The sequence below is a fragment of the Streptomyces sp. NPDC001514 genome, from assembly GCF_053597075.1.
Genome location: NZ_JBSFHO010000046.1, coordinates 1 through 48,641, shown reverse-complemented (window position 1 = coordinate 48,641; position 48,641 = coordinate 1). Strand labels below are relative to the sequence as shown.

The following is a 48,641-nucleotide window of genomic DNA, read 5'->3' as shown; positions in this document are numbered from 1 at the left end:
TCCTCCACACCTACAACCACCACCGCTGCCACACCGCAATCGGAGGGCAACCTCCGATCAGCCGCGTCAACAACGCTGCGGGTCAATACACCTAGCGGCTCACCGGCAGCGTGACGCTGCTGACCCCGGCCCGGACGGACAGTTCCGTCCCGGCCGGGTACCGGAGCGTGTAGTCGTGGTCGGTGGAGATCAGCACCACGCCCAAGCGGTGTCCCTTCCCGAAGACGTAGTCCTGCGGCTGCATCCCCCACTCCAGGCGGTACTCCCTTCCCTCGACGACCTGGCTCTGTCGCTCGAGGGAGTGACGGTTCCGGATGTCCAGCCAGCCGCGCGACACGATCTTGAAGTCGGCGGTCTCGGTCCGGTGCCTGGTCCGGTAGGTGCAGCCGGTGTCACCGGGGACGCCCTCGCCGTAGCAGATGAGCTGCGAGGAGTCCGCGACGGTCCCGGCGGTCGCACGGGTGGCGGTCCCGTAGTCGACCAGCAGCGCAGTGACGTACGGTGACGAGCCCGCGAGGGAGGCCCGTACCGACACCTCCGGGACACCGTTCACGCGCAGATCGGCCGGGAGCGGTCCCGTCGTGTACGCGAGCCGGTCCGGGCGGGCCGTGCCGGGGGCGGCGACCAACTGCTCGGCAGGCACCGTACGGCCCGCGTCGGTCATCGTCTGCCGCACCGGCCCGCCCGGAAGCGGCGAGAGCCCGTCGGCGTTCAGCCGAAGAGTGAGGTCACGGGTCCCGGGCGCCGGCCACTCCGACTGCTGCCGCCAGGTGAGGTCCGCCTGCTCGACGTCGACACGGGGAGCGGTGAGGGCGCCGTTGTCCAGCCCGTACAGCCAGTGGTCGAACCACTGGTGCAGCTGATCGAGCCACTCCTCCATACGCAGCGGCATCGGATTGACGTGGCCCGCCTGGTGCAGCCACAGCTTGCGCGGCACATGATGCTTCTTCAGGGCGTCCCACAGCTGCCCGAAGTGCTGGGTCTTCACGTTCCAGTCGTTGCCGCCGTGCACGACGAAGACCCCGGCCTTGATCTTCCCGACGTCCTTCAGGTAGTCCCGCTCCTTCCAGAAGGGGCTGAAGTCGCCGGTGACCCGGTCCTGTTCGACGGTCAGCCGGTCGAGGACGGGCTTGCAGATCTCCCGGTCGGCGCGCGTGTAGACGTACTTCGCGAGCACATCGGTGTCCTCGCCCTGGTAGCCGCCGGGCGCCACGACCCCGCCACCGGCGCGGTAGTAGTCGTACCAGGACGAGATCCCGGAGATCGGCACGATCGCCTTGAGCCCCTCGACGCCGGTGGCCGCTACGGCGGTCGGCAAGGTGCCGTTGTACGAGATCCCCATCATCGCCGTGTTCCCGGTCGCCCAGGCGGCTCCGACCGGACTGCCGTCCAGGGCCCAGCCCCTGGCACGGCCGTTCAGCCAGTCGACGGCGGCCTTCGCGCCGAGGGTCTCGTTGCGGCCACCGGAGGTCGGACAGCCGGTGGAGCCGCCGGTGCCGAGGCTGTCGACCTGTGCGACCGCGTAGCCGCGCGGCAGGAAGTAGTTGTCCGTGTATCCGGACCAGACGACGGACGGTCCGCTCTCCCCCAGGGCGCCCGACTCCGCGTACGGGCCCACGAGCCCCGGGACCCGTCCCGTCGGCGCGAGCCGCCTGCCCGACGGAAGCCCGTCCTCGTCCACGTCGACGTCGTGGTTCTGGACATCGTTGCCGCCGGCCCAGTAGGGGCTCGCCTCAAGGACGGTGGCGACCTTCAGTCCCGCGTCGGTCTCCTTCGGCCGCAGGATCCGCATCCGCACGGTGTCGCGGCGGCCGTCGCCGTCGCTGTCCACCTCGGTCTCGATGTCGACCTGTTGATATATCGCGTCAGCACGGGAGAAGACGGGCCGGGTCTCGTTGCCGACAATGCTGAGGGCGGGGGCGTCCGCCTGCGCGGCGGGCGCGGGGAGCGCCGTCAGCAGGGAAGCGGCGAGAGCCGCCGACCCCCATGTCCGAACTCCCCGTACGAAGCGGGATGTCCGGGCCGTACGCATTCGGGTGGGTCTCGCCATCGTGCCTGCCTCCAGGGCCGGGGTAGGGGACGATCACGCGGGAAGCGCGGACACATTCCACCGCTCCCCCACCAGCCGCACCAGACCACGACACCGCCAACACCCGTGCCCCCGTGCCCCCTTGCCCCAGCAGCCCGATCAACGCTTCACTGTCGCTCTCCCCACAGGAGGTCACCCGTCCCCACGACACGCAGAGGGGTTCTTCTTGACCGCCGTACGCACCACCGCGCTCACCGCCGCCACCGCGGCCGCCTGTGCCGCCGTCCTCGCCACCGCGATCCCGTCAGCGGCCATCAACTCGTACAACGCCACGCCCGCGCCCGAGCGCACCGAGGTGGGCGCCCTGGTCGCCACGTGGGACAACGACGGCGATCCGGCCACCCCCGACCGTGTCGACTGGGTCTGCTCCGGCACGATGATCGACGCGAACACCTTCCTGACCGCCGCGCACTGCACCACCGACTGGCCGGCGAACGTGAAGTTCTACGTCTCCCTTGACCAGGACGTGCAGTCCGGACTCGACAAGGCCGCAGCCGAGCACCCGGGCGACCCGGCCGCCGTCGCGAACGCCGTCGCCGTCCAGGGCACCGCGCACAGCCACCCGGCCTACCCCGGGCCCGCCTCCGACACGCACGACATCTCGGTGATCGAACTGCCCGCGGCCAAGGTCAAGTCCCGCTGGTCCTTCACCCCGGCCGCGCTCCCCAAGGCCGGGGCGCTCGCGGCGCTCGGTCCGCAGGGCCTGAACGACACCTCGTTCCTCGTCGCCGGCTATGGCACCCAGGAGGCCCAGCGCGGCCCCGGCGGCCACACCCACCCGGGCGGCGGGGTCCGGATGAAGGCCCCGGTCACCTACAACGCGCTCAACGACGCCTGGCTGCGGCTGGCCATGACCGCCCCGCAGGGCAACGGAGGCGCCTGCTACGGAGACTCGGGCGGCCCGAACTTCGCCACCCTGTCCGGCAAGCTCACCCTCGTCGCCACCACGATCACCGGTGACATGCCCTGCTACGCCACGAACGTGACGTACCGGCTCGACACCCCCGGCGCCCGCGCCTTCCTCTCCCCCTTCGTGGCACTGCCCTGAGACCCCGCGTGCACGGGATGTTGTGCCCCCGCAGGCGAGGTCCTAGCGTTCCCTCATGAGGCACAAGGCGTACCGCCCGGCCAGGGCCGCCGTTCGCGCGGCCCTGGCCGCCGGTGTTCTCGCGGCCCTGGGCGCGGGCTGCTCCGGCGGCGCCGCGCAGCCCGCCGGCACCCCCGCCACGCCCTCCCCGCGCACCACCTCACCCCAGGAGCTGTGCACCACCCTCATCACCAAGTGGGGCCACGAGCTCCTCACTGACGATGCCGGTGGCTACGGCGACTACCAGTCGATGGGCCTGTCCAACGCCCAGTACGAGATCCTGCGCGAGACGCTGGACGCCGCCCGCGCCGAGAAGCGGCGCAACGGTCCCGGCTCCGCCCGCACGTTGATCGACCGTCAGGCCGACGAGCGCTGCACGGAGCGCTACCGCAACGGTGTACCGACCGGCGGGCCGTGGCAATGAGCGGCGTCGGACCCGTGGAGCCCGGTGAGCACACGTACGTCGCGGAGACCCCCGGGCCCTCGCCCCGCCGCGGACCGGCCGGGCCATGGGCGGCACTCCCCGCACGCCACCGCCGCATCATCCTGACCGTCCTGCTGCTCCTCACGGTCACCGCCGGCTCCGCCTACCTCTACGTCACCCGCCCGCGCCCCGATCCCGGCCCGTGGCCTGCGCAGGTGGTCTCCGTGTCGTACGAGGGCCCCGCTCCGGCCCCCCGCCGCCCCGACGGTGTGCTGCGCTTCTCCGTACGGATCACCGTCGGCGCGGGCCCGCCCGTCACGGTCGAGAACATCCGGCAGCCGTCGGCAGGCCTGCGGCTCAAAGCCTCCCCGAACCCTCCTTTTACGGTGAAAGCCGGGTCTGTCCACAGTGTGGACATCGTGATCAACGTGGACGACTGCGGAAAAGCGCCCCGGAATGCCGGTCTCGCTTTCCTCGATGTAACTCTGCGTAATGCCCGCGCAAAACAGGACCAGAGTTTCATCCTGGGCGACCACTACGCACGGGACCTGGGGCGGGCCGTGACCGACTACTGCGAGCAACCACCACGGCTGTCATGACCAAAAACGGGAAACAGTCATGCACTCCATCCCGCAAATCCGTTCGGGATAACAAGAGCGTCACAGCCTCGGCAGACCAGTGCTGAATTCCCATTTACCCGCTTAGAGTCACGGCCAGTCACCGCGCCACCGGATTCCTTGTCAGTGAGGGTCCAGCGCTCGACTCGGCACTCCACAAGGGAGCCGCCGTGCCAGGTGAAAGGACCAGACAGTGCGTCAACGTTCGCTCATAGCCATAACCGCTGCACTCGCCGCGGGGGCACTCACCCTCACCGCCTGTGGCTCGCGCGACGACAATGGCGGAGGCACCGCTGCCGGTGGCGACACCACCGTTGTCATCGGTGTCGACGCGCCCCTGACCGGCGACCTCTCCGCGCTCGGCCTCGGCATCAAGAACTCGGTCGACCTCGCCGCCAAGCAGGCCAACGAGAAGAAGTACGTCAAGGGCGTCACCTTCAAGATCGAGGCCCTCGACGACCAGGCGCAGCCCTCGTCCGGCCAGCAGAACGCCACCAAGCTCGTCGCCAACAAGGACGTCCTCGGCGTCGTCGGCCCGCTGAACTCCTCGGTGGCCGAGTCGATGCAGAAGGTCTTCGACGACGCCAAGCTCGTCCAGGTCTCCCCCGCCAACACCAACCCGGCCCTCACGCAGGGCCCGGCCTGGAACACCGGCACCAAGAAGCGCGTCTACAACTCGTACTTCCGCACGGCCACCACGGACGCCATCCAGGGCCCGTTCGCCGCGCAGTACCTGTTCAACGACGCCAAGAAGAAGAAGGTCTTCGTCGTCGACGACAAGAAGACCTACGGTGCCGGTCTCGCGGCCACCTTCAAGGCCGAGTTCACCAAGCTGGGCGGCGCCGTCGCCGGCGAGGACCACGTCAACCCGGAGACCAAGGACTTCTCCGCGGTCGCCACCAAGATCAAGAACTCGGGTGCGGACGTCGTCTACTACGGCGGTGAGTACCCGGCGGCCGGCCCGCTGAGCAAGCAGATCAAGAAGGCCGGTGCCAAGATCCCGCTCGTCGGTGGCGACGGCATCTACAGCGCCGAGTTCATCAAGCTCTCCGGCAAGGAGGGTGAGGGCGACCTCGCCACCTCCGTCGGCGCGCCGGTCGAAACCCTCCCGTCCGCCAAGGAGTTCGTGGCGAACTACAAGGAGGCCGGTTACAAGGAGGCCTACGAGGCCTACGGCGGCTACTCCTACGACTCCGCCTGGGCGATCATCGAGGCCGTGAAGAAGATCGTCGACGACAACGGCGGCAAGCTGCCCGACGCCAAGGACGCCCGCGCCAAGGTCCTCGACGCCATGAAGGGTGTCTCCTTCGACGGTGTGACCGGCAAGGTCTCCTTCGACGAGTACGGTGACGCCACCAACAAGCAGCTCACCGTCTACGAGTACAAGGCGGGCGCCTGGGCCCCCGTCAAGTCCGGTACCTTCACGGGCTGAACCGGCTGATCAACAACCCGCAACACATTTTGGCCGCGCGGGGCGCTGCAAACTGGCGCCCCGCGCGGAGTCACATCCGGCGAAAGACTTCGGAGGACCTGCGGTGAACGAACTGCCGCAACAGCTGGTCAACGGCCTGCTACTCGGATCGATGTACGGGCTGGTCGCCATTGGCTACACGATGGTCTACGGCATCGTCCAGCTCATCAACTTCGCGCACGGCGAGATCTTCATGACCGGAGGCTTCGGTGCCCTCACGGTCTGGCTGATGCTCCCGTCGGGCACCACCATGTGGGTGGCCCTGCCACTCATGATCATCGGCGCGATCATCGTCGCCACCACCATCGCCGTCGGGGCCGAGCGCTTCGCCTACCGGCCACTGCGCAACGCACCACGACTCGCACCGCTCATCACGGCCATCGGCCTGTCCCTCGCCCTCCAGCAGGCCGTATGGGCGTGGTACCCCGGCGCCAAGTCCTCCCTGTCCTTCCCGGAGATCCCCGGTGGCCCCTTCCACCTCGGAAGCGTCACCATCCAGACCGGTGACGTCTTCCTGCTGGTCGCAGCCCCCATCTCCATGGCCGTCCTCGGCTACTTCGTCATGAAGACCCGCACCGGACGCGGTATGCAGGCCACCGCCCAGGACCCGGACACCGCCAAGCTCATGGGCATCAACACCGACCGCATCATCGTGGTCGCGTTCGCCCTCGGTGCCGCCTTCGCCGCCATCGGAGCCGTCGCCTACGGCCTCAAGTACGGCGAGGTCAACTTCAAGATGGGCTTCCTGCTCGGCCTCAAGGCCTTCACCGCCGCCGTACTCGGCGGCATCGGCAACATCTACGGCGCCATGATCGGCGGGCTCGTCCTCGGCATCGCGGAGACCATGGCCACGGCCTACGTCAGCGACATCCCTGGCATGCACCAGCTCGGCGGCCAGGCCTGGGCCGACGTCTGGGCGTTCGTACTCCTCATCCTCGTGCTGCTCTTCAGGCCCCAGGGTCTGCTGGGCGAGCGCGTGGCGGACAGGGCGTGATCAACATGACTACTGAGACCACCACCGCGGAAACCCCGCGCACCTCCGCGGCCGACGCGCGCACCGGCCTCATCGCCCTGCCGCCGAACATCGCACGGGCCACCGCCACCGCAGGCGGCGCCCTCACCGTCGTCTCCGCCTTCACCGCCTGGACCTGGACCGCCGCATTCCCCGGCGACCTCACGGTCTACGGCTACCCCGGCGGCCTGCAGTGGCTCGTCCTCATCGGCGGCGCCCTCACCGCCCTCCTCGGCCTCGCGTCGTACGGAGTCAAGGGCACCCGCTGGCTGGTCCCGGCCGGAGCCGACGCGGCGATCAAACTCGCCGCACTCGGCACCTTCGCCACCGCCTGGTACACCGTCCTCGCGATCAGCATCAAGCTCGGCGGCCTCGTCAACCTCGAGCCCGGTGGCTTCCTCGTCGCGGTCGCCAGCCTCGCCGCCCTCATCGGCGCACTGGCACTGCCCTTCGACCGGCCCACGCGCGAGCCGGCCGACCCGGAGGACACCGCCTGGGAACAGTTCATGCACAACGCCCGCGGCAACCAGTGGGCGGTCGTCAAGGCCGCCTTCGCGGCCGGCACACCCGCGCCGGCACGCAAGCTGCCCGCGTACGCCGAGATCCTCGTCCTCACCGCGGTGCTCGCGCTCGGACTCACCGTCTTCACCTACGGCATCGGCACCGAGTACGACGAGCTGTTCATCGGCTTCCTCATCACCGCCTGCTTCGGCTTCGCAGCCCTCAACAAGGCCGGACTCGCGGCGCGCGTCTCGGCGATCGCCGCCCGCCACCGCAACGTGGCCATGGTCGGCGCCTTCGCCGCCGCAGCGGCCTTCCCCTTCACCCAGTCCGACGACCAGTACGCGACCATCGGCGTCAACATCCTGATCTTCGCCACCGTCGCCCTGGGCCTCAACATCGTCGTCGGCCTCGTCGGCCTGCTCGACCTCGGATACGTCGCCTTCCTCGGCGTCGGCGCCTACGCCGCCGCCATGGTCTCCGGCTCCCCGTCGTCCCCCTTCGGCCTCCACCTGCCGTTCTGGGCCGCCATCCTCGTCGGCGCCGCCGCATCCATGGTCTTCGGCGTCCTCATCGGCGCCCCGACCCTGCGGCTGCGCGGTGACTACCTCGCCATCGTGACGCTCGGCTTCGGTGAGATCTTCCGCATCGCCGTCAACAACATGGACGGGACCTCCGGCCCGGACATCACCAACGGCTCCAACGGCATCTCCTCGATCCCGAACCTCAACATCCTCGGCTTCGACTTCGGCGCCGAGCACACCATCGCCGGGTTCACCATCGGCCGGTTCGCGAACTACTTCCTGCTCATGCTGCTGATCACGCTCGTCGTCGTGGTGGTCTTCCGCCGCAGCTCCGAGTCCCGCATCGGCCGCTCCTGGGTCGCCATCCGCGAGGACGAGACCGCCGCCGAAGCCATGGGCATCAACGGCTTCCGCGTCAAGCTCGTCGCCTTCGCCCTCGGCGCCTCGCTCGCCGGCCTCGCCGGCGCGGTCCAGGCCCACGTCACCTACACCGTGACCCCCGAGCAGTACCAGTTCGCCCACGTCGTGCCGCCCAACTCGGCCTTCCTGCTCGCCGCGGTCGTCCTCGGCGGCATGGGCACCATCAGCGGTCCGCTCGTCGGCGGCGCACTGCTCTACCTCATCCCCAACAAGCTCCAGTTCATGGGCGAATACCAGCTCTTCGCCTTCGGTGTCGCGCTCATCCTCCTGATGCGCTTCCGCCCCGAGGGCCTCATCCCCAACCGCCGCCGCCAGCTCGAATTCCACGAGAACGAGGAAGCGCCCGCCGCCCTCACCAAGGCAGGTGCCTGAACATGACCACCGACACCACCACGAAAGCGACCGCCCCGGCACCGACCGGCGAGACCGTCCTCGACGCCCGCGGCGTCACCATGCGCTTCGGCGGCCTCACCGCCGTACGCTCCGTCGACCTCACGGTCAACAGCGGCGAGATCGTCGGACTCATCGGCCCCAACGGCGCCGGCAAGACCACCTTCTTCAACTGCCTCACCGGCCTCTACATCCCCACCGAGGGTGAAGTCCGGTACAAGGGCACGGTCCTGCCGCCCAAGTCCTTCAAAGTGACCGCCGCCGGCATCGCCCGGACCTTCCAGAACATCCGTCTCTTCAACAACATGACGGTGCTGGAAAACGTCCTCGTCGGCCGCCACACCCGCACCAAGGAAGGCCTCTGGTCCGCCCTGCTGCGCGGCCCCGGCTTCCACAAGGCCGAAGCCGCCTCGCGCGAGCGGGCCATGGAACTCCTCGAGTTCGTCGGCCTCGCGCCCAAGGCCGAGCACCTCGCCCGCAACCTCCCCTACGGCGAGCAGCGCAAGCTGGAGATCGCCCGGGCACTGGCCAGCGAGCCGGGACTGCTGCTCCTCGACGAGCCCACCGCCGGCATGAACCCCCAGGAGACCCGCGCCGCCGAAGAACTCATCTTCGCCATCCGGGACCAGGGCATCGCCGTCCTCGTCATCGAGCACGACATGCGGTTCATCATGAACCTCTGCGACCGCGTGGCCGTCCTCGTCCAAGGCGAGAAGCTCATCGAGGGCGACAGCGCCACCGTCCAGAGCGACGAGCGCGTCATCGCCGCCTACCTGGGCGAGCCCTTCGAGGGCGCACCGGGCGAGGAGGAAGCCGCAGAGGTCGCCAAGGCGGAGGCGCACGCCGCCGAGACCGACTCGACGGACGACGCCGACGAAACCGCCACGGACACCGCGGGCGACGACGCGGCGGACGACGCGCCGGAGGCAACGACCGAAGGCGACAGCGACAGCGACACCGCCCAGGCCTCCGGCGGCACCGGCAAGGAGAACGACTGATGACCGCACTGCTCGAAGTCGAGGATCTGCGCGTCGCCTACGGCAAGATCGAGGCCGTCAAGGGCATCTCGTTCAAGGTCGAGGCGGGCGAGGTCGTCACCCTCATCGGCACCAACGGCGCCGGCAAGACCACCACGCTGCGCACCCTCTCCGGGCTCCTCAAGCCCGTCGGCGGCCAGATCAAGTTCAACGGCAAGTCGCTGAAGAAGACCCCCGCCCACCAGATCGTCTCGCTCGGACTCGCCCACTCCCCCGAGGGGCGGCACATCTTCCCGCGCATGACGATCGAGGACAACCTGCTCCTCGGCGCCTTCCTCCGCAACGACAAGGAAGGCATCACCAAGGACGTCCAGCGCGCCTACGACCTCTTCCCCATCCTCGGGGAACGACGGAAGCAGGCGGCAGGCACCCTCTCCGGCGGAGAACAGCAGATGCTCGCCATGGGCCGGGCCCTCATGTCCCAGCCCAAGCTGCTCATGCTCGACGAGCCCTCCATGGGCCTCTCGCCGATCATGATGCAGAAGATCATGGCGACCATCGCCGAGCTCAAGGCACAGGGCACCACCATCCTGCTCGTCGAGCAGAACGCCCAGGCCGCGCTCTCCCTGGCCGACCAAGGCCACGTCATGGAGATCGGCAAGATCGTCCTCTCCGGCGGCGGACAGGACCTGCTCCACGACGAGTCCGTCCGCAAGGCCTACCTCGGCGAGGACTGAGCCGTACGGATACGCGAGGAGGCCCGCACCCCCGACCGGGGGTGCGGGCCTCCTCGTACGTACCAGGGGCCGGCTACTGCCCCTTCGCGGCCTTCTTCTCCTCGGCGTCCTCGATGACCGCCTCCGCCACCTGCTGCATCGACAGCCGGCGGTCCATCGACGTCTTCTGGATCCACCGGAACGCCGCCGGCTCCGTCAGCCCGTACTGCGTCTGCAGAATACTCTTCGCCCGGTCCACCAGCTTCCGCGTCTCCAGCCGCTGAGCGAGGTCCGCAACCTCCTTCTCCAGCGCCTTCAGCTCCGCGAACCGCGACACCGCCATCTCGATCGCCGGCACCACATCGCTCTTGCTGAACGGCTTCACCAGATACGCCATCGCCCCGGCGTCCCGGGCCCGCTCGACCAGATCGCGCTGCGAGAACGCGGTCAGCATCAGGACCGGCGCGATCGACTCCTCGGCGATCTTCTCCGCGGCGGAGATCCCGTCCAGGACGGGCATCTTCACATCCAGGATCACCAGATCCGGCCGGTGCTCCCGGGCCAGCTCGACGGCCGTCTGCCCGTCACCCGCCTCACCGACGACCTGGTAGCCCTCTTCCTCGAGCATCTCTTTGAGGTCGAGGCGGATCAGCGCCTCGTCCTCGGCGATGACGACACGGGTCGTCAGCGGCGGGACGTGCGACGTGGCGTTGTCGTCGTCGGCGGCGGGCTGGTGCGACTCGGGCTCGGGGGCGGTCACGGTACTCCTTGGTACGGGGCAGGTTACTGCTGCCAAGAGCCTACCTAGCTGCGGTAAGGTGGACAGGCAGCGGGTCGAGGGAAACCTTCGATTCTGCGAGCCCCGGTAGCCCAATTGGCAGCAGGCAATGGATTCAAAACCCATACAGTGTCGGTTCGAGTCCGACCCGGGGCACTTTTCCTTCCTTTCCAAGGTCACGACAGATTCGCCGGAATTCACCTGACCGCGTGAGCTACCCGCGGTTATCGACCGAGCAGCGCAAGAACACGCCACGCTCGGTCATATGTACGACCTGGAAACCCGTAAGCACGCCCTGGCGCTCGTGGCCCAAGGCCGCAGCCTGAACTCCGTGAGCAAGCAGACGGGCATTTCACGCTGGGCGATACGTGCTTGGCTCACGCGCATCGAACCGTTGCCCCGCATGGTCGCCCAAGCCGACCCCTGCGCGAGGTGCCGCCCCGATCCGGGGTTACCAGAGGATCGTGGGGCGTACGCCTATCTCTTCGGCCTCTACCTGGGAGACGGCTGTATCAGCGCGCACCCCCGCGGCGGCCACCACCTCCGGATCGCATGCGCCGACGCCTGGCCGGGGCTCATTGAGCAATGCCGGGAGGCCATCACCGCGACGCTCCCGGGAGCCGGCGTGTACAACCTCCAGAAGCAGGGCTGCGTGTCGGTGACCAGCTACAGCCGACATTGGCCGTGCCTCTTCCCGCAACACGGCCCAGGGAAGAAGCACGAGCGCAAGATCGCTCTCGAATCCTGGCAGCAGCAGATCGTGGACACCCACCCCTGGGAGTTCATCCGAGGCCTCATCCACTCCGACGGATGCCGGATCACCAACTGGACCACCCGAGTGGTCGGCGGCGAGCGGAAGCGCTACGAGTATCCGCGGTACTTCTTCACCAACCTCTCGGCCGACATCATGAGGCTGTTCACAGATGCGCTGGATGGCGTAGGCGTCGCGTGGACGCGGACCAACGCCCGCAACATCTCCGTCGCCCGCAGGGAATCCGTCGCCCTCATGGACGCCCACGTCGGCCCCAAGTACTGACCCCCCTACTTCGGGCTGTCGTCCTCGCCGATGTGGTGCACCCGCACCAGGTTCGTCGAGCCCGGGACGCCCGGCGGGGAGCCGGCCGTGATGACCACGGTGTCGCCCCGGTCGCAGCGGCCGATCTTCAGGAGCATCTCGTCGACCTGGGCGACCATCGCGTCCGTGGAGTCGACGTGCGGGCCGAGGAAGGTCTCGACGCCCCAGGTGAGGGTGAGCTGGGAGCGGGTGGCCGGGTCGGGGGTGAAGGCCAGGAGGGGGATCGGGGAGCGGTAGCGGGAGAGGCGGCGGACGGTGTCGCCGGATTGGGTGAAGGCGACCAGGAACTTCGCGCCGAGGAAGTCGCCCATTTCGGCGGCGGCGCGGGCGACGGCTCCGCCCTGGGTGCGGGGTTTGTTGCGTTCGGTGAGGGGTGGGAGGCCCTTGGCGAGGATGTCTTCCTCGGCGGCTTCGACGATGCGGGCCATGGTCTTGACGGTTTCGACGGGGTATTTGCCGACGCTGGTTTCGCCGGAGAGCATCACGGCGTCGGTGCCGTCGATGACGGCGTTGGCGACGTCGGAGGCCTCGGCGCGGGTGGGGCGGGAGTTGTCGATCATCGAGTCGAGCATCTGGGTGGCGACGATGACCGGTTTGGCGTTGCGCTTGGCGAGTTTGATGGCGCGCTTCTGGACGATGGGGACCTGTTCCAGGGGCATTTCGACGCCGAGGTCGCCGCGGGCGACCATGATGCCGTCGAAGGCGGCGACGATGTCGTCGATGTTGTCGACGGCCTGGGGTTTTTCGACTTTGGCGATGACGGGGAGGCGGCGGCCTTCTTCGTCCATGATGCGGTGGACGTCTTCGATGTCGCGTCCGCTGCGGACGAAGGAGAGGGCGATGACGTCGGCGCCGATTCTGATGGCCCAGCGGAGGTCGTCGATGTCTTTTTCGGAGAGGGCGGGGACGGATACGGCGACGCCGGGGAGGTTGAGGCCCTTGTGGTCGGAGATGATGCCGCCTTCGGCGACGGTGGTGTGGACGCGGGGTCCGTCGACGGCGGTGACTTCGAGGGCGACGCGGCCGTCGTCGACGAGGATGCGTTCTCCGGTGGTGACGTCGGCGGCGAGGCCGGGGTAGGTGGTTCCGCAGGTGTGGCGGTCGCCTTCGACGGGTTCGACGGTGATGGTGAATTCGTCGCCGCGTTCAAGGAGTACGGGGCCTTCGCGGAAGCGTCCGAGGCGGATCTTCGGGCCTTGAAGGTCGGCGAGGACGCCGACGCTGCGGCCGATCTCGTCGGAGGCTTTGCGGACGCGCTGGTAGCGCTCCTCGTGTTCGGCGTAGGTGCCGTGGCTGAGGTTGAGGCGGGCGACGTCCATTCCGGCTTCGACCAGTGCCTTGATCTGGTCGTATGTCTCGGTGGCGGGCCCCAGTGTGCAGACGATCTTTGCTCGGCGCATGATTCGAGCCTATGGCTTACCGGCCGGTAGAGAATCGGCTGCACGTGACTACTCAACAACCTTTGCGTGAAGGGTTATTGACAAGTATTGAATTGTGCATGGGGTCGCTCTTTTGAGCAATTGAGTGGCTGCGGGTACGGGTGTTCCTCAAACATCAGAGCTGGGGCGGTGTCATGGTGAAGCGTGCGTTGACCTGGGCGTAGACGGTCTGGCGCTGGGGTTCGAGGTCGAGTGCGGGGGCGGTTTCGGGGGCGGCGCCGGCGAAGGCGGCCGCTCGCATGGCGCCGGGGGCGGGGGGCGTGCCGTACGGCGTGGGGGCTTCGGCGCCGAGGTCGGCGAGTTCGACGAGGGCGGCGAGGCGGGCGCCGAGGGCTTCGGCGTATTCGCGGGCGCGCTGGACGGCTTCGCGGACGGCTTGGCGGCGGGCTTCGCCGTGGGCCGGGGAGTCGGGGCGGAGGGACCACCAGGGGCCGTCGACGCGGGTGAGTTCGAGGTCGGCGATGCGGGTGGTGAGTTCGCCGAGTGCGGTGAAGTCGCCGAGTACGGCGGTGATGTGGACGCGGCCGTGGTAGGCGCGGACGCGTTCGCCGCGGCCGTGCTGGGTGAGTTCGGGGCTGATGGAGAAGGCGCCGGTCTCGAGTTTCTCGACGGCGTCGCCGTAGGACTTGATGAGGTCGAGGACGTGGGCGTTGCGGCGGGTGAGGTCTTCCAGGGCGGTTCTGCGGTCCTTGCCGCGTGCGCTGACCATGACGCCGATTCTGGCGATCTCGGGGTCGACCTCGAGTCGTGCTTCGCCGCGTACGGCCACGCGGGGTGTCTCGGGGGTTCCGTAGGGTGCGGGTGCTGCGGTGTCGCTGGTCACGGTGCGCTCCCTTGTTGGTGTTCTCGAATCACTTTCGCACGGGGGCGTGCTGCGCCAGAATCTACGCGCGTTGTGTCATTGGACTAGGGAGATCACATGCCGCTGAATCGCAGGACGTTCCTTGGCCGTTCGGCCGCCGCGGGGGCCGGGGTGGCCGTCGCGGGGAGCGTCGCCGGGCCCGCCGAGGCTCATGGTCACGGTGGGCGGGTCAAGCGGTACTCGTTCACGGTGATGGGGACGACGGATCTGCACGGGAACGTCTTCAACTGGGACTACTTCACGGACAGGGAGTTCGACGACAAGAACCACAACGATGTGGGCCTGGCCAAGATCTCTACGCTGGTCGACCAGGTGAGGAAGGAGAAGGGGCGGCGTAACACCCTTCTCATCGATGCCGGTGACACCATTCAGGGCACCCAGCTGTCGTACTACTACGCCAAGGTCGACCCGATCACCGCCCGCAGCGGTCCGGTGCACCCGATGGCGCAGGCGATGAACGCGATCGGCTACGACGCGGCGGCGCTGGGCAATCATGAGTTCAACTACGGCATTCCGGTGCTGCGGAAGTTCGAGGAGCAGTGTGACTTTCCGCTGCTGGGTGCGAACGCTCTGGACGCCACGACGTTGCGGCCGGCGTTTCCGCCGTACAGCATGCACCGCCTCTGTACCCCGTGCGGCCGGGATGTGCGGGTCGCGGTCCTGGGGCTGACGAATCCGGGTATCGCGATCTGGGACAAGGCCAATGTGAGCGGGAAGATGGTGTTCCCGGGTCTTGAGGAGCAGGCGGCGAAGTGGGTGCCGAAGCTGCGTTCGATGGGTGCGGATGTCGTTGTCGTGTCGGCGCATTCGGGGTCGAGCGGGACGTCTTCGTACGGTGATCAGCTTCCGTACATCGAGAATGCGGCTGCTCTTGTCGCGGAGCAGGTGCCGGGTATCGACGCGATTCTCGTGGGGCATGCGCACACGGAGATCGTGGAGTACTTCGTGACGAACAAGGAGACCGGTAAGCGGGTCGTGCTGTCCGAGCCGCTGAAGTGGGGGCAGCGGCTGACCCTCTTCGACTTCGACCTGGTGTGGGAGAAGGGTCGCTGGACGGTCGAGAAGGTGGGCGCGAAGGTTCTCAACTCCAACACCGTGGCCGAGGATCCGAAGATTGCCGGGCTTCTGGGTGACGAGCACAAGAAGGTGGTTGCGTACGTCAATCAGGTCATCGGCACGTCCACTGCTGCGATGGCGACGGCCGATGCGCCGTGGAAGGACGAGCCGATCATCGATCTGATCAACCATGTGCAGGCGGAGACGGTGAGGGCGGCGTTGGCCGGCGGTCCTCATGCGGCGCTGCCGGTCCTGTCGCAGGCGTCGTGTTTTTCGCGTACGGCGGCGATTCCGGCCGGTCAGGTGACGATCAAGGATGCGGCGGGGCTGTATCCGTTCGAGAACACGCTGGAGGCGCGGCTGCTGACGGGTGCGCAGCTGAAGGACTATCTGGAGTACTCGGCGCGGTATTACGTGCAGACTCCGGCGGGGTCTCCGGTGGACACGGCGAAGCTGACGAACGCGGACGGCATCCCGGACTACAACTATGACGCCGTGTCCGGGCTGACGTACGAGATCGACATAGCCAGGCCGGCCGGGTCGCGGATCGTGGATCTGTCGTTCGAGGGCAAGCCGCTGGATCCTGCGGCGTGGTTCGTGCTGGCGGTGAACAACTACCGGGCCAGTGGCGGCGGGGCGTTTCCGCATGTCGCCAAGGCCCAGCAGCTGTGGGCGAATTCGGACGAGATCCGTAACACGATCATTCAGTGGGTGAAGGCGCAGGGGTCGGTGGATCCGGCCGGGTTCGCGTCGGTGGGCTGGAAGCTGACCCGGGACGGGGTTCCGGTCTTCTAGGGGACCTCTGTGCCGGTTTCTAGCGCCGGTCTTCGAGGGGTGTGAGCGGGGGCGCCTGGCCGGGGATGCCGGGCGCCTCTCGCCGTTCGAGGCCGAAGCTGGTGAAGGCGGTGCGGCGTGGGAGGGGGTAGTGCTCTTTGCCGGTGAGTGAGTTGAGGATGGTTGCGCTGCGCCAGGCGGCGAGGCCGAGGTCGGGGGCGCCGACTCCGTGTGTGTGCCGTTCGGCGTTCTGGACGTAGACGGAGCCGGTGACGGTGGGGTCGAGGACGAGGCGGAACTGGTCGTCGATGCGGGGGCGCTCGGAGGAGTCGCGGCGCATGTAGGGGTCGAGGCCGACGAGGATCCGGTCGAGGGGGCGCTCGCGGTAGCCGGTGGCGAGGACGACGGCGTCGGTGGTGAGGCGGGAGCGGGTGCCTTGTTGGAGGTGTTCCAGGTGGAGTTCGACCTTGGTGGTGGCGACGCGGCCGGCGGTGCGGACCTGGACGCCGGGGGTGAGGACGGCGTCGGGCCAGCCGCCGTGGAGGGTGCGGCGGTAGAGCTCGTCGTGGATGGCGGCGATGGTGTCGGCGTCGATGCCTTTGTGGAGCTGCCATTGCTGGGGGACGAGTCCGTCGCGTACGGATTCGGGCAGGGCGTGGAAGTAGCGGGTGTAGTCGGGTGTGAAGTGTTCGAGGCCGAGCTTGGAGTACTCCATGGGGGCGAAGGCTTCGGTGCGGGCGAGCCAGTGGATTTTCTCGGCGCCGGCGGGGCGTGCGCGCAGCAGGTCGAGGAAGACCTCGGCGCCGGACTGTCCTGATCCGATGACGGTGATGTGCTCGGCGGCGAGGATCTGCCGGCGGTGCTCGAGATAGTCGGCCGAGTGGACTACGGGGACGCCGGGAGCCTCGACGAGGGGTTTCAGCGGGTCGGGGACGAAGGGCTCGGTGCCGATGCCGAGGGCGATGTTGCGGGCGTAGGCGCGGCCGAGTGATTCCGCTCCTCCGTGGGTGTCGAGCTGGGTGAAGTCGACTTCGAAGAGGGCTCGTTCGGGGTTCCAGCGGACGGCGTCGACCTGGTGGCCGAAGTGGAGTCCGGGGAGCCGGCCGCTGACCCAGCGGCAGTATGCGTCGTACTCGGCGCGCTGGATGTGGAATTTCTCGGCGACGTAGAAGGGGAAGAGCCGGTCGCGGGCCTTGAGGTAGTTGAGGAACGACCAGGGGCTGGCGGGGTCGGCGAGGGTCACCAGGTCGGCGAGGAAGGGTACTTGGAGGGTGGTGCCGTCGATGAGCAGGCCGGGGTGCCAGTGGAAGGCGGGGCGCTGTTCGTAGAAGGTGGCGGCGAGGCCTCCCGACCCTTCTCCGTATGGCAGCCCGTGGGCGAGGGCGGCGAGGGAGAGGTTGAACGGCCCGATGCCGATGCCCACCAGGTCGTGGGGCGGGTCGACGTGCTGGGCGTCAGGGGCGGGCGTGCCGGTCATCGGGGGGTGCTGCCTTCCACGAGTGCGATGAGGGTTTCGAGGTCGCCGGGGGTGGCGTGGGGGTTGAGCAGGGTGGCTTTGAGCCAGAGCCGGCCGTCGGCGTGGGCGCGGCCGAGTACGGCGCGGCCCTGGTGGAGGAGGGTGCGGCGGATGTCCGCGACGGTCTGGTCGCTCGCGCCGCGGGGGCGGAAGAGGACGGTGGAGAGGACGGGCCGGTCGTGGAGTTCCAGGGCCGGGTGTTTGTCGATGAGGTCGGCGAGGTCGTGCGCGGCGGTGATGGTGTGGTCGACGAGGGTGGCGAGGCCGTTGCGGCCGAGGGCGCGGAGGGTGACGGCGATCTTGAGGATGTCGGGGCGTCGGGTGGTGCGGAGCGAGCGGCCGAGCAGGTCCGGGATTCCGGCTTCGGTGTCGTCGTCGGGGTTGAGGTAGTCGGCGGTGTGGGCGAGGGGGGCGAGCAGGGCGCTGTCGGGGACGGCGAGGAGGCCTGCGGCGACCGGTTGCCAGCCGAGTTTGTGCAGGTCGAGGGTGACGGAGTGGGCGCGGTCGAGGCCGTGCAGCAGGTTGCGGTGGCGGGTGCTGAGGAGCAGGGGTCCGCCGTAGGCGGCGTCGATGTGGAGTTCGGCGCCGTGTCGTTCGCAGAGGTCGGCGATGTCTTGGAGGGGGTCGATGCGGCCGGTGTCGGTGGTGCCGGCGGTGGCGGTGACGAGTACGGGGCGGTGGAGGCGGGTGAGCGCGTCGTCGAGGCCCGCGAGGTCGGTGGTGCCGCCGGGGGCGGGGACGGTGACGGGCTCGGGGAGGCCGAGGAGCCAGGCGGCGCGGGTGACCGAGTGGTGGGCGTGGGTGCCGCAGACGACCTGGACGGTGCCGTGGCGTTCGCGGGCGAGGAGGAGGGCGAGCTGGTTGGCTTCGGTGCCGCCGGTGGTGACGAGTGAGTCGGGGCGCGGGCTCCGGGGGTAGACCTCGGTGGCGAGGGCGTGGGTGACTTCGGCTTCCAGGGCGGATGCGGAGGGTGCCTGGTCCCAGGAGTCCAGGGAGGGGTTCAGCGCGGACGCGGCGAGGTCGGCGGCGACGGCGAGGGCGAGCGGCGGGGTGTGGAGATGGGCGGCGCACCGGGGGTCGGCGGGGTCGGCCGCTCCGTAGGCCACGGCCTGGACGAGGGTGCGGAGTGCTTCCTCGGCGCCGCGGCCGTTGTCGGGGATGACGGGTGTGACGGTTTCCCGGATGGCTCTGCCGAGTTCGTCGGGACCGCCCGGGGGCAGTGGCCCGCCGCGGGCCATGGCTCCTTCCTTGAGCGCGTCGAGGACGACGGCGAGCAGGGGCCGCAGGGCGTCGGGCCCTGCGGCCCCTCCGGCGAGGGGCGGGACGGTCATGCCCCCAGCGTGGCGGCGGTGGGGGCGGTGTGCCCGGAGTCCGGGGTGATCTCAACCCGAAAGGGGTACTGCCTCCCGGATTGCCAGTGCGCGGCGCAGGTCGTCGAGTTGGTCGACGAGCTTGCGGCACAGGGCGGGGATCATGTCGGTGTCGCGGAGGCAGTGCTCGCCGAGTCGGAGGGACTCGGTGTCCACGGCGTGGACGGGGAAGGCGTAGCGTCCGGCGGCTTCGGCGATGGCGGGGCCGCGGCGGGCGGCGACGGTGACGGCGGCGGGGTAGAAGCGGGGGACGTACTCCCTGACGAGTTCGGCCTGTTCGGGCTGCCAGAAGCCCTGGGCGGTGGCGGTGAAGAGGTAGTTGGAGAGGTCGTCGGTGTCGAAGAGCCGGGACCAGGCGGCCGATTTGGCCTCGGGGGTGGGGAGGGCGGCGCGGCAGCGGGCGGCGCCTTCCTGGCCGGTGGCGCTGGGGTCGCGGTCGAGTTCGGCTGCGATCTCGGTTTCGTCGGTGGCGCCGAGTACGGCGAGCCTGGCGAGGAGGCGCCAGCGCAGTTCGGGGTCGAGTTCGGGTCCGCCGGGGATGCTTCCGCTGCCGAGCCAGTCCTGGAGCGTGGCGGGCTGGGTGGCGACGTCGATGAAGTGGCGTACGGCTGTGAGTCGCAGCCCGGGGGCCTGGCCGTCCTCGGTGCGGCGGATCAGGTCGCGGGTGAGGTCGGTGAGCAGGGTGAGGGCGGCGGGGCGGGCTTCGGGGGTGAGGTAGCGGTCGGCGATGTGGGTGGTGGCGAAGCCGAGGACGCCCTGGACGATGGCGAGGTCGGCTTCGTGCGGGAGGTGGGCGCGGGCGGTCTCCAGGTAGGTGGCGGGTTCGAGTTCCCCGTCGCGGACCATGTCGCGCAGGCTGTTCCACAGGACGGCCCGGGTGAGGGGGTCGGGGACGCCGGAGAGGGTGCGCAGTGCCGGTTCCTCGGACGCTTCGTCGAGGCGGACCTTGGCGTAGGTGAGGTCGCTGTCGTTGAGGACGACGAGGGTGGGGCGGCGGCCGGGGCGTGCTGTGGTGGGCTCGCTCTGCGGTACGTCGATCTCGAAGCGTTCGCGCAGGACGAGGCTTCGGCCGTCGATGGGGTCGCGGTCGTAGGCGCCGACGGCGATGCGGTGGGGGCGGCTGCCGTCCTGGGCGATGTCGAGGCGCCAGGTGCCGTCGGATTCGGCGACGGCGGGGGTGAGGGTGTCGACGCCCGTGGTGCGCAGCCAGGAGTCGGCCCAGCTGTGCACGTCGCGGTCGGTGGCCTCGGCGAGGGAGTCGATGAAGTCGGCGAGGGTGGCGTTGCCGAAGCGGTGGCGGGCGAAGTGGAGGTTGATTCCGGTGAGGAAGTCCTTCTCGCCGAGCCAGGTGACGAGCTGGCGCAGGGCGGAGGCGCCCTTGGCGTAGGAGATGCCGTCGAAGTTGAGCATCGCGGATGCGGTGTCGGGGACGGCGGCCGGGTCGGGTGCGACGGGGTGGGTGGAGGGGCGCTGGTCGGCGTCGTAGCCCCAGGCCTTGCGCACGATCCCGAAGTCGGTCCAGGTGTCGGTGAAGCGGGTCGCTTCGGTGAGGGTCTGGTAGCCCATGTACTCGGCGAAGGACTCGTTCAGCCAGATGTCGTCCCACCAGCGCAGGGTGACGAGGTCGCCGAACCACATGTGGGCCATTTCGTGGGCGATGACCATGGCGCGGGTCTGGCGTTCGGTGTCGGTGACGGCGGAGCGGTAGACGAACTCGTCGCGGAAGGTGACGAGTCCGGGGTTCTCCATCGCGCCGGCGTTGAATTCGGGGACGAAGGCCTGGTCGTAGGAGTCGAAGGGGTACGGCTCCTCGAACTTCTCGTGGTAGCGGTCGTAGCAGGCGCGGGTGATGTCGAGGATCTCCTCGGCGTCGGCGTCCAGGTACGGGGCGAGTGACCGGCGGCAGTGGATGGCGAAGGGCAGTCCGGCGTGCTCGGTGCGCACCGAGTGCCAGGGGCCGGCGGCCACGGCGACGAGGTAGGTGGAGATCAGCGGTGTGGGTGCCGCGGTCCAGCGGCCCTGTCCCTGGTGGGTCGTGATGCCGTTGGCGAGGACCGTCCAGTCTTCGGGGGCGTTGATGGTGAGCTCGAAGACGGATTTGAGGTCGGGCTGGTCGAAGGCGGCGAAGACGCGCTGGACGTCCTCCATGAAGAGCTGGGTGTAGAGATAGGTTTCGCCGTCGGTGGGGTCGGTGAAGCGGTGCATGCCTTCGCCGGTGCGGGAGTAGCGCATGGCGGCGTCTATGCGGAGCTCGTGCTCGCCCGCGGTGAGCCCTTTGAGGGGGAGGCGGTTCTCGTCGAGTGCCTCGGGGTCGAGGGGGTGTCCGTCGAGGGTGACGGAGCGCAGGGTGGCGGGCTTGAGCTCGACGAAGGTGTCTCCGGCCGCGCGGGCCGTGAACCGGATCGTGGTTCGTGAGTCGAAGGTTTCGTCTCCGGTGGTGAGATCGAGGTCGATCGTGTACCGGTGGACGTCGAGGAGCTGGGCTCGGGTCTGCGCTTCGTCGCGCGTGAGTACGGACATGGGGTCATGCTGCCCGATGGGTGCGGGCTCGCACACGGGGATTCGCTGTGGGCCGAGCGGCCGGAGCTGGGGGCGGTGGCGGTCAGCCCGTCGCGCTGCTGCCGGTGAGGCGGCCGAACGTCTCGGCGATCCGGGGCCGGTCCGCGCCGTCGGCGAGCAGTGCGTGGAGCAGGAGCCGTGCCTTCGGGGCGTCGAGCGCGCCGGCCGATATGAGGCCCCGGCCGAGGACGTCGGTCTCGGAACCGGGGCCGTGGTACGTCCCGGTCAGCATGGCGCCGGAGCCGGTGCGCGAGGCGAGCACGACCGGTATCCGTGCGGCCGCCCGTTCCAGGGGTTCGACGAGCCACATCGGGACGTGCCCGGCGCCGAATGCCGCGACCACCAGTCCGTCGAAGCGGTCGTCCACGGCCTCCAGCAGTTCGCCCCGGTCGCCGAACGACAGGGTCAGGAGGCCGACCTGCGCCGGCCGTGCGAGCCGCAGCGGCCGCTCCACCACGGGCCGCGCGGGCCGCAGCAGTATCCGCGGCCGGCCTTCCACGATCATGCCGAGCGGCCCGAGGCCGGGTGAGGCGAAGGTGGCGATGGAGGTGGTGTGGGTCTTGCGTACGTGGCGTGCGGCGTGGATCTCGTCGGCGATGACGGCGACGACGCCGAGGTCCTGGCAGCCGGGGTGGGCGGCGACGGCGATCGCGGCGGCGAGGTTCGCGGGCCCGTCGGCGCCCGGCTGGTCGGGGCGGCGCATCGCGCCGGTGACCGCGACCGGCATCCGGGCCGTGCAGATCAGGTCGAGGAGGAAGGCGGTTTCCTCCAGGGTGTCGGTGCCCTGCACGACGACCGCGCCGGAGCCTGCGGCGGTCGCTTTGTCGATCTCCGTGGCGAGCGCTGCGAGGTCGTCGAAGGACAGTGAGGAGCTGGGGACGCGGCGGAAGTCGCGCAGCTCGACGTCGACGGAGGCCGGGACACCTGCCGCGGCCAGCACTTCGGCCCCGGTCATGCGGGATGCGTCGCCGCCGCGGGCGGAGATGGTGCCGCCGAGGGTGAAGACGGTCACCTGGTTCATGAGCGGGCCGTCTCCGCGCCGCCTGCGCCGCCCGCGCTGCCCTGGGTCCGGTTGCTGCCGGCGCTGCCTGCGCGCTCCGCGCCGTACGTGGTCGCCTCGTCGTCCGGGGTCCGGTCGCCGCCGGCGATGGTCTCGTGGTGGCGGATGACCTCGGCGATGATGAAGTTGAGCAGCTTCTCGGCGAACGCGGGGTCCAGTTTGGCGCTTTCCGCGAGCTGGCGGAGTCGGGCGATCTGGCGGGCCTCGCGGGCGGGGTCGGCGGGCGGGAGGTGGTGCTGCGCCTTGAGGTGGCCGACCTGCTGGGTGCATTTGAACCGTTCTGCAAGCATGTGGACGACGGCCGCGTCGATGTTGTCGATGCTCTCGCGCAGCCGGGTGAGCTCGGCCAGGACGGCGTCGTCGATGCCGTTCGTCTCGCTGGTGGTCATGGGCAGGGAGCTTACGTCGGGCGGGCCGTGATGGTCGGTGGGTGATCAGGATCCGGTATGCGGTTGCTCCAGCCCCCTGGCACGGTGCGGCCCTGTTGTTCGCGGAAGCGGATCGGGGCGGTGCCGACGCGGCGGGTGAAGAGGCGGGAGAAGTAGGCCGGGTCGTCGTAGCCGACGCGGCGGGCGACGGCGGCGACGGGGAGGTCGGTGGCGGCGAGGAGTTCCTTGGCCCGGCCGAGGCGGATGCCGAGGAGGTAGTCCTTGGGGCTGCAGCCGGCGCCGCGGCGGACGGCGGTGCGCAGTTCTGCGGGCGTCATTCCGTGGCGGGCGGCGTGCTCGGCGACGGTCAGCGGCTGGAAGGCGTCGCGGGCGAGGGCCTGGAGGACGGGGTCGCCGTCGGGGCTCATGTCGGCGCGGGCGCGGCGCAGGGCGACGAGGAGTTCATGGACGGCGGCGGCGGTCTCGACCTCGAGGAGGGGGTTGCCGCGGCGGGCGGCGCGGGCGATGCGGCCGACGGCGGCGCGGGCGGGTGATGCGTCGGAGAGGGGGACGACCGGGCGGTCGGGCTCGATGTAGCCGAGTTCGGTGTACGTGGCCGTCGCCGGGCCCGCGAAGTCGACGAAGCTCTCGTCCCAGCCGGTCGCCGGGTCGGGGCCGTAGTGGTGCGGGATGCCGGGGGTGAGCCAGAGCACGGCCGGGGCGGTCACGGTGAGGCGCCGTCCGTCGGTGCCGCGGAACCAGCCGCCGCCCGCGCTGATGAGGACGGCCACATGGTGGTCGAGGGTGCGGGGGCCGACGGTGGGCAGGGCGCCGTGCTGGAGGCCGACGCCGAGGCAGACGAGGCCCAGGCGGTGGTGGACGGGGCTGGGCGTGAAGTAACGCATCCAGGTGTGGTACATCGAGCCTGCCCTCCGGGCTCCGAGCGTTCGTGCGTCCAAACAGCGCCGATCTTTGTCCATGGACCGGCCTGTCGCCAGGGGGCGATCGTTGCCCGTGGCGCGTGATCAAGGAGGGGCGGGGCCGGTGGGCGAGTTCGCTGTGGGTGAGGAGCATTTTCTGCTGGACGGGCGGCCGGTGCGGCTGCTGTCGGGGGCGCTGCACTATTTCCGGGTGCACGAGGCGCAGTGGGGGCACCGGCTGGCGATGCTGCGGGCGATGGGGCTCAACTGCGTGGAGACGTATGTGCCCTGGAATCTGCATGAGCGGGAGTCGGGGCGGTACGACGATGTGGAGGCGCTCGGCCGGTTCCTGGACGCGGTCGGCGCGGCCGGCATGTGGGCGATGGTGCGGCCCGGTCCCTATATCTGCGCCGAGTGGGAGAACGGCGGGCTGCCGCAATGGCTGACCGGTCCGCTCGGGCGGCGGGTGCGCACGGCCGACGCGGAGTATCTCGGCGCGGTGGAGCGGTGGTTCGGCCGGCTGCTGCCGCAGGTCGTGGCCCGGCAGATCGACCGGGGCGGCCCGGTGATCATGGTGCAGGCGGAGAACGAGTACGGCAGCTACGGCTGCGACCAGGCGTATCTGCGCCGCGTCGTGGAGCTGCTGCGCGGCTGCGGGGTCACGGTGCCGCTGTTCACGTCCGACGGGCCCGAGGACCATATGCTCACGGGCGGTTCGGTGCCCGGGGTGCTCGCGACGGCGAACTTCGGTTCGGGCGCGCGGGAGGCCTTCGAGGTGCTGCGGCGTCATCAGCCGGCGGGGCCGCTGATGTGCATGGAGTTCTGGTGCGGCTGGTTCGACCACTGGGGCAGGGATCATGTCGTGCGGGATCCGGCGGACGCGGCGGCGGCGCTGCGCGAGATCCTGGAGTGCGGGGCGTCGGTGAACATCTACATGGCGCACGGCGGCTCGAACTTCGCGGGCTGGGCGGGCGCGAACCGTTCCGGTGAGCTGCACGGCGGCGAGCTGCGGGCGACGGTGACGTCGTACGACTACGACGCGCCCGTCGACGAGGCGGGGCTGCCGACCGAGAAGTACTGGCTGTTCCGCGAGGTGCTGGCGGCGTACGCGGACGGGCCGCTGCCCGAGGTGCCGGACGCGCCGCCCCGGTTGGGGGCGGCCGTGCGGGGGGCGGTGGGTGAGTGGGCGCCGCTGTCCGATGTGCTGGAGGCCCTCGGGGACGAGGAGGTCGCCTCGCCCGTACCGCCGGCGTTCGAGGAGCTCGGGGTCGGCCGGGGTCTGGTGCGCTACCGGGTCGCGGTGCCGGGGCCCCGGCGGCCGTATCCGCTGTCGGTGAGCGGGCTGCGGGATCTGGCGACGGTGCTCGTGGACGGGGTCCGGGCGGGGGTGCTCGACGCGGAGGACGCGGCGCTGGACGAGCCGGTCGCCGGGCCTGCCGAGGTGGAACTGTGGGTGGAGTCCCTGGGGCGGGTGAACTACGGGCCACGGCTGGCCGAGCCGAAGGGCATCACCGGTGGCGTGCTGCACGAGCGGCAGTATCTGCACGGGTTCCGGGCGCGGGGGCTGCGGCTGGACGCGTTCGGGGACGCGGAGGCGGTGGCGAAGGTTCCGTTCCGGGCGGTGGAGGGCGCGGAGCCGGGTCTTTACCGGACGGTGCTGGAGGTGGCGTCCCCCGGGGACGCGGCTCTCGAACTGCCGGGCTGGACGCGGGGGTTCGTGTGGGTCAACGGCTTCTGCCTCGGCCGCTACTGGGCAGCGGGCCCGCAGAAGTCCCTGTTCGTGCCGGGTGCGGTGCTGCGTGAGGGCGCGAACGAGGTGTGGGTGCTGGAGCTGGAGCAGGGCGGGGAGGACGTGCGTCTGGGGTGACCTCCCCGCCCCTCGAAGGGCCCGGGTCAGAGCCTCACGAAGAGCCCGCGCGGCGGGCGCGACGAGCCACGAAGGGCTACAGCGTGGCCGCCGCGCTCTTGATCGCGGCGGCGAAGGTGGACACCTCGGTGTACACGCCGGGGTAGCCGGCCCGGGCGCAGCCGTAGCCCCAGCTCACGATGCCGACCTGGATCCAGGCGCCGGCGTTGTCCCTGCGGAACATCGGGCCGCCGGAGTCACCCTGGCAGGTGTCGACGCCGCCCTCGTTGTAGCCGGCGCAGATCTCCTCGTTCGGCACGAGCTCGGGGTAGGAGGACCGGCAGGAGGCGTCGGAGACGAACGGGACCGTCGCCTTGCGCAGGAAGCGCTGCTGGCCGCCGCCCTCGCGGGCCGCGCCCCAGCCGGCCACGGTGAAGGTGCCGCTGTTGTACGCGGCCGTCTCGGCGATCTTCAGGGTCGGCTGGTTGATCGGCTGGGCGAGCTTGATCAGCGCCCAGTCCTTGCCGGTGCCGTTGTAGCCGGGGGCCTGGAGGACCTTGGTCGACTTGACCTTGATGGCGCTGGAGCTCTGGAGGTCGACGACTCCGGCGGTGGCGGTGATGCTGGTGTTGTCGCCGGAGCCGCTCACGCAGTGGGCGGCGGTGAGCACGATCTGCTGGGTGTAGAGCGCGCCGCCACAGCCCATGGAGAGCCGGACCATGAAGGGGAACTCGCCCTGGGCGGCGCGGGTTCCGCCGACGACGGGCGGCGGGGCGGCGGAGGCGGAGCTCGGCTGGAGGCTGATCGCGGCGAGCAGGACGGCACCGGCGGCCGCGCATCTCTTGAGGGCACGTACAAACGTGTTGTTCAAGGGTCTGCCTTCTTTCGTGGGGGGTTGCTGTGACGCGCAGGACGGCACATGGCACACGGCACACGGCACCCACCGCAGTGACATGGGCCCGTCAACGCGCGTGGTCCGGATTATGGGGAGGCCGCGAGAGGGGCCACAAGGCTCACTTTTCGGCCAGGCGGTGCGCTCCGGGCGCAGCGCGGGGCGGCTGCGGTGCGCCGTAGAGTTGAGAGCGGTCGACCGTCGTTCAGGGCGACTTCGTACGGCACCTGCAGGGGGTACGGGCGTGACGAACGGCAGCGAGGTGAGGCACGGGTTCCCGCACCTCGACACCGTGCGGGCGGCCATCACCGCGCTGCACAAACGGCTGTCGTACGACGGTGTGCGGGCGTACTCGAGCAGCGTGCTGCCGGCCGATGTGGCCTTCTGCGACCAGGACGATCTGCATCTCGGGGCGCAGCGCGTGGCACGTGCGCTGGTGCATCAGCTGCGGCTCCCCGAGGCGCGGATGATCGTGAGCTTCCGGGAGATGGAGCATGCGGCGGCCGTGGAACTCACCGCGGGGCCCGAGTACTTCATCGAGCTGAACGACCGCTTCCGCCGGTATCGCAGGGACATCGGGGCGGCGCTCGCGCACGAGATCACGCATGTGCTGCTGCACCGCCTGGGGCTCTCGTTCCCCGGGACGCGGGACAACGAGATCCTCACGGACACGGTGACGACGTATCTCGGGGCGGGGTGGCTGCTGCTCGACGCGTACCGCGAGGACGAGGTTTCCAGCCAGAAACTGGGCTATCTGACCCCGGAGGAGTTCGGCTACGTCCTGGCGAAACGTGCGCTGGTCTTCGGCGAGGACCCGTCGGTGTGGTTCACCAGCCCCCAGGGCTACTCGGCGTACACGAAGGGCCGGGCGCAGGCGCTGCGCGACGGGCAGCAGCCTCCGCTGACGGCGGCGGGATGGAACGGGCGGCGGCGGTACGCGAAGGACCGGCGGTACGCGCAGGACCACGCCGGCCACGGTCCTGTGGCGCGCACCGGGCCAGGACCCGGGCCCGGTGCGGGCCCCGGGTCGGCGTATGCGTTCGAGGGGGGCCCGGGAGGCGGGCTGCGGGTGTCGTTCCCCTGCCCCACCTGCCACCAGCGCATCCGGGTGCCGGTACGGGGCCGGGTGCGGGCGCGGTGTGCACTGTGCCGGACCATTCTCGAATGCGACACCTGAGGGTGCTTCCGTAGGGTTTTCGGTATGAGAACCGAAAGCGGCGGCAACGTGGACCTGGACCTGACCGAAGAGCTCTTCGAGGCCCTGTACGAGGGCGACGACGACGCGGTCGTAAGGGCGCTGCGGGCCGGGGCACCGGCGGAGGCGGCCGACGAGGACGGGCAGACCGCGCTGTACGTGGCCGCGTCCCAGGACCGGCCGGGCACGGTGCGCCTGCTGCTCGCGGCGGGCGCCGACCCCGATCGGGCGAGCGGCCCCGAAGCGGATGAGCTTCCCTTGTGCGGCACCGCGGTGTGGGGCCACACCGAGGTGATGAGCGCCCTGCTCGCGGCCGGGGCGCGCCCCGACCTGGAGGAGGACCCCGGGGTCCGTGCCCTGACCTGGGCGTGCCGCCAGGGCCGCGCCGAGGTGGCGGACCTGCTGCTCTCGGCCGGCGCGGACCCCGACCTGCCGGGGCCCGGCGGCGAGCCCCCGCTGGTGACGGCGGCCCGGCGCGGGTCCCCGTCCTGCGTACGGGCCCTGCTCAGGCACGGCGCCCGGGCCACGGAGGAGGCGCTCGAGGAGGCCCGCCGGTGGCTCGACCTCGACGTGGAGGAGGAGCTGCGGCGCGCGCTGTCCGAGTCCGAGCCGGACGGGAAGGGACACGAAATGGCGGCCCGGCGCGTCGAGGAGGACGGCGGGGTGACCGTGGTCGTGGAGCTGATCAAGGACGACGGCCATGTGACGGGGGCCGAGCAGCAGACCGGCCACGCGGCGATCGTCACGCTCCTGGAGGACGCGCTGGACGTGCACACGCCCGCCGAGGAGCTCGCGGCGCGGGCGCTGAACTGCGGGGGCCCGGACCAGGACGACTGGACCGAGGCGGTGGCCGTCCTGCAGCGCCGCGGGGACGAGGAGACGTTCCGGGCCGCGGCGGCGTGGTGCGGGACCGACGACCCCCTGCGGCAGGCGCTCGCGGCGGACGTGCTGGCGGGGCTGGGCGCGGCGGGAGAGGAGCCGGCGCCGGCGGAAAGCGAGGCCCAGGGGCGTGGGGTGTTCACCGCGCGCGTCGTGCCGCTGCTGCGGGAGCTGGCTCGGGCGGCCGACGAGCCCGAGCTGATCCGGGCGACCGTGGCGGGGCTCGGACAGCAGGGTGATCCGGCGGCGCTGCCGGAGATTCTGCGGCATGCCGGGCACGAGGACCCCGAGATCCGCTTCGGCGTGGCGGTCGCGCTGCACGGGCTGGTGCCCGGCGAGCACGCCGAGGCGATCCGGGTGCTGGTCGAGCTCGCCCGGGACAGCGACGACGGGGTCCGGGACTGGGCGACGACCGCGCTGGCGGACGTGGAGGCGGACAGCCCGGAGATCCGCGAGGCGCTGGCGGCCCGGCTCACGGACCAGGTGCCGGACATCGAGGCGGAGGCGGCGCGGGGGCTGGCGATGCGTCAGGATGCGCGGGCGGTGGACGCGCTGGCGCGGATCCTCGCGGACGAGGACCCGGAGGGGTACGCGTACTCGACCGCCGAGCAGGCGGTGGAGTACGTCGAGGACGCCCAGACCCGGCGCCGCCTGGAGGCCACGGTCCCCCGAACGCACTAGCCCGGGCCTGGCGGGCCTGGCCGGCCCGGCGGACCAGGCGGGCCCGGCGAGCCTGCCCAGCTCCGCGAAACCGGCGTGCCCGGCGGACCCGGCGGGCCGACCCAGCCCCGCGAAACCGGCGGGCCCGGCCCGGCCAGGCGACTTGGTGCCCCGGCGGGCCGACCGGGCAGGGCCGCGCATAGTGGAGCCGGTCATGTTCGGTGGGGGGCGCCTGCGGCGGACCTTGCCGGCCCGGCGGGCCTGGCGGACCTGCCCAGCCCCGCGAAACCGGCGGGCCCGGCCCGACCAGGCGACTTGGTGCCCGGCGGGCCGACCGGGCAGGGCCGCGCACGGTGGAGCCGGTCATGTTCGGTGGGGGGCGCCTGCGGCGGACCTGCCCAGCCCCGCGAAACCGGCGTGCCCGGCCCGACCAGGCGACTTGGTGCCCCGGCGGGCCGACTGGGCAGGGCCGCGCACGGTGGAGCCGGTCATGTCCGGTGGGGGCGCCTGCGGCGGGCCTCTTCCCCACCCCGCCCCTTCCCGAACTGGGGGCTTCGCCCCCAGCCCCCCACTGGGGCTCCGCCCCGAACCCCGTTTTCCGGGGGCTGCGCCCCCAACCCCCTTCCGCCCGACGTGGGGGGGCTCAGCGAGTCTGTGTTTCTCGGGGCTCCGCCCCGGACCCCCAGCGAGGCCGGCCCTCGGGGCTCCGCCCCGGACCCCCTCCCCCTACGCCCTGGCGGGCGTGGGGGCGTTGGGCGCCTCGCGCCCTCGCCCGGCAGCGACGGCTGCCGCCAACCTCCAAGCCCGTCCGGCGCTTGAGGACGGACACCCCGGCCCACCCGGCGGTACCGCGCACACACCAACCCCCATCCGGCACTTGAGGACAACCACCCGGCACCAACCCGCGGTACCGCGCACACACCAAGCCCGTCCGGCGCTTGAGGACGGACACCCCGGTCCACCCGGCGGTACCGACCCGCCCGCAGGGCGCGCCGGACCGGGCCCTGGGGCGGGGCGCACCCCGATCCGCCCGGCAATCGCATCGCGGGCGACGTTCCGTGTTCACCGTCGGGACACCGGCAGCCCCCGTAATGACGGAGTTGTATGGACAACAGTTGTCCATACAGCTTCGGCCCCGCCTCGCAGTCCCCATGGAGTACGCGTGACCACCCCTGCCCGCGCAGCCATCCGCGCCGCCGCCTACGTCGGCGCCCTCGGTTTCACTCTGACGCTCACCGCCTGTGGCGCCGCGCCCACCAACTCATCCACCACCGCCGACGGAAAGAACCTCGCGACCGCGGCGTCCGCGGCCGACGCGGGCGGGATGGAGGCGCTGGTCGCCGCCGCGAAGAAGGAAGGCGTGCTCAACGCGATCGCCATTCCCCGCGACTGGGCGAACTACGGCGCGATCATCGACGGCTTCTCCGCCAAGTACGGCATCAAGGTGAACGTCGAGAACCCGGACGGTTCCAGCCAGGACGAGATCAACGCGGTGAAGACCCGCAAGGGGCAGGACCGCGCCCCGGACGTGCTCGACCTCGGGGCGTCCTTCGCGCAGGCCGCCGCGGCGCAGGGGCTGACCGCGCCGTACAAGGTCAGCGCGTTCGACAGGATCCCCGAGACGCAGCGCGATGCACAGGGCCGCTGGTTCAACGACTACGGCGGCTATGTCTCCATCGGCTGCGACGCCAAGCGCGTCAAGGTCTGCCCGCAGACCTTCGCCGATCTGCTCAAGCCCGAGTACAAGGGCCAGGTCGCCCTCAACGGCAACCCCACCAAGTCCGGTTCCGCCTTCGGCGGCGTCTACGCGGCGGCGCTCGCGAACGGCGGCTCGTTCGACGACATCCAGCCCGGCATCGACTTCTTCGGCAAGCTGAAGAAGAACGGCAACTACAACCCCGTCGAGTCCACCCCGGCCACGGTCGAGAAGGGCGAGACCCCGATCAGCATCGACTGGGACTACCTCAACTCGGGCTACGCCGAGCAGTTCAAGCCCAAGGGCATCGGCTGGAAGGTCGCCGTCCCGTCCGACGGCGTCTACGCCCAGTACTACTCCCAGGCGATCAACAAGGACGCCCCGCATCCGGCCGCCGCCCGCCTCTGGCAGGAGTACCTGTACAGCGCCGAGGGCCAGAACCTCTGGCTCAAGGGGCACGCCAGGCCCGTGCTGATGCCGGCCATGGAGGCCGACGGCAGCATCGACAAGACCGCTGCCGCCGCGCTGCCCGCCGTCGAGGGCACCCCGAAGTTCCCGACCGAGCAGCAGACCGCCAAGGCCAAGGAGACCCTGGCGCAGGGCTGGGCCGCGGCCGTCTCCGGGTGATCCGCCGATGACTCTGCTCGACTCCCCCGCCCGTGCCTCGGCCGGCACCACGCCGGCCGCCGGCGCGGGCGCGGGGCCCGTGCGCAGACGCCGCTCCTGGGCCTGGCTGTCCGCGCTGCCGCTGTTCCTCGTCGTCGCCGTCGCCTTCGGGCTGCCCGCCCTGGCCATGGCCGACGGCGCGTTCACCATCGACGACTCGTACGGCCTCGGCAATCTGAGCCGTTCCGTCGACGGCGCCTACCGCACCGCACTGCTCGGCAGCGTCGAGCTGTCCGCGCTCACCGCGGCTGCGGGCACGCTCTTCGGGCTGCTGCTCGCCCAGGCGGTGGTGACCTCGAAAGGCCGCGCGCTGCGCGAGGCCGTGCTCACCGCCTCGGGTGTGCTCGCCAACTTCGGAGGCGTACCGCTCGCGTTCGCATTCGTCGCCACCCTCGGCAACGCGGGCGTCCTCACCACCCGGCTCGGCCTCGGCGAGCACGGCTGGTCGCTCTACAGCTTCTGGGGACTGGCGCTGACGTACCTGTACTTCCTGGTGCCGCTGATGGTGCTGACCGTCGCGCCCGCGCTCGACGGACTGCGCGTCCAGTGGCGCGAGGCGGCCCGTGACTGCGGCGCCTCCACCTGGCAGTACTGGCGGCACGTCGGCATCCCGGTGCTGCTGCCCACACTGCTCGGCGGGTTCGTGCTGCTCTTCGGCAGCGCCTTCGCGGCGTATGCGACCGCCGCGGCGATGGTCGGCAGTTCGGTGCCGCTCGTCACCCTCCAGATCGCCGACGCGCTCTCCGGCAACGTCCTGGTCGGCCAGGAGAACGTCGCCCTCGCGCTCAGCCTCGACATGGTGCTGGTCGCCGCGCTGGTGATGGCCGTTCATCTGCCGCTGCAGCGAAGGAGCACCCGATGGCTCGCCTGACCCGCTCGGCCGTGCTGCTGGTGGCCGGGGTGTACTTCCTGGTGCCGCTCGTCGCCTCCGCCGTGTTCACGCTGGACGTCCCCGGACAGGGGCTGACGCTGTCCTCGTACACACGGATCGTCGTCGCGCCCGGCTTCACCGGCAGTCTGCTGCTCTCCCTCGGGCTGGCCGTGGCGACCGTGGCGCTCGTGCTGCTGGTCACGGTGCCCGCGGCGGTCGCGGCCCGGCTCGGGGCTCCGCGGCTGCGCCCCGTGCTCGAAGTGGTGTGCACTCTGCCGCTGGTGGTGCCGCCCGTGGCGCTGACCGCAGGGCTCGGGACCGTGCTGCGCTGGGGCCCGGAGAAACTGTCCACGACGCCGCTGTACCGGACGTTCGTGGCCGTGCAGAACCCGGACTTCCCGTTCGTCCTCGTCCTCGCGTACGCCGTGATGGCGCTGCCGTTCGTGTACCGGGCGCTGGACGCGGGGCTGCGCTCGATCGATGTGCGCACGCTGGTGGAGGCCGCGCGCGACTGCGGGGCGTCCTGGCCGCGGGCGCTCGTCTCGGCCGTGCTGCCCAATCTGCGGGGCGCGCTGCTGAACGGTTCGTTCCTCACGCTCGCCCTGGTCCTTGGCGAGTTCACCGTCGCCTCGCTGCTCGGCTTCCAGCCGTTCGCGGTCTGGATCGTGCAGGCCTCGGGCTCGGACGCCCGGCTGTCGGTGGCCGTGTCGCTGCTGAGCCTGCTGCTGACCTGGGTGCTGCTGCTGGCGCTGACCACGCTCGGCAATCGCCGCGGCCCGTCCCGTACCTCCGAAGGAAAGACCTCCCGATGACCCTCCTCGACGCGCCCGCCCGCACCGGCGCGGCGCTGCAACTGCGCGGGCTGCGCCGGGCGTTCGGCGCCACCGTCGCGCTCGACGGCCTCGACCTGGACGTCGCCCCCGGCGAGCTGCTCGCCCTGCTCGGCCCCTCCGGCTGCGGCAAGACCACCGCGCTGCGGGTGCTGGCCGGCTTCGAGCAGCCCGACGAGGGCCGGGCGCTGCTGGACGGCGAGGACCTCGTGCCCGTGCCCGCCAACCGCCGTGACACGGCGATGGTGTTCCAGTCGTACAGCCTCTTCCCGCACCTCACGGCCGCCGACAACGTCGCCTTCGGCCTGCGCATGCGCAAGGTCGGGGGCGCCGAGCGTCGGGCGCGCGCCGCCGAGCTGCTGGAGCTCGTCGGACTCCCCGGTCACGGCGGCCGCTTCCCGCACCAGCTGTCCGGCGGTCAGCAGCAGCGGGTCGCGCTGGCCCGTGCGCTGGCGCTGCGGCCCCGGCTGCTGCTGCTCGACGAGCCGCTGTCGGCGCTCGACGCGCAGGTGCGGGTGACCCTGCGGGAGGAGATCCGCCGGCTCCAGCTGGAGCTGGGCATCACCACCGTGTTCGTCACGCACGACCAGGAGGAGGCCCTGTCGATGGCCGACCGGGTCGCGGTGATGAACAAGGGCAGGCTCGAACAGTGCGCCGCGCCCACCGAGTTGTACGCCCGTCCCGCGACGGACTTCGTCGCCGAGTTCATCGGCACCATGAACCGGGTGCCGGGGCGTGCCGCCGACGGCGGACTGGTGGAGGTGCTGGGGGTACGGCTGCCCGTCGAGGGCGACGCGCCCGCGCCCGGCCGCCCGGTGCACGCCCTGATCCGGCCCGAGGCCCTGGACGTCGTCGTGGACGCGTCCGGCACGGCCAGGGTCACGGGCAGCGCCTTCCACGGCCCCACCACCCGCGTCCGGGTCACGCTCCCCGACGGTACGTCCGTCAAGGCGGACGTGGCGACGCACGCGGCCGCGGAGCTCACGCCGGGCGCGGCCGTGTCCGTACGCCCGCAGGAGCGGCCCGTCCTGGTCACCCGTGGCGGCCCCGAGTGACCGCACTGCGTGGAGTGCTGTTCGACATGGACGGCACCCTGGTCGACACCGAACGGGTCTGGCTGGACGTCGTGGAGGCCGCGGCGGTCCGCCGCGGCAGCACCCTGGACGCCGAGCGGCGTTCGGCCGTGACCGGCCGCTCGGTCGGGGACACCGCGGCGATGCTGCACGGCTGGCTGGAGGCACCGGAGGGGGAACTCGCCGCGGAGCTCGGCGCGGACTTCGCGTCCCGCCTCGCGGCGGCCGCCGTGCCTCGTCCGGGCGCGCTGCGGCTCCTCGCCGCGCTGCGCGCCCGGAAAGTACCGACGGCGCTGGTGTCGGCGTCGCCGCGGGCGGTCGTCGAGCAGGTCGCGGGGACGCTGGACGGGCACCGCTTCGACGCGCTGTTCGGCGCCGAGGACACCGTACGGACGAAGCCGGAGCCCGATCCGTATCTGGCGGCGGCCGCGGCGCTCGGGGCCGATCCGGCGCAGTGCGTCGCGGTCGAGGACAGCCCGGCCGGCGTGGCGTCCGCGGTCGCCGCGGGCTGCCGGGTGCTGGCGGTGCCCTCGACCGAACCCCTCGCCGAGGCCGACGGGGTGACGCTGGCGGGTTCGTTGGACGAGGTGGATCCCGAGCTGCTGAGCTCGCTGGTCCGATGACACAGGAAGATGACAGGGTGTGCGCGTGAGCGAGGGACGGGACAGGACGCCGCTGTATCTGAAGGTCGCCGCCGATCTGCGTACCGCCATCACGGCAGGCGAGTACGGCTCCGGCGCCAAGCTGCCCGCGGAGGACGAACTCGCCCGCCGTTACGGCGTGTCCAGGGGTACGGTCCGCCAGGCGCTCGCGGCGCTGCGCACCGACGGGCTGATCACGTCGCGGCGCGGCACGCGGCGGGTGGTGCTGGGCGAGCCGCGGCTGCACAGCTTCGGTGAGCTGCGGTCGTTCACCCGCTGGGCGCGGTCGCTGGGCGAGGAGCCGGGAGGCCGTGTGGTGGCGCTCGACCGGGTGGTCGCGAGCGAGGAGGAGGCGGAGCAGCTGCGGCTTCCGGAGGGCTCGATCGTGTACCGGGTGCGGCGACTTCGTACGCTCTCGGACGCGCCGGTGATGGTGGAGCGGACGACATATCCGGAGCGGATCGGGGAGCTGGTGGCGGCGATGCCCCTGGACACCGTCTCGCACTCGGCCGCACTCGCGCTGCACGGCGTGCTGTTCGCGGACGCCCGGCACACGATCGACCTCGTGCCGGCGAACGAGGACGACGCGAAGCTGCTGGGGTGCCGGGCCGGGGAGTCGCTGCTGCGGGAGCGCCGGCACTCGACGGATCCGGCGGGCTCGCCGGTGGAGTGGTCCCAGGACCGGTATCTGCCGGGGACGGTCGCGTTCACGATGCAGAGCTCGACGGCGACGAGCGCGCTGGGGCGCAGGCTCAGCCGCTGACCCCGCGGTGGGGGGACCCCCCCGTCCCGCAGCAGTGTCGGTGTGGGATGCCCGGCCGCCGGACGACTGGACGAGCCGGGCGTCCGTGGCACTGTCGGTCCGCCAGTCACGCGCCCCGGCCGCCGGGTGGCGGCCGGGGCGCGTGGTGTCGTGGTCGGGCGACGGGCACAGGGCCCGCGCCCACCCGTCACAGGCCGTCGTGCTCGACGTCCTCGTCGTCCTCGTCACCCTCGACGTCATCGACGTCACCGATGTCGAAGGGGTCGGCCCCGAGCCTGGCGTACAGCGAGTACGCACCACAGGCCGTGGCACCTCGCTCCCAGACGTCACGCGGCGCGTGCACATCGCCCGATGTGCCGGACGACTCGTCGTCGACCGTGAACCCCTCGGGGTCCATGCCCAGCCGCCGGATCAGCGGGAGGGTCGAGGCCCGCAGCGTCTGCTCGGGGTCGGCCGCCTCCGCTGCGGGCAGCACCAGCAGCAGCTCCGCGAGGAATCCCCGACGCAGCCCGGCCGGGTCCGCGGCCTCGAACTCGACGGCTACCGGAGCCAGTTCGGTCACGAGCGGCAGGCATGCGGCCATGGCGGCGCCGGCGGTGTCCGTGTCCGGGGTGTTCAGTGCGATCCGGACGACGACATCGGTCGGTTCGAACAGCATCAGTGGGTCACATAGCCTTCCTTCGAGATGTTGGCGTGAGAGTAGTCCTTGCCCTGGTTCTTGCTGCCGGCGAACCTCTCGAAGTTCTTGCCCTTCGGGATCTGGACGTCCCACTCGTCCTTGCCGTCCTTGGCCCGGGTCCAGATGTTGCCGTACTTGTCCGGGAAGCCTCCGCCGCGCACCTGGGGGCTGCCCGGGTTCCAGTCCTTCCGCGGCACGAAGGGCACCGGGCCGTCCGTGGGCAGGTCGAACTTCTTCGCCGTGGCCAGGTATTTCTTGTTCTTGTACGCCTTGCCCGCGTCACCCGCCAGCTTGTTCATCATGGTGAGCGCGTCGTGCCACTGGTTGGGCGACAGATGGCGCATGCTCTTGCCGGCGTTCTCCGCCCACTTCAGGTCGGTGGCGTACTTGGCTAGGTTGTCGAACTTCTCCAGGTACTTGGCGAACTTCGCCGGCTTGGCCAGGGCGTCACCCGCATACGGGATGAGCGCGGCGAGCGAGAGACCGGCGCCCGTGAAGTCGCCCCGGAAGAGGCTCATCAGACCGGAGGCGCCGTCGCTGGCCGGTGTCGGGTCGAAGATGCCCGCGACGTCGAGGACCAGCTGCGCCGTGTCCGCGTCGGACAGACCGCCCTCGCCCTCGAGGTCCTCGCCCGTGTCGGGGTAGTCCTGCTCCCCCGAGCCGATCTCGGTGCCGGAGTGCTGCTCGGACTCCTCGGCGATCTTGACGATGGCGGCGATGACGGCCTGGAAGCCCGCGAGGGTGGCCTCCGCCGCGTCCTTGCCCGCCGCGATGGCCGCGGCGCTGGCGATGTCGGCCTGCTCGTAGGCGAAGTCGGCCGACGTGGCGGCGCTGACCGCCGACGAGGCGGCCTGGCGCGCCGAGGCGCTGGCCGCGTCGGCTGCCTGGTTCGCGGTGTTCGCGGCAGCCCGCGCGCGGCTGGCGGACTCGGCGGCCTGGGTGGCGGAGGCGTCGGCCTGCTTGGCGGAATTCGCCGCGTCGGTCGCGTAGCCCTCGGCCTTGGCCGCGGAGTCGTGGGCCTGCTCGGCATAGTCCGCGGCCTCGGCGGCGGCGCCCCGGGCCTCGGCGGCTGCCTTGGCGGCTTCGGCGGCCATCTTGTCCGCCTCGTAGGCCGACTTCGCGGCGTTGGCGACCAGACGGCGGACCTCGGCGACGTGCATCGCCGTGTCGTAGTCCTTCTTGGCCGCCTTGTACTGGGCGACCTGGACGAAGGCACGCAGCAGGGTGGGCGGTCCGGCGAGGGCGACCTCCGCGGCGGCCTTGGTGTGGGCGCCGCCGACGTTCATGATGCGCAGGGTCTCCGCGCGGTCGTCCTCCTCCCGGGCCTTGTGCTGGCCGGTCTTGATGAAGGCACGCAGGGCGTCCGTGGTGCCGGCGTCGATCGCTGCGCTGCCGTCCCGCTTCACCGCAGGACCGCCGGCCTCGATGATCTCCAGGGTCCTGATGCGGTACTCGTCGGCCAGGACGGTGTGCTGGCCGCTGTCGAGAAACGCCTTGACCTGGGCGTGGTCGCCCGCCAGGGCGGCCTCGGCGGCGGCCTTCATGCCGGCTCCGCCGGTCTGCGCGAGGTTGGTGACGCGCGCCCGGTCGTCCTGCTCCTCCGCCTTCTGCCGGCCTTCCTTCAGCCAGTGGATGACGTCTTCGTCGGTGCCGGCGAGGGCGTCCTCGGCGGCCTTCTCGGTCCACGGGCCGCCGTCGGCGGCCAGGTTGAGCGCGGCCTTGCGGCCCTTGGCGACGGCGGTGGCCGGCTCGGTGCCGGGCGCGGTGGCCTCGGTGAGGAGCGTGGTGGTCTCCGCGGCGCGGCGGGCGGCCTCGGCCTCGTCCCAGGCCAGTGCGGCCCGCTCGGTCTCGTACTTGTGCTTGAGCTCTGTCGCGATCTGCACGGAACGGCTCTTGTCCGCTGCCAGCTCAGCGGTCTCGGCCTCACGGGCGAGCTGCTCGGTGGTGTGCGCCTGGAGCGCCGCCGTCGTCGCCGCCTTCGAGGCCGCGAGGGCGGCGTTGGCGTGCGCGGTGGCCTTCGTGGCCCAGTTCGCGGCGTCCCCGGCGGCGGCCGCCGCGTCGTCGGCGGCCTTGGCGGCTGCTTCGGCGTGCTCGGCGGCGCTGGTGGCGGCCTTGTGGGCCTCCTGGGCGGCGGTGGCGGCGCGGTTGGCGAGGGACTCCGCCGTGTTGGCGGCGCTGTTGGCGAGGGCGGCGGCGCTGCGGGCCTCGGCAGCGGCGGCACTGGCGCGGGCTGCCTGGGCCCCGGCGGTCGCCGAGTGCCTGCCGGCTTCGGCGGCGGCCTCCGCGGCGGCTGCCGCATTGGCTCCGGCGCTGGCCGCGGCGCGGGCCGAGTTGACCGCCTCGCCGATGGCCGTGACCGCCTTGAGTACGGCGTCGGCGGCGGTGCGGGCGCCGACGGCGGCCTTCCGGGCGTCGACTGCGGCCTGGCGGGCGGCCGCGGCCTGGCCCGCGTCCTTCACGGCGGCACTCGCCGACTGGTAGGCGCGGGACGCCGCCTGGCCTGCGGCGGCGGCGGCAGAAGCGGCGGCGGCGGCCGCGTTGGCAGCGGTACGGGCTGCGGCGGTGGCCGTGTTGGCGGCGCTAATGGCGGTGCGGGCGGCGTCGGCCGCGCCGAGCGCGGCGTCGGCGGCGCGGCTCGCGGCGCGGCTGGCCTTGTTGGCGTCGTTCTGGGCCGCGGCCGTTTCAGCGGCGGCGCGCTCGGCGGCCTCCTTGGCCTCCTGGGCGGCGGCCTTGGCCTTGCCGGATGCGGTCTTGGCGAGCTCGGTCTCGCGCTGGGCCTGCCTGCCGGCCTGGGCGGCCTGGGCGGCGAGCTGGGAGACCGTCATGACCTCCTGGTCCCGGGCGCGAGCGGCGTACTGCCCGTTGGCCAGGAACTCACGGATGTCGTCGGGGGTGCCGGCGAGGGCCTCCTGGGCGGCCTGCTGCACGCGTGGACCGCCCAAGGACATGATCTTGAAGGTCGCGACGCGGTCGTCCTCCTCGCGGGCGGTGTGCCGACCGGTGCTGAGGAAGGCGCCCAGGGCCTCGGGCGTGCCCGCGTCCAGGGCGCGCTGACCGGCGTCGCGCACCGCGCGGTCGCCCTCGTTGATGACCCTCAGCACCTCTGCGCGGAGGTCGTCGGCGAGGGGGCCGGGCACACCCGACTGGAGGAACGCGTGCAGCTCCTCGGGTGTTCCGCTCAGGGCCTGCTGGGCCGCCTGCCGTACGCCGGGGCCGCTGGAGTTCAGCAGCCGCAGCACGGTCAGCCGGTCGTCCTCCTGGGCGGCGACCTGCCGCGCGGTGTCCAGGAACTCCTGGATGTCGGTGTCGGCGCCGACGAGCGCCTGCTCGGCGGCGAGCCGGGTGGCCGAGCCACCCGAGCGCCACGCCTGGACCACCTGGGCGCGGGCGCTGAGGGCGGTCGTGTCCGTCCCGGCGCCCTCGACCGCGCGGGCGTCGGTGGCCGTCGTACCGAACATGGTCACGGCCATGGCGAATGCCATGCCCGTCGTGAATGCCGGGCGGTGCAGCCGTCTCCGCGGCTTTCTGGTTCTTTCCATGCCGCTTGCCTCTTCTCCGCGGGGGTCGAATCGGCAGGCACGTCCAAGGTGTCCCGTCGGGGAGAAAGGCGACTGCACGCCGGTTTCCGCCAGTACGCGGATGCGTGACCCGCACCCGTTGTGCACGGCCCCCCGTCCCCCCATGACCCCCGCCGCTCTCCAGTGAACACTTGTGCGGGTCACGGGGGATGGTAACAATGATCAAGGGCAACCGATCATCAGGTCGGCAAGTGGCGTCGCAACGGGGGGAGCTGACGCACCATTACCGAAAGAGCCGAAGCTACTCCGCAGCCTTCGCCGCTCGGCCCCAAGACGTGCCGGCCCTGCCGGTTACTCACGCGCATGGGAGCTCACCCATGCGCCTTTCTCATGCCACGAAGAACACGAAACGAGACCCCTATGAGGTTGATTTCCCGTCTGCTGGTCGCGGGCGCGGTGGCCGGTGCCGCCGCGCTCGCCTGGACGACCGGCGCGACCGGCGCCGCGGACGTGCCGAACGCCGTCGCGGTCGCGGACGAAGCTCCCGGCTACGCGGTGGAGGACTTCAACTACCCGCAGGCGGACAAGATCCTTGCCGAGCGGGGATTCCTCCTCAAGCGCGGTGACGGCCACATCGTCCTCGCCACGTGCGACAGCGAGCCGGGCCTGCTCGAAGTGTGGGCGCGCAGCAAGGACAAGGTCTGCTTCCGGTTCACCGGCAACAGCGGCTATCTGAGCCTGGAGCTGCCCTCCGTCTACGGCATCAAGGGCAACGAGTACACCACCGAGGTCAACATGACCGTCGCGGACGAGGAGAAGTCCTTCGACGTGGCGAAGAACACCTGGACCCCGGTCGGCGAGAGCGCCGATCCCGACGGGCGCGAGCACATGCTCGTCGAGATCATCGCCACCAAGTAGCGCTCCGCCCCGACCGATTCGGGAACCGGCCGGTCCCCACCGCCCGGCTCCGAGTCCCGCTTCAAGGAAACGGTTCATGCATCGTCCACACCCCGCCCGCTCCACCGGGCTCGCCGCGCTGAGCGCGGTCCTCGTCTCCGCGCCGCTGGCACTGACCGGCACGGCCGCCCACGCCGTCACCGGGACCCCGGAGGCCGAGAACTCCCTCGCGTTCACCGCAAGACTGGACATCGGCAACGGCCAAAGAGCCTGCTCCGGCGCGCTGGTCGACCGGGAATGGCTGCTCACCGCCGCCAGCTGCTTCGCCGACAACCCGGCCGCGAGCCTCGCCGTCCCCGCGGGCGCGCCGAAGCTCAGGACCACCGCCACCATCGGCCGCACCGACCTCACCACCACGGCCGGTGTGGTGCGCAACGTCGTGGAGGTCGTCGCCCACCCCTCCCGTGACGTGGTCCTCGCCCGGCTCAACCGGCCGGTCACCACCATCGCGCCCGTCGCCCTCGGCGCCACCCCGGCCGCCGCCGGCGAAGAGCTGAAGGTCGCCGGCTACGGTCGCACCAAGACCGAGTGGGCGCCGCTGCGTCTGCACGGCGGCGCCTTCACCGTCGACTCGGTGAGCGACAACGAGGCCGGCATCACCGGCAAGGACGGCGCGGGCGTCTGCATGGGTGACACCGGCGGCCCGGCCCTGCGCGTGACGAACGGCCAGGCCGAGCTCGTCGCAGTCAACAGCCGCTCGTGGCAGGGCGGTTGCTTCGGCGTCGATCCGGCCGAGACCCGGACCGGCGCGGTCGCCGCTCGCGTCGACGGCCTGCGCAGCTGGGTCGACGCCAAGATCGCCGCTCCTCGCTTCACCGACTTCAACTGCGACGGTGCCGAGGACATCGCCGTCGGCGACCCGAAGGCGACCGTCGGCGGAGACGCCAACGCCGGTGTCGTCCGGGTCGTCTACGGCGGCGGCAAGGGCACCAACGAGCTCAACCAGGACCTCGCCGCCGTCCCGGGCGGCGCCGAGGCCGGCGACTGGTACGGCGAGAGCCTGGCCACGTTCGACCACGACGAGGACGGCTGCACCGACCTCGTCGTGGGTGTGCCGGCCGAGGACATCGACACCAAGACCGACGCCGGTTCCGTCCAGATCATCTACGGCGCCCCGGGCGGCCTCGCCACCGGCAAGGCGGCCCTGGACCTCGTCCAGGGCACCGGCGCGGGCGCCATCAAGGCGTCGGCCCCCGAGGCCGGCGACCGCTTCGGCCACGCCGTCGCGGCCGGCCACACCGCCACCGGTGAGCCCTACCTGGTGATCGGCGTGCCCGGCGAGGACCTGGGCACCGTCACAGACGCGGGCAGTGCGCACTACCTGCGCGGCAGCATCAACGTCGCCACCAACCAGGACAAGCCCGGAATGGCGGGCGACCCGGAGGCGAACGACAAGTTCGGCTCCTCCGTCGCCGGCTCCGCGAACCACGTGGTCATCGGCTCGCCGGGCGAGGCCATCGGTACCCTCGCGGGCGCGGGTGGTGTGCAGATCGTCAAGCACGACCTGAACTCCGACAACGTCCCTGCCCCTGTGCTGGCCTTCAACCAGGACGACGACTTCGTGTCCGGCGCGGCCGAGGCGGGCGACCAGTTCGGCGCGTCGGTCGCGGCCACCGCGTACCGTCCCTCCGGCGCGGCGACCGCGACCGACACGGTCATCGCCGTGGGCTCCCCCGGTGAGGCTCTGACGGTCGGCACCACCAGCAAGACCCAGGCGGGCGCCGTGCAGACCTTCCGGGTCACCGCGGCCGGTGCGGTCACGCAGGCGGCCAACATCCAGCAGGAGGTCGACGGTGTGGCCGGCGGCGCCGAGACCGGCGACAAGTTCGGCTCCAAGGTCACCCTCGCGAACCTCGCACCGCGCGCGGTCGGCGCGGCCACGAACCTGGTGCTCGCGGTCGGCATACCGGGTGAGGACGTCGGCACCGCCGCGGACGCGGGCGCGGTGCAGACCTTCTACCCGTTCGGTGCGCCGGGTGACAACGACCACTGGATCCAGGCAGGCGACGCCTCCGGCCTCGGCGGCACCCCGACGGCGGGCCACGCAATCGGCGCCGGCCTCGGCGCCACCGCCACCAGCCTCTACGTCGGCGTGCCCAACGCCTCGCCGTACGGCGCCGCGTACGCGCTGCCGTGGAGCAACGCGACCGGCGGCCGTACGGGCACGGTCGGCACGGCGACGACCCACAAGCCGGGCCAGAACGGTCTGCCTGCTGCGGGTGGCGCGTTCGGCCGGGCCTTCGGCTGATCCGGTCCTGACCGGTCCTGACCGGTCCTGACCGGACACACCTGATACCGGGGTGAGCCCCGGGAGGAATCTCCTCCCGAGGCTCACTTCTGTCCGGCGACGGCACATCAGCCCGTCGACGCGGCCTCCGAGCGCAGCAGCCCCTCCAGCAGCGGCCGGAAGTGCGCAAAGCCCGGCGTCGCCATCTCCGGGTCCTTCGCCTGCTCGTCCCAGCGCCGGACGGCAACGGCGTCACGCGCCCCCGGGTGCGCCTCGAAGGCGCGTACCTGCTCGTCGGTCATGGGGCCGCCCTGGACCTGGAGGGTGTGCACGGAGGCCTCGGAGAGCAGATCGAAGTAGCCGGGCTCGACGGCGCACAGATACCGCTTGGCGGCGACGTGCAACCGTACAGGCTCGGTCACTTCGGGCCCGAACCACTGGTCGAGCCAGTCGGCGCCGGTGTGGCTGTGCCGGTTGTCGGTGCCGTGCTCCATCAGGTCGCGGCCGGTGACGGCGCCCTGGAAGTGGCCGACGTCGTGCAGCAGTGCGGCGGCGATCAGGTGCGGCGGGGCTCCGGCGGCCTCGGCGAGGGCGCCGGCCTGGAGCATGTGCTCGGCCTGGGTGACGGCCTCACCGAAGTACTCGGCGCCTCCTTCGCCCTCGAAGAGCTCGGCGAGGGTGTCGAGGGGGTTCACTTCACGGTCTCCTCTCGGCGCAGGACCGCCAGCGTGGAGGCGAGCCCGTCGATGTCGGCGTACGCGCCCTGGAGGTGGCGGTCGCCGGACTCGGCGAAGGCCGTACGGGCGTGCAGCAGGCGGGTGTTGTCGAAGATCAGGCAGTCGCCGGGAGTGAGCCGGAATTCGAGCTGGAGCTCGCTTCGCAGGAGCAGCTCGGCGAAGCGCCGGTACGCCGCGTAGAAGGCGTCGAGCACATCGGCCGGCTGGTGCAGGGTGCCGGTGGAGCGGTTGTTGAAGCGGATCTCGCGGATCCGGCCGGCCGGGTCGGTGCCGATCAGCGGCCGGTGGGCGCGCAGCTCGGTGCGCTCGTCGGCGAAGGCGAACGGGACCGGGACGCGGGTGAGGACGTCGTACGCCTCCGGGTCCTCGGCCCGCAGCAGGGCCGCCGCGTGGAAGCCGTCGACGAGTCCGGAGTCGCCGCCCTGGGCCGCGTTGGTGAGGCAGTGCAGCAGCTGGAGGGTCGGCACCGGGTCGCGGTACGGGTTGTCCGTGTGCGGGGTGATGCGGGTGCCGGTGAAGGCGAGGTTGTTGGGGTCGGCCGCGACGCGTACCTCGAAGAGCTCGCCGTAGTTCGTCTCGCGTACGTACCCGAAGCTCCGCGCCACGTCGAGGACCTGGCGGTCGCGGACGGGGACGCCGCGCAGCAGGACGAAGCCGAGGCGCAGCACGCTCCGGAGGGCGCCGGCCCTGACTGCCGGATCGGTGGTGTAGGCGGTCCAGTCGGCCTCGGGGAGCCGTCCCTCCAGGCCGGTGGCGTCCCACAGCTCCTTGTCGTCCTCGGTGCGGCCGTCGCCCGGGGCGGCGGAGGCGCCGGGGAGGTGGGTGCCGAGCCAGGTCTCGGCGTAGACGGAGCGGTGTCCGTCGGGGGCCCAGACGACCTCGCGGGCGGGGGCTCCGTCCGCGGTCGTGGCGTCCTGGACGCTGTCGACGGCGAGACCGGCGGGCAGCTCGGTGATCTGGAACAGCTTCTGGCCGTTGCGTGGGTCCCTGCAGTGCGGGCAGGGGCAGTTGTCGCGCAGCCAGAGTGGCGGTGCGGACGCGAGGGAGGACATGAACGGGGCTCCGAGTTGTACAGACAACTACTGAACGACGGGAAGCCTGACAGGGATGGATGACCTCGCGGTTACGGCGACGTGGACGACAGGATGCGCGCAGGACCGGCACCGCAGGCCGGGGAAGGAGCCGTGCAGCCGGCCGGGGAAAGAGCCGTGCCGCCGGCCAGAGGGGGAAGGGCCGGCGGCACGGGTGGGTGGGAAGGGCGGCTGATGGTGGATCAGCAGCCGTGGTCGATGAGGTCGAACGTCCGGTAGTGGTCGGCCGTGTAGTAGTCCTCCTGCCACGACTGACCGGTGACGATCCGACGGGCCCCGCGCGTGGAGGAGCCGGGGGTCTTGACGGTGTACTCGTGGTAGTAGCCGGTCGAGTGGGTCGGGAGGACGCCTTCCCGGTTCTGGAAGACGGTCCCGTCCTGGGGGTACGGGAACGGGCCTCCGCTCTCGATGAGTTCGAGGGTGTCGTACGCCTGGGAGGGCAGGTCGGAGTAGCAGATGTCACCGACCGCGGTGGTGGCGGCGGTCGCCGGGGCCGCTACGGGTCCGCCGACGAGAAGGGCGGAGACGAGGGCGGCCGCGCCGCCGAGCATGGTGATCCGTGGGGGGATTCGCATGGCAACCATGATGACGCGCGTAGACATTGACGTGTCAACGTCAAAAGCGAGGTGTTTTCGTGTAATTCACCTCCACAACCGGGCCGTCACGCCCCGGATGCGCGAACGCCCCGGGGCGGTAACCGAGTCGGCGGGTTGCAGGCGGGCGGCCGACGGGCCTACGCGTCCTGCACGGCTGCGGTGCGCGGCAGGGCCGGGCAGAGCAGGGCACAGAGGACGAACGCCGCGACCACCCACGGCATCGCCGTCGACAGCGCGTCCGTCAGGCCGCCCGTCGCGTGCTCGAAGAAGACGGTACCGATCACGGCCGCACCGAGGGCGCCGCCGAACTGCTGGGCCGTGGAGAAGATTCCGGAGGCACCGCCGGCGATGTCGGCGGGAACGGCGGAGAGCACGACGTTGACCAGCGGGACGACGAGGAAACCGAGGCCCGCGCCCGCCAGGAGCAGTCCGGGGACCAGGGGCCAGGCCCCGGTGTGGCCGGCATCGGAACGGGTCACCGCGTACCAGACCCAGACGAAGCCGCCCGCCATCATCAGCGAGCCGGCGACCAGCACCAGCCGGCCCACCCTGACGGCGAGTGCGTCGGCGGCCGGTGCGGTGAGGAAGCCACCGATCGAGAAGGCGACCGTGACGAGGCCCGCCTGCATGGGGGTGTAGCCCTCGCCGCCCTGCAGCCAGATCGCGAAGACCAGGAAGAAGCCCTGCATGCCGATCGCGAACAGCAACTGGACGGTCACGCCGATCGAGAAGGCGGGGAGCCGGAAGGCCCGGGCCGGCAGCAGCGGTACGGTCGCACCGCGGCGCCGCGCCTCGAACAGGGCCACTCCCGCGACGGTGACGACACCGGCGGCGAGGCAGAACCAGCCCCGGACCGGCCAGCCGTTGGCGTGCCCCTGTACCAGCGGCAGGACGATCGCGACGAGTCCGCCCGCCAGCACCAGGCTGCCCAGCACGTCCGGGCGGCCCGCCGAGCGCTCCTTCGTCGCCGGCACGAGGACGGCCCCGGCGATGAACGTGACCACGGCCACCGGCACGTTCACCAGGAACACCGAGCGCCAGCCCCAGCCGAACAGGTCGGCGTCGGTGAGCAGTCCGCCCAGCAGCAGCCCGATCGCGGAGGCGAAGCCGGCGACGGCTCCGTACATCCCGAAGGCGGCGCCACGTTCCTTTCCGTGGAAGAGCGTGCGGAACGAGCCGAGCACCTGCGGCATCAGCGCCGCGGCCATCACGCCCTGCACGGCGCGGGCGGCGATCAGCTGTCCCGGGCTCTGGGCGATCCCGCAGGCGAGACTCGCGAGGCCGAAGCCCGCGGTGCCGGCGAGGAAGAGCGCCTTGCGTCCGTAGCGGTCACCGAGGTGTCCGGAGACGATCAGCGCGGCCGCGAAGCCGAGCAGATAGGCGGAGACCGTCCACTGCAGGGCACTCTCGGAGGCGCCCAGCTCACGGCCGATGGACGGGATCGCCACATTGACGATGGTCACGTCGAGGAGGTCCATCAGCGCGGCCACCATCATGACGGCGGCTGCCGCCCAGCGGCGCGGATGGAGGGCCGCCGGGGTCGCGGCGGCGGTGGCTGCTTCTGTCGTGGTCATCCCGACTCCTGTCGATGTCGATGCCGATGCCTCAGATTTATTTCGTTCGGACTAACGAAAGACTTGCACGCGGACAGGTGAGATCACAAGTCCTTCGTTCGCCCGAACGAAATATTTTGCTAGGCTGCGGCCATGACCAGGCACGAGGACGACGACAGCGAGCGGCGGGCCAAGGCGATCGCCGCTCTGACCGCCGCCGGCCGGGACTCCAGCGCGGCGTCGGTGGCCTTCCACACGGCGGTGGCGGCGAAGCAGGGCCTCGGCCCCACCGAGACCAAGACCCTGGACCTCCTCGAGCGCCATGGCGCCCTCACCGCGAAGGAACTCGCAGAGCGTTCCGGCCTCGCCCCGGCTTCGGTGACCGGACTGGTCGACCGCCTCGAGGCCAAGGGCTACGTCCGCAGGGTGAAGCACCCGACGGACAGGCGCCGGGTGCTGGTCGAGTCCCGCCCGGAGAAACTGGCGGAACTGGCTCCGCTCTTCGACGACTGGGCACGTGAAGTCGGTGAACTCTACGAGGAGTTCACCACCGAGGAGCTGGAGGTCGTGACCCGCTTCCTGACGGGTGCGACGGCCCGTCAGCGCGCAGCCACGAAGCGCCTGCTTCCCTGACGGAGGGAACAACCCGGCTCGCGCGAGCGCGGATCGCCCACACTTCGGCCCTCCGGCGCAGGCCGGAGGGCCTAGGAGAGCGCCGGAGGGGCCGGAGCGGCGAGCCCGGCGTGAAGCGGGGCCAGAGGTGGAGCTCCCGGACGCCGTTGATCCGGCGAACGGGCGGACCGCCGCCGCCGTCCATTGCGCCCACGCCCTGCGGCCGATGGTTCTGCGGCACCCCCGGGTCGCCTCCTTGCCGGCGAACCGGGCCTTGCCCACCTATGACCGAACGTCATGCGGCTGTCCGCGGGTGGCTGAACGGCTGAGGGCGCACGGCGCGCCGATGCCCGTTCGCACCCGCCGCGCCGCCCTGCTCGGGCGGCCTGGGCCGCGCCCCGGGCGGGCGCAGCACGACCATGGACCCAAGGGCGCACTGCGCGGTGAAGCCCGCACACACACCTGGCCGCGCACGTCCTCCGCCGGCCGCAGGGCGAAGCCGCACGCGCCCCGGGTCCGAGGGACCTGATGCCCGGGGTTACGGAGTCCCCCGCATGAACTAGCTGTATTGATCACGAGCGTTGTTAACAGTGCTGGGTCTTGATCATGGCGAAGACCTCCGGTGTGGTGGAGGTGTCTAGGCTCCACACCACG

The 48,641-nt window shown here is 71.3% G+C and carries 39 protein-coding genes and 1 tRNA gene; 23 read left to right on the top strand and 17 right to left on the bottom strand.

Annotated features, from left to right (window positions below; genetic code table 11):
• Positions 1-91: 91 nt before the first annotated feature.
• Positions 92-2,050 carry a Xaa-Pro dipeptidyl-peptidase gene (locus ACWCXB_RS33595; protein WP_450727781.1) on the bottom strand — a complete coding sequence of 653 codons (1,959 nt, stop codon included), beginning with the start codon at positions 2,048-2,050 and terminating at the stop codon, positions 92-94.
• A gap of 205 nt (positions 2,051-2,255) precedes the next feature.
• Between ACWCXB_RS33595 and ACWCXB_RS33590 the strand changes: the two genes are divergently transcribed.
• The 8 genes from ACWCXB_RS33590 to ACWCXB_RS33555 all read left to right on the top strand — a co-directional run bounded on the left by ACWCXB_RS33590 (position 2,256) and on the right by ACWCXB_RS33555 (position 10,249).
• The gene (locus ACWCXB_RS33590; protein ID WP_450727779.1) at positions 2,256-3,137 is read left to right on the top strand and encodes a trypsin-like serine protease; all 882 of its coding nucleotides are present in this window, start codon (positions 2,256-2,258) and stop codon (positions 3,135-3,137) included.
• A gap of 55 nt (positions 3,138-3,192) precedes the next feature.
• Positions 3,193-3,600 (top strand): hypothetical protein, encoded by a 408-nt coding sequence (locus ACWCXB_RS33585; RefSeq protein WP_450727777.1) that lies wholly within the window; start codon positions 3,193-3,195, stop codon positions 3,598-3,600.
• Complete coding sequence (locus tag ACWCXB_RS33580; RefSeq protein WP_450727775.1) at positions 3,597-4,199, top strand: Tat pathway signal sequence domain protein; 603 nt, start codon at positions 3,597-3,599, stop codon at positions 4,197-4,199. The genes ACWCXB_RS33585 and ACWCXB_RS33580 overlap by 4 nt, the downstream gene beginning before the upstream one ends.
• A 211-nt stretch (positions 4,200-4,410) precedes the next feature.
• On the top strand, positions 4,411-5,649 hold the full coding sequence (locus ACWCXB_RS33575) for a branched-chain amino acid ABC transporter substrate-binding protein (RefSeq protein ID WP_450727773.1): 1,239 nt from the start codon (positions 4,411-4,413) through the stop codon (positions 5,647-5,649).
• A gap of 103 nt (positions 5,650-5,752) precedes the next feature.
• Complete coding sequence (locus ACWCXB_RS33570) at positions 5,753-6,682, top strand: branched-chain amino acid ABC transporter permease (RefSeq protein WP_450727771.1); 930 nt, start codon at positions 5,753-5,755, stop codon at positions 6,680-6,682.
• 5 nt (positions 6,683-6,687) lie between these two features.
• Positions 6,688-8,517 (top strand): branched-chain amino acid ABC transporter permease, encoded by a 1,830-nt coding sequence (locus tag ACWCXB_RS33565; protein WP_450727770.1) that lies wholly within the window; start codon positions 6,688-6,690, stop codon positions 8,515-8,517.
• 2 nt (positions 8,518-8,519) lie between these two features.
• Complete coding sequence (locus ACWCXB_RS33560) at positions 8,520-9,533, top strand: ABC transporter ATP-binding protein (RefSeq protein WP_450727768.1); 1,014 nt, start codon at positions 8,520-8,522, stop codon at positions 9,531-9,533.
• Positions 9,533-10,249 (top strand): ABC transporter ATP-binding protein, encoded by a 717-nt coding sequence (locus tag ACWCXB_RS33555; protein WP_450727766.1) that lies wholly within the window; start codon positions 9,533-9,535, stop codon positions 10,247-10,249. The genes ACWCXB_RS33560 and ACWCXB_RS33555 overlap by 1 nt, the downstream gene beginning before the upstream one ends.
• Positions 10,250-10,322: 73 nt before the next feature.
• Here the strand turns inward: ACWCXB_RS33555 and ACWCXB_RS33550 are convergent, their stop codons facing one another.
• Complete coding sequence (locus tag ACWCXB_RS33550) at positions 10,323-10,988, bottom strand: ANTAR domain-containing response regulator (RefSeq protein WP_450727764.1); 666 nt, start codon at positions 10,986-10,988, stop codon at positions 10,323-10,325.
• A 99-nt stretch (positions 10,989-11,087) separates the two neighbouring features.
• On the opposite strand from ACWCXB_RS33550, the gene ACWCXB_RS33545 reads away from it, so the two are divergent.
• A tRNA-Leu gene (locus ACWCXB_RS33545) sits at positions 11,088-11,162 on the top strand.
• A gap of 109 nt (positions 11,163-11,271) precedes the next feature.
• Positions 11,272-12,042, top strand: a complete 771-nt coding sequence (locus tag ACWCXB_RS33540; protein ID WP_450727762.1) for a transcriptional regulator — start codon at positions 11,272-11,274, stop codon at positions 12,040-12,042.
• Between the two features lie 5 nt (positions 12,043-12,047).
• On the opposite strand, the gene pyk is transcribed toward ACWCXB_RS33540, so the two are convergent.
• On the bottom strand, positions 12,048-13,481 hold the full coding sequence (pyk, locus tag ACWCXB_RS33535; RefSeq protein ID WP_450727760.1) for a pyruvate kinase: 1,434 nt from the start codon (positions 13,479-13,481) through the stop codon (positions 12,048-12,050).
• 154 nt (positions 13,482-13,635) lie between these two features.
• A complete protein-coding gene (locus ACWCXB_RS33530) occupies positions 13,636-14,343 on the bottom strand; it encodes an SIMPL domain-containing protein (protein WP_450727758.1) in 708 nt (235 codons plus the stop codon).
• A gap of 96 nt (positions 14,344-14,439) precedes the next feature.
• Between ACWCXB_RS33530 and ACWCXB_RS33525 the strand changes: the two genes are divergently transcribed.
• On the top strand, positions 14,440-16,233 hold the full coding sequence (locus tag ACWCXB_RS33525) for a bifunctional metallophosphatase/5'-nucleotidase (RefSeq protein WP_450727756.1): 1,794 nt from the start codon (positions 14,440-14,442) through the stop codon (positions 16,231-16,233).
• A 19-nt stretch (positions 16,234-16,252) separates the two neighbouring features.
• Here ACWCXB_RS33525 and ACWCXB_RS33520 read toward each other — a convergent pair whose 3' ends face one another.
• The 6 genes from ACWCXB_RS33520 to ACWCXB_RS33495 form a co-directional block, all read right to left on the bottom strand.
• Entirely contained in the window at positions 16,253-17,689 is a 1,437-nt protein-coding gene (locus ACWCXB_RS33520) for a lysine N(6)-hydroxylase/L-ornithine N(5)-oxygenase family protein (protein ID WP_450727754.1), read from the bottom strand.
• Complete coding sequence (locus ACWCXB_RS33515) at positions 17,686-19,059, bottom strand: pyridoxal phosphate-dependent decarboxylase family protein (protein ID WP_450727752.1); 1,374 nt, start codon at positions 19,057-19,059, stop codon at positions 17,686-17,688. The genes ACWCXB_RS33520 and ACWCXB_RS33515 overlap by 4 nt, the downstream gene beginning before the upstream one ends.
• Before the next feature lie 51 nt (positions 19,060-19,110).
• Positions 19,111-21,618: an aminopeptidase N gene (gene pepN, locus ACWCXB_RS33510; protein ID WP_450727750.1), complete on the bottom strand. Its 2,508-nt coding sequence runs from the start codon at positions 21,616-21,618 to the stop codon at positions 19,111-19,113.
• 82 nt (positions 21,619-21,700) lie between these two features.
• Positions 21,701-22,678 carry an asparaginase gene (locus ACWCXB_RS33505; protein WP_450727748.1) on the bottom strand — a complete coding sequence of 326 codons (978 nt, stop codon included), beginning with the start codon at positions 22,676-22,678 and terminating at the stop codon, positions 21,701-21,703.
• Positions 22,675-23,106, bottom strand: a complete 432-nt coding sequence (locus tag ACWCXB_RS33500) for a chorismate mutase (protein WP_450727746.1) — start codon at positions 23,104-23,106, stop codon at positions 22,675-22,677. Before ACWCXB_RS33500 ends, ACWCXB_RS33505 begins: the two co-directional genes overlap by 4 nt.
• Before the next feature lie 11 nt (positions 23,107-23,117).
• Positions 23,118-24,005, bottom strand: a complete 888-nt coding sequence (locus ACWCXB_RS33495) for a helix-turn-helix domain-containing protein (protein WP_450727744.1) — start codon at positions 24,003-24,005, stop codon at positions 23,118-23,120.
• Positions 24,006-24,129: 124 nt separating this feature from the next.
• Between ACWCXB_RS33495 and ACWCXB_RS33490 the strand changes: the two genes are divergently transcribed.
• The gene (locus ACWCXB_RS33490) at positions 24,130-25,872 is read left to right on the top strand and encodes a glycoside hydrolase family 35 protein (protein WP_450727742.1); all 1,743 of its coding nucleotides are present in this window, start codon (positions 24,130-24,132) and stop codon (positions 25,870-25,872) included.
• Between the two features lie 76 nt (positions 25,873-25,948).
• Here ACWCXB_RS33490 and ACWCXB_RS33485 read toward each other — a convergent pair whose 3' ends face one another.
• Positions 25,949-26,722, bottom strand: a complete 774-nt coding sequence (locus tag ACWCXB_RS33485; protein WP_450727740.1) for a S1 family peptidase — start codon at positions 26,720-26,722, stop codon at positions 25,949-25,951.
• A 265-nt stretch (positions 26,723-26,987) separates the two neighbouring features.
• Here ACWCXB_RS33485 and ACWCXB_RS33480 point away from each other — a divergent pair, with 265 nt between their 5' ends.
• The 8 genes from ACWCXB_RS33480 to ACWCXB_RS33445 all read left to right on the top strand — a co-directional run bounded on the left by ACWCXB_RS33480 (position 26,988) and on the right by ACWCXB_RS33445 (position 36,017).
• Positions 26,988-27,920 (top strand): hypothetical protein, encoded by a 933-nt coding sequence (locus tag ACWCXB_RS33480; protein ID WP_450727738.1) that lies wholly within the window; start codon positions 26,988-26,990, stop codon positions 27,918-27,920.
• A 24-nt stretch (positions 27,921-27,944) separates the two neighbouring features.
• Positions 27,945-29,498 carry a HEAT repeat domain-containing protein gene (locus tag ACWCXB_RS33475; protein ID WP_450727736.1) on the top strand — a complete coding sequence of 518 codons (1,554 nt, stop codon included), beginning with the start codon at positions 27,945-27,947 and terminating at the stop codon, positions 29,496-29,498.
• 1,165 nt (positions 29,499-30,663) lie between these two features.
• Complete coding sequence (locus tag ACWCXB_RS33470) at positions 30,664-31,800, top strand: ABC transporter substrate-binding protein (protein WP_450727783.1); 1,137 nt, start codon at positions 30,664-30,666, stop codon at positions 31,798-31,800.
• Positions 31,801-31,807: 7 nt separating this feature from the next.
• A complete protein-coding gene (locus ACWCXB_RS33465; protein ID WP_450727734.1) occupies positions 31,808-32,710 on the top strand; it encodes an ABC transporter permease in 903 nt (300 codons plus the stop codon).
• The gene (locus ACWCXB_RS33460; protein WP_450727732.1) at positions 32,698-33,522 is read left to right on the top strand and encodes an ABC transporter permease; all 825 of its coding nucleotides are present in this window, start codon (positions 32,698-32,700) and stop codon (positions 33,520-33,522) included. Before ACWCXB_RS33465 ends, ACWCXB_RS33460 begins: the two co-directional genes overlap by 13 nt.
• Positions 33,519-34,595: an ABC transporter ATP-binding protein gene (locus ACWCXB_RS33455; protein ID WP_450727730.1), complete on the top strand. Its 1,077-nt coding sequence runs from the start codon at positions 33,519-33,521 to the stop codon at positions 34,593-34,595. Before ACWCXB_RS33460 ends, ACWCXB_RS33455 begins: the two co-directional genes overlap by 4 nt.
• Positions 34,592-35,236, top strand: coding sequence for an HAD family hydrolase (locus ACWCXB_RS33450; RefSeq protein ID WP_450727728.1), 645 nt, complete (start codon positions 34,592-34,594; stop codon positions 35,234-35,236). Before ACWCXB_RS33455 ends, ACWCXB_RS33450 begins: the two co-directional genes overlap by 4 nt.
• A gap of 25 nt (positions 35,237-35,261) precedes the next feature.
• Positions 35,262-36,017 carry a GntR family transcriptional regulator gene (locus ACWCXB_RS33445; protein ID WP_450727726.1) on the top strand — a complete coding sequence of 252 codons (756 nt, stop codon included), beginning with the start codon at positions 35,262-35,264 and terminating at the stop codon, positions 36,015-36,017.
• A 187-nt stretch (positions 36,018-36,204) separates the two neighbouring features.
• Here ACWCXB_RS33445 and ACWCXB_RS33440 read toward each other — a convergent pair whose 3' ends face one another.
• The gene (locus ACWCXB_RS33440) at positions 36,205-36,675 is read right to left on the bottom strand and encodes a hypothetical protein (RefSeq protein ID WP_450727724.1); all 471 of its coding nucleotides are present in this window, start codon (positions 36,673-36,675) and stop codon (positions 36,205-36,207) included.
• Positions 36,675-40,235: a polymorphic toxin type 17 domain-containing protein gene (locus ACWCXB_RS33435; RefSeq protein ID WP_450727722.1), complete on the bottom strand. Its 3,561-nt coding sequence runs from the start codon at positions 40,233-40,235 to the stop codon at positions 36,675-36,677. Before ACWCXB_RS33435 ends, ACWCXB_RS33440 begins: the two co-directional genes overlap by 1 nt.
• Before the next feature lie 399 nt (positions 40,236-40,634).
• Between ACWCXB_RS33435 and ACWCXB_RS33430 the strand changes: the two genes are divergently transcribed.
• Positions 40,635-41,132, top strand: a complete 498-nt coding sequence (locus tag ACWCXB_RS33430; protein WP_450727720.1) for a hypothetical protein — start codon at positions 40,635-40,637, stop codon at positions 41,130-41,132.
• A 76-nt stretch (positions 41,133-41,208) separates the two neighbouring features.
• Complete coding sequence (locus ACWCXB_RS33425) at positions 41,209-43,419, top strand: S1 family peptidase (protein WP_450727718.1); 2,211 nt, start codon at positions 41,209-41,211, stop codon at positions 43,417-43,419.
• Positions 43,420-43,526: 107 nt separating this feature from the next.
• Here ACWCXB_RS33425 and ACWCXB_RS33420 read toward each other — a convergent pair whose 3' ends face one another.
• From ACWCXB_RS33420 to ACWCXB_RS33405, 4 genes are all read right to left on the bottom strand, one after another.
• Positions 43,527-44,093, bottom strand: a complete 567-nt coding sequence (locus ACWCXB_RS33420) for a phosphonate degradation HD-domain oxygenase (RefSeq protein WP_450727716.1) — start codon at positions 44,091-44,093, stop codon at positions 43,527-43,529.
• A complete protein-coding gene (gene tmpA / locus ACWCXB_RS33415; protein ID WP_450727714.1) occupies positions 44,090-45,187 on the bottom strand; it encodes a 2-trimethylaminoethylphosphonate dioxygenase in 1,098 nt (365 codons plus the stop codon). Before tmpA ends, ACWCXB_RS33420 begins: the two co-directional genes overlap by 4 nt.
• Positions 45,188-45,408: 221 nt before the next feature.
• Positions 45,409-45,801 carry a ribonuclease domain-containing protein gene (locus tag ACWCXB_RS33410; RefSeq protein WP_450727712.1) on the bottom strand — a complete coding sequence of 131 codons (393 nt, stop codon included), beginning with the start codon at positions 45,799-45,801 and terminating at the stop codon, positions 45,409-45,411.
• Positions 45,802-45,959: 158 nt separating this feature from the next.
• Entirely contained in the window at positions 45,960-47,396 is a 1,437-nt protein-coding gene (locus tag ACWCXB_RS33405; RefSeq protein WP_450727710.1) for an MFS transporter, read from the bottom strand.
• 132 nt (positions 47,397-47,528) lie between these two features.
• Here ACWCXB_RS33405 and ACWCXB_RS33400 point away from each other — a divergent pair, with 132 nt between their 5' ends.
• Complete coding sequence (locus ACWCXB_RS33400; protein WP_450727708.1) at positions 47,529-48,008, top strand: MarR family winged helix-turn-helix transcriptional regulator; 480 nt, start codon at positions 47,529-47,531, stop codon at positions 48,006-48,008.
• Positions 48,009-48,641 lie beyond the last annotated feature (633 nt).

Bases quoted from the DNA above. Each gene is read 5' to 3' on its own strand.
- ACWCXB_RS33595 (WP_450727781.1), bottom strand. From the start codon at position 2,050: ATGGCGAGACCCACCCGAATGCGTACGGCCCGGACATCCCGCTTCGTA.
- ACWCXB_RS33585 (WP_450727777.1), top strand. From the start codon at position 3,193: ATGAGGCACAAGGCGTACCGCCCGGCCAGGGCCGCCGTTCGCGCGGCC.
- ACWCXB_RS33580 (WP_450727775.1), top strand. From the start codon at position 3,597: ATGAGCGGCGTCGGACCCGTGGAGCCCGGTGAGCACACGTACGTCGCG.
- ACWCXB_RS33565 (WP_450727770.1), top strand. From the start codon at position 6,688: ATGACTACTGAGACCACCACCGCGGAAACCCCGCGCACCTCCGCGGCC.
- ACWCXB_RS33560 (WP_450727768.1), top strand. From the start codon at position 8,520: ATGACCACCGACACCACCACGAAAGCGACCGCCCCGGCACCGACCGGC.
- ACWCXB_RS33555 (WP_450727766.1), top strand. From the start codon at position 9,533: ATGACCGCACTGCTCGAAGTCGAGGATCTGCGCGTCGCCTACGGCAAG.
- ACWCXB_RS33540 (WP_450727762.1), top strand. From the start codon at position 11,272: ATGTACGACCTGGAAACCCGTAAGCACGCCCTGGCGCTCGTGGCCCAA.
- pyk (WP_450727760.1), bottom strand. From the start codon at position 13,481: ATGCGCCGAGCAAAGATCGTCTGCACACTGGGGCCCGCCACCGAGACA.
- ACWCXB_RS33525 (WP_450727756.1), top strand. From the start codon at position 14,440: ATGCCGCTGAATCGCAGGACGTTCCTTGGCCGTTCGGCCGCCGCGGGG.
- ACWCXB_RS33520 (WP_450727754.1), bottom strand. From the start codon at position 17,689: ATGACCGGCACGCCCGCCCCTGACGCCCAGCACGTCGACCCGCCCCAC.
- ACWCXB_RS33515 (WP_450727752.1), bottom strand. From the start codon at position 19,059: ATGACCGTCCCGCCCCTCGCCGGAGGGGCCGCAGGGCCCGACGCCCTG.
- pepN (WP_450727750.1), bottom strand. From the start codon at position 21,618: ATGTCCGTACTCACGCGCGACGAAGCGCAGACCCGAGCCCAGCTCCTC.
- ACWCXB_RS33505 (WP_450727748.1), bottom strand. From the start codon at position 22,678: ATGAACCAGGTGACCGTCTTCACCCTCGGCGGCACCATCTCCGCCCGC.
- ACWCXB_RS33500 (WP_450727746.1), bottom strand. From the start codon at position 23,106: ATGACCACCAGCGAGACGAACGGCATCGACGACGCCGTCCTGGCCGAG.
- ACWCXB_RS33495 (WP_450727744.1), bottom strand. From the start codon at position 24,005: ATGTACCACACCTGGATGCGTTACTTCACGCCCAGCCCCGTCCACCAC.
- ACWCXB_RS33475 (WP_450727736.1), top strand. From the start codon at position 27,945: ATGAGAACCGAAAGCGGCGGCAACGTGGACCTGGACCTGACCGAAGAG.
- ACWCXB_RS33465 (WP_450727734.1), top strand. From the start codon at position 31,808: ATGACTCTGCTCGACTCCCCCGCCCGTGCCTCGGCCGGCACCACGCCG.
- ACWCXB_RS33460 (WP_450727732.1), top strand. From the start codon at position 32,698: ATGGCTCGCCTGACCCGCTCGGCCGTGCTGCTGGTGGCCGGGGTGTAC.
- ACWCXB_RS33455 (WP_450727730.1), top strand. From the start codon at position 33,519: ATGACCCTCCTCGACGCGCCCGCCCGCACCGGCGCGGCGCTGCAACTG.
- ACWCXB_RS33440 (WP_450727724.1), bottom strand. From the start codon at position 36,675: ATGCTGTTCGAACCGACCGATGTCGTCGTCCGGATCGCACTGAACACC.
- ACWCXB_RS33435 (WP_450727722.1), bottom strand. From the start codon at position 40,235: ATGGAAAGAACCAGAAAGCCGCGGAGACGGCTGCACCGCCCGGCATTC.
- ACWCXB_RS33430 (WP_450727720.1), top strand. From the start codon at position 40,635: ATGAGGTTGATTTCCCGTCTGCTGGTCGCGGGCGCGGTGGCCGGTGCC.
- ACWCXB_RS33425 (WP_450727718.1), top strand. From the start codon at position 41,209: ATGCATCGTCCACACCCCGCCCGCTCCACCGGGCTCGCCGCGCTGAGC.
- tmpA (WP_450727714.1), bottom strand. From the start codon at position 45,187: ATGTCCTCCCTCGCGTCCGCACCGCCACTCTGGCTGCGCGACAACTGC.
- ACWCXB_RS33410 (WP_450727712.1), bottom strand. From the start codon at position 45,801: ATGCGAATCCCCCCACGGATCACCATGCTCGGCGGCGCGGCCGCCCTC.
- ACWCXB_RS33405 (WP_450727710.1), bottom strand. From the start codon at position 47,396: ATGACCACGACAGAAGCAGCCACCGCCGCCGCGACCCCGGCGGCCCTC.
- ACWCXB_RS33400 (WP_450727708.1), top strand. From the start codon at position 47,529: ATGACCAGGCACGAGGACGACGACAGCGAGCGGCGGGCCAAGGCGATC.